Annotated in this window: 51 protein-coding genes, 1 tRNA gene and 1 other annotated feature (2 of these 53 cut by a window edge); of the genes, 22 read left to right on the forward strand and 30 right to left on the reverse strand. The window is 51.9% G+C overall.

Annotation, left to right across the window (positions count from 1 at the left end):
• The 4 genes from thrB to JK211_RS02120 form a co-directional block, all read right to left on the reverse strand.
• On the reverse strand, positions 1-322 hold the 5' end (the start) of the coding sequence (thrB, locus tag JK211_RS02105; protein WP_212707023.1) for a homoserine kinase. The gene continues 608 nt to the left of window position 1, outside the view; 322 of the gene's 930 nt are visible here — the first part of the coding sequence; it begins with the start codon at positions 320-322; the stop codon falls past the left edge of the window.
• A gap of 2 nt (positions 323-324) precedes the next feature.
• Positions 325-2,787: a bifunctional aspartate kinase/homoserine dehydrogenase I gene (gene thrA / locus JK211_RS02110; RefSeq protein ID WP_212707024.1), complete on the reverse strand. Its 2,463-nt coding sequence runs from the start codon at positions 2,785-2,787 to the stop codon at positions 325-327.
• Between the two features lie 26 nt (positions 2,788-2,813).
• Positions 2,814-2,936: a sequence feature (Thr leader region), on the reverse strand.
• The gene (gene thrL / locus JK211_RS17040) at positions 2,872-2,943 is read right to left on the reverse strand and encodes a thr operon leader peptide (RefSeq protein ID WP_212707129.1); all 72 of its coding nucleotides are present in this window, start codon (positions 2,941-2,943) and stop codon (positions 2,872-2,874) included. Its footprint overlaps the feature before it by 65 nt.
• Positions 2,944-3,145: 202 nt before the next feature.
• Positions 3,146-3,832 (reverse strand): tRNA/rRNA methyltransferase, encoded by a 687-nt coding sequence (locus tag JK211_RS02120; RefSeq protein WP_212707025.1) that lies wholly within the window; start codon positions 3,830-3,832, stop codon positions 3,146-3,148.
• A gap of 561 nt (positions 3,833-4,393) precedes the next feature.
• Between JK211_RS02120 and arcA the strand changes: the two genes are divergently transcribed.
• Positions 4,394-5,113 carry a two-component system response regulator ArcA gene (gene arcA / locus JK211_RS02125; RefSeq protein ID WP_212707026.1) on the forward strand — a complete coding sequence of 240 codons (720 nt, stop codon included), beginning with the start codon at positions 4,394-4,396 and terminating at the stop codon, positions 5,111-5,113.
• Positions 5,114-5,191: 78 nt separating this feature from the next.
• Here the strand turns inward: arcA and creA are convergent, their stop codons facing one another.
• Positions 5,192-5,680, reverse strand: coding sequence for a protein CreA (gene creA / locus JK211_RS02130; RefSeq protein ID WP_212707027.1), 489 nt, complete (start codon positions 5,678-5,680; stop codon positions 5,192-5,194).
• Between the two features lie 206 nt (positions 5,681-5,886).
• On the opposite strand from creA, the gene robA reads away from it, so the two are divergent.
• Positions 5,887-6,774 carry an MDR efflux pump AcrAB transcriptional activator RobA gene (robA, locus tag JK211_RS02135; RefSeq protein WP_212707028.1) on the forward strand — a complete coding sequence of 296 codons (888 nt, stop codon included), beginning with the start codon at positions 5,887-5,889 and terminating at the stop codon, positions 6,772-6,774.
• Between the two features lie 43 nt (positions 6,775-6,817).
• Here robA and gpmB read toward each other — a convergent pair whose 3' ends face one another.
• Complete coding sequence (gpmB, locus tag JK211_RS02140) at positions 6,818-7,471, reverse strand: 2,3-diphosphoglycerate-dependent phosphoglycerate mutase GpmB (protein ID WP_212707029.1); 654 nt, start codon at positions 7,469-7,471, stop codon at positions 6,818-6,820.
• A gap of 58 nt (positions 7,472-7,529) precedes the next feature.
• On the opposite strand from gpmB, the gene yjjX reads away from it, so the two are divergent.
• Positions 7,530-8,045, forward strand: coding sequence for an inosine/xanthosine triphosphatase (gene yjjX / locus JK211_RS02145; RefSeq protein WP_212707030.1), 516 nt, complete (start codon positions 7,530-7,532; stop codon positions 8,043-8,045).
• Here yjjX and trpR read toward each other — a convergent pair.
• Both trpR and sltY read right to left on the reverse strand, forming a co-directional pair.
• On the reverse strand, positions 8,036-8,359 hold the full coding sequence (gene trpR, locus JK211_RS02150; RefSeq protein ID WP_212707031.1) for a trp operon repressor: 324 nt from the start codon (positions 8,357-8,359) through the stop codon (positions 8,036-8,038). The two genes, yjjX and trpR, sit on opposite strands and share 10 nt — an antisense overlap.
• Positions 8,360-8,403: 44 nt before the next feature.
• Positions 8,404-10,323 (reverse strand): murein transglycosylase, encoded by a 1,920-nt coding sequence (sltY, locus tag JK211_RS02155; RefSeq protein ID WP_212707032.1) that lies wholly within the window; start codon positions 10,321-10,323, stop codon positions 8,404-8,406.
• 224 nt (positions 10,324-10,547) lie between these two features.
• On the opposite strand from sltY, the gene JK211_RS02160 reads away from it, so the two are divergent.
• From JK211_RS02160 to ettA, 3 genes are all read left to right on the forward strand, one after another.
• A complete protein-coding gene (locus JK211_RS02160; RefSeq protein WP_212707033.1) occupies positions 10,548-11,126 on the forward strand; it encodes a TetR/AcrR family transcriptional regulator in 579 nt (192 codons plus the stop codon).
• Positions 11,123-12,067, forward strand: coding sequence for an EamA family transporter (locus JK211_RS02165; protein ID WP_349290184.1), 945 nt, complete (start codon positions 11,123-11,125; stop codon positions 12,065-12,067). The genes JK211_RS02160 and JK211_RS02165 overlap by 4 nt, the downstream gene beginning before the upstream one ends.
• 152 nt (positions 12,068-12,219) lie before the next feature.
• A complete protein-coding gene (gene ettA, locus JK211_RS02170; RefSeq protein WP_212707034.1) occupies positions 12,220-13,887 on the forward strand; it encodes an energy-dependent translational throttle protein EttA in 1,668 nt (555 codons plus the stop codon).
• Positions 13,888-13,954: 67 nt separating this feature from the next.
• Here the strand turns inward: ettA and nadR are convergent, their stop codons facing one another.
• From nadR to serB, 3 genes are all read right to left on the reverse strand, one after another.
• Complete coding sequence (gene nadR, locus JK211_RS02175; RefSeq protein WP_212707035.1) at positions 13,955-15,208, reverse strand: multifunctional transcriptional regulator/nicotinamide-nucleotide adenylyltransferase/ribosylnicotinamide kinase NadR; 1,254 nt, start codon at positions 15,206-15,208, stop codon at positions 13,955-13,957.
• Positions 15,209-15,321: 113 nt separating this feature from the next.
• The gene (gene radA, locus JK211_RS02180) at positions 15,322-16,707 is read right to left on the reverse strand and encodes a DNA repair protein RadA (protein WP_212707036.1); all 1,386 of its coding nucleotides are present in this window, start codon (positions 16,705-16,707) and stop codon (positions 15,322-15,324) included.
• A gap of 17 nt (positions 16,708-16,724) precedes the next feature.
• On the reverse strand, positions 16,725-17,699 hold the full coding sequence (serB, locus tag JK211_RS02185; RefSeq protein WP_212707037.1) for a phosphoserine phosphatase: 975 nt from the start codon (positions 17,697-17,699) through the stop codon (positions 16,725-16,727).
• Between the two features lie 118 nt (positions 17,700-17,817).
• Between serB and JK211_RS02190 the strand changes: the two genes are divergently transcribed.
• Positions 17,818-18,531, forward strand: coding sequence for a YtjB family periplasmic protein (locus JK211_RS02190; protein WP_212707038.1), 714 nt, complete (start codon positions 17,818-17,820; stop codon positions 18,529-18,531).
• A gap of 118 nt (positions 18,532-18,649) precedes the next feature.
• On the opposite strand, the gene yjjG is transcribed toward JK211_RS02190, so the two are convergent.
• The 3 genes from yjjG to JK211_RS02205 are packed head-to-tail and all read right to left on the reverse strand — an operon-like array spanning position 18,650 to position 20,183.
• Positions 18,650-19,333, reverse strand: a complete 684-nt coding sequence (yjjG, locus tag JK211_RS02195; protein WP_212707039.1) for a pyrimidine 5'-nucleotidase — start codon at positions 19,331-19,333, stop codon at positions 18,650-18,652.
• Positions 19,334-19,360: 27 nt separating this feature from the next.
• Positions 19,361-19,801 (reverse strand): ribosomal protein S18-alanine N-acetyltransferase, encoded by a 441-nt coding sequence (rimI, locus tag JK211_RS02200; protein ID WP_212707040.1) that lies wholly within the window; start codon positions 19,799-19,801, stop codon positions 19,361-19,363.
• Complete coding sequence (locus JK211_RS02205; protein WP_212707041.1) at positions 19,773-20,183, reverse strand: DNA polymerase III subunit psi; 411 nt, start codon at positions 20,181-20,183, stop codon at positions 19,773-19,775. Before JK211_RS02205 ends, rimI begins: the two co-directional genes overlap by 29 nt.
• Before the next feature lie 105 nt (positions 20,184-20,288).
• Between JK211_RS02205 and rsmC the strand changes: the two genes are divergently transcribed.
• Positions 20,289-21,320: a 16S rRNA (guanine(1207)-N(2))-methyltransferase RsmC gene (rsmC, locus tag JK211_RS02210; RefSeq protein WP_212707042.1), complete on the forward strand. Its 1,032-nt coding sequence runs from the start codon at positions 20,289-20,291 to the stop codon at positions 21,318-21,320.
• A 167-nt stretch (positions 21,321-21,487) separates the two neighbouring features.
• Positions 21,488-21,574, forward strand: a tRNA-Leu gene (locus JK211_RS02215).
• Positions 21,575-21,694: 120 nt separating this feature from the next.
• Here the strand turns inward: JK211_RS02215 and JK211_RS02220 are convergent.
• A complete protein-coding gene (locus JK211_RS02220) occupies positions 21,695-21,979 on the reverse strand; it encodes a DUF1435 domain-containing protein (RefSeq protein WP_212707043.1) in 285 nt (94 codons plus the stop codon).
• 188 nt (positions 21,980-22,167) lie between these two features.
• Here JK211_RS02220 and JK211_RS02225 point away from each other — a divergent pair, with 188 nt between their 5' ends.
• Complete coding sequence (locus JK211_RS02225) at positions 22,168-22,626, forward strand: YbaK/EbsC family protein (RefSeq protein WP_212707044.1); 459 nt, start codon at positions 22,168-22,170, stop codon at positions 22,624-22,626.
• 32 nt (positions 22,627-22,658) lie between these two features.
• On the opposite strand, the gene JK211_RS02230 is transcribed toward JK211_RS02225, so the two are convergent.
• The 3 genes from JK211_RS02230 to JK211_RS02240 all read right to left on the reverse strand — a co-directional run bounded on the left by JK211_RS02230 (position 22,659) and on the right by JK211_RS02240 (position 26,136).
• Positions 22,659-23,645, reverse strand: coding sequence for a nucleoside hydrolase (locus JK211_RS02230; protein ID WP_212707045.1), 987 nt, complete (start codon positions 23,643-23,645; stop codon positions 22,659-22,661).
• A gap of 45 nt (positions 23,646-23,690) precedes the next feature.
• Positions 23,691-24,701 (reverse strand): LacI family DNA-binding transcriptional regulator, encoded by a 1,011-nt coding sequence (locus JK211_RS02235; RefSeq protein ID WP_212707046.1) that lies wholly within the window; start codon positions 24,699-24,701, stop codon positions 23,691-23,693.
• Positions 24,702-24,771: 70 nt separating this feature from the next.
• Entirely contained in the window at positions 24,772-26,136 is a 1,365-nt protein-coding gene (locus JK211_RS02240) for an MFS transporter (protein ID WP_212707047.1), read from the reverse strand.
• Positions 26,137-26,714: 578 nt separating this feature from the next.
• On the opposite strand from JK211_RS02240, the gene opgB reads away from it, so the two are divergent.
• Positions 26,715-29,030 (forward strand): phosphatidylglycerol--membrane-oligosaccharide glycerophosphotransferase, encoded by a 2,316-nt coding sequence (opgB, locus tag JK211_RS02245; protein ID WP_212707048.1) that lies wholly within the window; start codon positions 26,715-26,717, stop codon positions 29,028-29,030.
• Between the two features lie 62 nt (positions 29,031-29,092).
• Here opgB and JK211_RS02250 read toward each other — a convergent pair whose 3' ends face one another.
• Entirely contained in the window at positions 29,093-29,509 is a 417-nt protein-coding gene (locus JK211_RS02250; protein WP_249213013.1) for an RcnB family protein, read from the reverse strand.
• Between the two features lie 665 nt (positions 29,510-30,174).
• On the opposite strand from JK211_RS02250, the gene JK211_RS02255 reads away from it, so the two are divergent.
• Positions 30,175-30,471: a hypothetical protein gene (locus JK211_RS02255; RefSeq protein WP_212707049.1), complete on the forward strand. Its 297-nt coding sequence runs from the start codon at positions 30,175-30,177 to the stop codon at positions 30,469-30,471.
• A gap of 340 nt (positions 30,472-30,811) precedes the next feature.
• On the opposite strand, the gene JK211_RS02260 is transcribed toward JK211_RS02255, so the two are convergent.
• Positions 30,812-32,113, reverse strand: coding sequence for an LLM class flavin-dependent oxidoreductase (locus JK211_RS02260; protein WP_212707050.1), 1,302 nt, complete (start codon positions 32,111-32,113; stop codon positions 30,812-30,814).
• Positions 32,114-32,153: 40 nt separating this feature from the next.
• Positions 32,154-33,224, reverse strand: coding sequence for an iron-containing alcohol dehydrogenase family protein (locus tag JK211_RS02265; RefSeq protein WP_212707051.1), 1,071 nt, complete (start codon positions 33,222-33,224; stop codon positions 32,154-32,156).
• Positions 33,225-33,475: 251 nt separating this feature from the next.
• Here JK211_RS02265 and JK211_RS02270 point away from each other — a divergent pair, with 251 nt between their 5' ends.
• Genes JK211_RS02270 through JK211_RS02280 form a run of 3 tightly spaced genes read left to right on the forward strand, consistent with a single transcriptional unit; the run spans position 33,476 to position 36,507 of the window.
• Complete coding sequence (locus JK211_RS02270) at positions 33,476-34,018, forward strand: GNAT family N-acetyltransferase (RefSeq protein ID WP_212707052.1); 543 nt, start codon at positions 33,476-33,478, stop codon at positions 34,016-34,018.
• A 12-nt stretch (positions 34,019-34,030) separates the two neighbouring features.
• On the forward strand, positions 34,031-35,182 hold the full coding sequence (locus JK211_RS02275; protein WP_212707053.1) for an amidohydrolase: 1,152 nt from the start codon (positions 34,031-34,033) through the stop codon (positions 35,180-35,182).
• Complete coding sequence (locus JK211_RS02280) at positions 35,182-36,507, forward strand: MmgE/PrpD family protein (protein ID WP_212707054.1); 1,326 nt, start codon at positions 35,182-35,184, stop codon at positions 36,505-36,507. Before JK211_RS02275 ends, JK211_RS02280 begins: the two co-directional genes overlap by 1 nt.
• A 34-nt stretch (positions 36,508-36,541) precedes the next feature.
• Here the strand turns inward: JK211_RS02280 and JK211_RS02285 are convergent, their stop codons facing one another.
• From JK211_RS02285 to gabT, 6 genes are all read right to left on the reverse strand, one after another.
• Positions 36,542-38,836, reverse strand: a complete 2,295-nt coding sequence (locus JK211_RS02285) for a molybdopterin-dependent oxidoreductase (RefSeq protein ID WP_212707055.1) — start codon at positions 38,834-38,836, stop codon at positions 36,542-36,544.
• A 26-nt stretch (positions 38,837-38,862) separates the two neighbouring features.
• The gene (locus JK211_RS02290) at positions 38,863-39,624 is read right to left on the reverse strand and encodes an amino acid ABC transporter ATP-binding protein (protein ID WP_212707056.1); all 762 of its coding nucleotides are present in this window, start codon (positions 39,622-39,624) and stop codon (positions 38,863-38,865) included.
• Positions 39,617-40,537 (reverse strand): amino acid ABC transporter permease, encoded by a 921-nt coding sequence (locus tag JK211_RS02295; RefSeq protein ID WP_212707057.1) that lies wholly within the window; start codon positions 40,535-40,537, stop codon positions 39,617-39,619. The genes JK211_RS02290 and JK211_RS02295 overlap by 8 nt, the downstream gene beginning before the upstream one ends.
• Positions 40,534-41,391: an ABC transporter substrate-binding protein gene (locus JK211_RS02300; RefSeq protein ID WP_371734571.1), complete on the reverse strand. Its 858-nt coding sequence runs from the start codon at positions 41,389-41,391 to the stop codon at positions 40,534-40,536. The genes JK211_RS02295 and JK211_RS02300 overlap by 4 nt, the downstream gene beginning before the upstream one ends.
• A 370-nt stretch (positions 41,392-41,761) precedes the next feature.
• Positions 41,762-43,165: a GABA permease gene (gene gabP, locus JK211_RS02305; protein WP_212707059.1), complete on the reverse strand. Its 1,404-nt coding sequence runs from the start codon at positions 43,163-43,165 to the stop codon at positions 41,762-41,764.
• 136 nt (positions 43,166-43,301) lie between these two features.
• Positions 43,302-44,558 (reverse strand): 4-aminobutyrate--2-oxoglutarate transaminase, encoded by a 1,257-nt coding sequence (gabT, locus tag JK211_RS02310; protein ID WP_212707060.1) that lies wholly within the window; start codon positions 44,556-44,558, stop codon positions 43,302-43,304.
• A gap of 110 nt (positions 44,559-44,668) precedes the next feature.
• On the opposite strand from gabT, the gene JK211_RS02315 reads away from it, so the two are divergent.
• Entirely contained in the window at positions 44,669-46,183 is a 1,515-nt protein-coding gene (locus JK211_RS02315; protein ID WP_212707061.1) for a PLP-dependent aminotransferase family protein, read from the forward strand.
• Positions 46,184-46,216: 33 nt separating this feature from the next.
• Here the strand turns inward: JK211_RS02315 and JK211_RS02320 are convergent, their stop codons facing one another.
• Positions 46,217-47,593 carry an aldehyde dehydrogenase family protein gene (locus tag JK211_RS02320; protein WP_212707062.1) on the reverse strand — a complete coding sequence of 459 codons (1,377 nt, stop codon included), beginning with the start codon at positions 47,591-47,593 and terminating at the stop codon, positions 46,217-46,219.
• A gap of 243 nt (positions 47,594-47,836) precedes the next feature.
• Here JK211_RS02320 and JK211_RS02325 point away from each other — a divergent pair, with 243 nt between their 5' ends.
• Positions 47,837-48,595 (forward strand): glycosyltransferase family 2 protein, encoded by a 759-nt coding sequence (locus JK211_RS02325; protein WP_212707063.1) that lies wholly within the window; start codon positions 47,837-47,839, stop codon positions 48,593-48,595.
• 53 nt (positions 48,596-48,648) lie between these two features.
• On the opposite strand, the gene JK211_RS02330 is transcribed toward JK211_RS02325, so the two are convergent.
• Together JK211_RS02330 and JK211_RS02335 are read right to left on the reverse strand one after the other, a co-directional pair.
• A complete protein-coding gene (locus JK211_RS02330; protein ID WP_212707064.1) occupies positions 48,649-49,986 on the reverse strand; it encodes an MFS transporter in 1,338 nt (445 codons plus the stop codon).
• 126 nt (positions 49,987-50,112) lie between these two features.
• Complete coding sequence (locus JK211_RS02335; protein ID WP_212707065.1) at positions 50,113-52,143, reverse strand: choline transporter; 2,031 nt, start codon at positions 52,141-52,143, stop codon at positions 50,113-50,115.
• Between the two features lie 280 nt (positions 52,144-52,423).
• Here JK211_RS02335 and betI point away from each other — a divergent pair, with 280 nt between their 5' ends.
• The 5 genes from betI to ddlA form a co-directional block, all read left to right on the forward strand.
• Positions 52,424-53,029, forward strand: a complete 606-nt coding sequence (betI, locus tag JK211_RS02340) for a transcriptional regulator BetI (RefSeq protein ID WP_212707066.1) — start codon at positions 52,424-52,426, stop codon at positions 53,027-53,029.
• Positions 53,030-53,032: 3 nt separating this feature from the next.
• Complete coding sequence (betB, locus tag JK211_RS02345; RefSeq protein ID WP_212707067.1) at positions 53,033-54,505, forward strand: betaine-aldehyde dehydrogenase; 1,473 nt, start codon at positions 53,033-53,035, stop codon at positions 54,503-54,505.
• A gap of 22 nt (positions 54,506-54,527) precedes the next feature.
• A complete protein-coding gene (betA, locus tag JK211_RS02350) occupies positions 54,528-56,207 on the forward strand; it encodes a choline dehydrogenase (RefSeq protein ID WP_212707132.1) in 1,680 nt (559 codons plus the stop codon).
• A gap of 309 nt (positions 56,208-56,516) precedes the next feature.
• A complete protein-coding gene (locus tag JK211_RS02355; RefSeq protein ID WP_212707068.1) occupies positions 56,517-57,191 on the forward strand; it encodes a Fe2+-dependent dioxygenase in 675 nt (224 codons plus the stop codon).
• A 118-nt stretch (positions 57,192-57,309) separates the two neighbouring features.
• Positions 57,310-57,671, forward strand: the 5' end (the start) of a protein-coding gene (gene ddlA / locus JK211_RS02360; protein ID WP_212707069.1) for a D-alanine--D-alanine ligase. It continues 739 nt past the right edge of the window; only the first 362 of its 1,101 coding nucleotides appear in the window; it begins with the start codon at positions 57,310-57,312; its stop codon lies beyond the right edge, outside the window.

Genomic DNA, 57,671 nt, shown 5'->3' on the forward strand with positions numbered 1-57,671 from the left:
TCAGCCCGGCGACAACTGAACAGGCACTGGATCCCAGCCCTGAGCCGATGGGCATGTTTTTTTCCAGTACCATTCTGACCGGAATATCGCGGCCAACTTCCTGACAAAAACGCTGCCAGCACTGATAGACTATATTCTCTTTTGGATCTGCCGGCAGTTTTGAGACAAAACGACCACGATTCTCCAGACTGAAGGTTTCTGCCGCTTCTACGGTGACACAATCCCCCAGCAGAGTTCCGTCGGCCGGTGACACTGCGGCCCCCAGCACATCAAACCCGACACTCACATTGCCGATAGAGGCAGGTGCATAAACTTTTACCATAATCAGACTCCCAGCTTCCATGTCAGAGTTCTCAATAAATCTGCAAACACCCCGGCTGCCGTTACATCGTTACCGGCACCATAGCCTCTGAGTACCAGCGGAATTGGCTGATAATAGCGGCTGTAAAAGGCCAGTGCGTTCTCACCATTTTTCACTTTAAATAACGGGTCATTACTGTCGACGGCGGCAATGTTTACACTGCACTGGCCCTGTTCATCAATCGCGCCAACAAAACGTAATACCTTACCTTCTTCACGCGCTTTAGCAGCCCGTACAGAAAATGCCTCATCCAGTTCCGGCAGGCGGCGCATAAACTCATCAGTATCTGCCAGTTCTGTCAGTTCTTTCGGTAAAACCGCTTCGATACTGATATCGCTTAATTCCAGGCTCATACCGGCTTCCCGCGCCAGAATAAGCAGCTTACGCGCTACATCCATCCCCGACAGGTCATCGCGGGGATCAGGTTCGGTAAAGCCCAGCTGGCGTGCCCTGGCCGTCGCTTCAGATAACGAAACACCGTCATCCAGCATGCCAAAAATACAGGACAATGAGCCGGACAGAATGCCATTAAACTTAATTAGCTCATCACCGGCATTTAACAGATTTTGCAGGTTCTCAATGACCGGCAACCCGGCACCTACATTGGTGTCATACAGGAACTTACGCCGTGCTTTCTCCGCCTCAGAACGGATCTGCCGGTAATATGCCATAGAAGACGTATTCGCTTTCTTATTTGGCGTAACGACATGAAAACCTTCGCGCAGAAAATCCGCATACTGATCGGCCAGAGCCTGGCTGGAAGTACAGTCAACAATAACCGGATTGAGTAAGTGGTACTCTTTCACTAGCCGGGTCAGATGGTCCAGGGAAAAAACATCCGTCGCTTCGGACAGCTGATCCTGCCAGTGATCAAGCCCGATTCCGTGAACATTGGTCAGTAATGCCCGTGAATTGGCAATACCACACACCCGCAGGTCAATATGCTTCTTCTTCAGCCATGCCTGCTGGCGGTGCAGCTGGTCGAGTAATGCGCTGCCGACTCCCCCGGTACCAACCACAAATACTTCGATCACCTGATCGGTCGCAAACAGCATCTGATGAACCACCCGCACACCGGTTGTCGCTTCCTGGTTACTGACCACCACCGAAATGGAGCGTTCTGACGAGCCCTGGGCAATGGCGATAATATTAATATTCGCCCGTGCCAGAGCTGAGAAGAATTTGGCCGAAATACCGCGCTGTGTACGCATACCGTCACCCACTACCGAGATAATCGCCAGCTTTTCGATCACTTCCAGCGGGTCCAGCAGGCCATCTTTCAGTTCCAGATAAAACTCCTCTTCCAGCGCACGGCGGGTAGAGAGAGCCTCACTCTGAGGAACGCAGAAGCTGATACTGTATTCAGAAGAAGACTGGGTAATTAACACCACCGAGATGCCTTTGCGTGACATTACGGCAAAGACCCGGGCAGCCATACCGACCATACCTTTCATGCCGGGGCCGGAGACATTAAACATCGCCATATTATTCAGGTTAGTGATGCCTTTCACCGGTGCTGAGTCATCTCCCTGCCCTGCAGAAATCAGAGTGCCGGGTGCTGACGGATTGGCGGTGTTCTTAATCAGGCAGGGGATTTGGAACCGTGCAATCGGGGTAATCGTCCGTGGATGGAGGACTTTGGCGCCAAAATAAGAAAGCTCCATCGCTTCCTGATAAGACATAGATTTCAGTAACCGTGCATCAGGGACCTGACGCGGATCGCAGGTATAAACACCGTCCACATCGGTCCAGATTTCACAACAGTCCGCACGTAAACAGGCGGCCAGCACCGCCGCAGAATAGTCAGAACCATTACGTCCCAGTGCCACTAATTCACCCTGTTCATTACCTGCGGTAAAACCCGCCATCAGGATGTAGTTTTGGGGCGGAATCTGGCTGGCACTGATCCGCCGGGTCGATTCGGTAATATCGACTGTCGATTCCAGATATCCGCCGATCGCCAGCAGCTTCTCTACCGGGTCGATGACCGTCACCCGGTGCCCTCTGGCTTGTAACAGCGCCTGCATAATCGCAATCGAGAGTTTTTCACCGGTACAGATAACGGATGCATTTACACTGTCCGGGCACTGACCGAGTAAATTAATACCGAGAATAACTTGCTGTAAACGTTTGAATTCACTGTCAACACAGGCTGTCATTGCCGCAGTATCAAACCCTGGCTGTGCTGCTGCAAGGCCACTCAGCAACTGGTCGAAAATCTGACGGGCATCGTCCAGGTTAGCGGATGCATCCTGACCTGAAATGTTTTTTTCGATTAAGGCAACTAAATGATTGGTAATTTTTGCCGGGGCTGAGAGGACAGTCGCAACCTGTTCCTGTCGTGCATTATTTTCCAGTATGTCGACAACACGCAGAAAACGCTCTGCATTTGCGACCGATGTTCCGCCAAATTTCAACACGCGCATGGTTCAATAACTCCTGAATTTATGCCGAAAAAAAAGCCCGCACCTGATAAGGGAGCGGGCTTTTTCGTTTTTTCCTGTTATGCGTCAGCCCGCACCGTTACCTGTGGTAATGGTGATGGTGGTAATAATTGTAATGTTCAGGCTGTGGATTCGCATTTATTAACTGTCTGTCTTGTATTTAATCTGTCTGCTTTCAGAAGTAAAACAAAGCGCCTGATAAGTCAATATATTTATCATTACACTCCTGAAAAAACAGATACGCATTGATACTGAAATAACCGCCAGCATCCCCATATCCCGGCAATAAGCGCCGCTTAAACCAAAATCAGACACTGAAATGTGCGGGTTTAACAGCAGATCACTCTGCCAGTTTTTTTTCAATATCATGTAACAGACGGTGCAACATTGCGCTGTCCCGTTGTTCAAGGAGTCCCAGCCGTTGATCCAGCCAGTCAGCCATTTTTACATCATCACTGACCGACAGCTTTTCCAGTAACTGGTGCGTTCTCTGGCGCAGTGCACTGAGTTGCTGTGGATCTGCACTTTTTACGACGTTTGCCTGCACCTGCATTAGTGAAGAAAACTGATAACAAAACACCATTACCGCCTGACCAAGATTCAGTGACGGATATTCAACTGCCATAGGGATCCCTGTCAGCACATCCACCAGCGCCAGTTCTTCGTTAGTCAGACCGCTTTCTTCACAGCCAAACACCAGCGCGAGTCTGTTCAGCCATTGCTGTTTTTCTTTTAGCAGGGATTCAGCCTGTTGCGGCGTCGCATAATAATGGTAACGAGCCCGGCTGCGGGCCGTGGTGGCAACGGAGAAGTCAACATCTGCCAGTGCCGACGCTAAATCAGCAAATTGCTGCACATTATCCAGAATGTCGGTCGCACCATGAGCAACCCGATAAGCCGCAGGATCCTGCCAGACAGTACTATTGACGATTCTCAGCTCACTGAATCCCATCGTTTTCATAGCACGGGCCGCCGCGCCAACATTTTCGGCGCGCGCCGGAGAAACTAAAATAATCGGGAATGACATCTCATCACCTTAAAAATGCGTAAAATCAGGTAAACCCATGGCAAAACTCCCCGATTTCTTTCGGGATTTTAACCGGTTACGCTCCACGGGAGCAGGTCAGGAATAGCTATTAATTACCTGAACAATTAACTTTCTTCTTATACTACATGCAGTTATCTATAAAACACAGTCTGCGGTGTACGGCCATATAACAACTAATAGGGAATAATTTAGCGATTTGTCCTCTGACAGGAATAAAAAAGAGATATTTTTCACACAAGTGTTAACGTGCTACACTCAGTTTTGATATAAGTCAACGAAGCGTTTTTATTTGCTTCCTGAATGTTGTTGGTGCTGTTAGCCCGCTGTTAAAGGGGTTAGGATAAAACGCATAAATTCCAGTTTAGGCGCATACAGACCGGCTGTAGTTACGCTGAATCCGTCAGTGACATAATCTGTGATGCATCAAGAACAAAACGTCGTAAATTGGCAATGCAGACTCATTATACGTCAACCGATATCTCAGACATCAGCACTGTATGCCTTGTATCAATTTTGATGGCAAATTTTAGGTAGCAAACCATGCAGACCCCGCAAATTCTTATCGTCGAAGACGAGCTAGTAACCCGAAATACCCTTAAAAGTATTTTCGAAGCTGAAGGATACGTTGTATTCGAAGCCTCCGATGGTGCTGAAATGCATCAGTTATTGACTGACAATGATGTCAACCTGGTGATTATGGATATCAATCTGCCAGGTAAAAATGGCCTGTTACTGGCACGTGAATTACGTGAGCAAGCCAGTGTTGCCCTGATGTTCCTGACTGGCCGCGATAATGAAGTCGATAAAATCCTCGGCCTGGAAATTGGTGCCGATGACTATATCACCAAGCCTTTTAACCCACGGGAACTGACTATCCGTGCCCGTAACCTGCTGTCACGGACCATGAATCTGGCCGCCAGCAGCGAAGAGCGTAAGCACGTCGAAAACTATCAGTTTAATGGCTGGACTCTGGATATTAACAGCCGTTCGCTGGTCAGCCCGCAGGGTGAACAGTATAAACTGCCACGCAGTGAATTTCGTGCCATGCTGCATTTCTGTGAAAACCCGGGCAAAATCCAGACCCGGGCAGACTTACTGAAAAAGATGACTGGCAGAGACCTGAAACCTCATGACCGTACTGTGGATGTCACTATCCGCCGTATTCGTAAGCATTTTGAGTCCAACAGCGATACACCGGAAATTATTGCCACCATTCATGGTGAAGGCTACCGTTTTTGTGGTGAGTTAGAAAACCACTAACTTTCCCTGCGGACTGTTATAATACAGCCCGTCGGTCTCCATGACCGGCGGGCTTTTTTTGCATTTTGTGCCAGATAATTAATGCCACGGCATTATGGGTACCGCACTTATCGCATTTTTTGGTGAGCCGTCCACCAGCTTGTCTGAATAGCTCAGATATACCAGAGTATTACGGGTTTTATCGTAAAAACGAACGACCTGAAGCTTCTTAAATATCAGAGAAGTACGCTTTTTAAATACCACACTGGCTTCACCCGGTTTCAGGTTATCCGGCACAGTTACCGGCCCGACCTGCTGGCAGGAAATCGCCGCATCAGCCGTATCTTCCGCCAGCCCTAATCCGCCTTTTATACCGCCCGTTTTTGCTCTGCTGATATAACATGTAACATTTTTAACATCCGGATCATCAAAGGCTTCGATTACAATCTTATGATCGGGGCCTAAAAATTTAAAAACCGTATCTACAGAGCCTATCTCTTCGGCATGTACTCCCCCCGAAAGCGTAAAGAATACGCAGCCTGCGGCTGCAAGTTTATTAATAAAATACTGTAGTTTTTTGATTTTCATTAAGTTACCGCTTATTAGGTGATTACTGAATAATCAATATAAGGTTATTATTGATAGCTTCAAGTATTCCTTAGTCGCATGGAATTATTGTAACAACCGGAAACGATACAGTTGTAACTTTCCGGTTATTTTTGCATTAAATGCTATTCTTATATTTATAAATAATGACTGTTCAATTGTGCCAACCAGGACTGTGAGGATGTAATATGGACCAAGCTGGTATCATTCGCGATTTGCTTGTCTGGCTGGAGAGCCACCTGGACCAACCTTTATCTCTGGATAATGTTGCGTTCAAAGCCGGTTACTCCAAATGGCATTTGCAGCGGATGTTTAAAAACGTTACAGGTCATGCTATCGGGGCTTATATCCGCGCCAGGCGTTTATCCAAAGCAGCTGTCGCTCTGAGACTTACCAGTCGTCCAATCCTGGACATTGCTCTGCAATACCGGTTTGATTCTCAGCAGACATTTACCCGCGCGTTTAAGAAACAATTTAATCAGACGCCTGCCGGTTACCGCCGCGCATCTGACTGGAACTCTTACGGCCTGCGGCCGCCTATTCGTATGGGCGAGTTTTCTATGCCGCAACCGGTCTTTATCAGCTTGCCGGAAACAACGCTGATGGGACAGACGCAAAACTACAGCTGTACGCTGGAGCAGATTTCGGTTTACCGGGCAGAGATGCGCAGCCATTTCTGGCGTCAGTTTCTGCATGATACGGACTCAGCACCACAGATTCTGTATGGTCTGCATCAGGTACGTACCAGCGCCGATAAAGAAGATGAGCAGGACATCCTGTACACCACTGCGGTTGCTGAGAACGATGCCGGAGATAGCCTTCAGTCAGCGCAGAAGATTATTCTCGAAGGCGGAGATTATGTGCAGTTCAGCTATAAAGGGCCGAAGGAACAGCTGCAGGACTTTATTCTGGTCCTGTACAGCACCTGTATGCCGACTCTCGGTCTGACACGGCGTGCCGGTCAGGATATCGAACGTTTTTATACGCCAGGCGGTAAACTCACCAAAGAAAATACCGCCGAGCTGACCTGCGAATATCTGATCCCTATCCGTAACGAAAGCCGACGGGCTGCCTGACCCGTTTATAATTTCCCTGAGCCCCTCTGCGGGAACAGGGAAATTATACCTGGCGTTGCAGTTCATCCAGAGCATCTGCGGTCAGATGCGCAACATCACCGGCAGTTTCCACCACCCAGCCATTCGCCAGCCACTCACTGTTCTGATAATCGACCCGTGACAAAGAACAGTTTCGCAGACGTAAACGCCGTTCCGCCCACGCGGGTAAGCCCAGCAGCGTACTGATTAATACCCCCAGAGCCATTCCATGACTGACCAGTAAAGGCCTGCTGCCCGCAGGTAATTCCCGGCAGGCATCCAGAGCCTGTTGCATACGATCGGCCAGCGCAAACATGGTTTCGCCCCCCGGAATCTGCCCTTCTTCACTACCATCCACCAGCGACTTACGCCAGCCCTCTTCTTCTGCACTCAACTCTCTCAGTTGCCGGGTTTCCAGGACACCCATATCCAGCTCCCGTAAACGGCTGTCGGTCGACACCGGACAACAACAGTACTGTGCAATAATGTTGGCGGTCTGAAGAGTCCTGCCTAAATCACTGCTGATAATATGCGTGATCCCATAAGACTTGAGGCGTTCTCCCACCTGCTTTGCCTGCAACTCTCCCTGTGCAGTTAACGGACTATCACTTTGCCCCTGAAGGCGACGTTCCGTATTCCACAGGGTTTCACCATGACGAACCAGAAAGACTTGTAGCATATTATCTATCCATTATACTGGGCCGGCGTATCCCACCGACCTGAGTGAATTGACTATTATGTACCACGTTGTCGTCGCTACCAGCAACCCCGCAAAAATCAGTGCTATCTTACAGGCTTTTGAAGATGTCTTTGGTGTCAATCAGTGTCAGATTTCTGCGGCTGACACCGACAGCGGTGTACGTGCTCAGCCCATCAGCGATACAGAAACCCTGACCGGAGCCCGCCAACGGGTTGCCAATGCCCGTAACCGTCAGCCGGATGCCGACTTCTGGGTTGCAATAGAAGCCGGCATCGACGGAGCACATGCTTTTGCATGGATAGTTATAGAGAATACCAGCCAGCGGGGAGAATCCCGTTCTGCCAGCTTTTTGCTGCCGCCCGCCGTATCAGAACAACTTCAGCACGGCAGAGAACTGGGGGAAATAATGGCGGAGCTGACCGGTATTGAAAATATTAAACATAAAGGGGGGGCTCTCGGCGTATTAACCGAAGGTCGTCTGACCCGCACTTCGGTTTATCATCAGGCACTGTTACTGGCGTTATGTCCGCTACAGCACCCTTACTACCGCTGATCAGTATTCAGAGACAACTGAGATTCCAGCCATTGTCTGAATGCCGCCGGAGACTCTTTCAGACTGTTAGAGCCACGAGTGATGGTCGCGATGCCCACCCCCAGCTGGTCTTTTAACTGTCGCTGACTGATCTCCCCGCGCATCAGTTCTTCAATAATCCTCAGGCGGGTCGCCAGGGCCTCACGTTCATCCGGCGTCATCATTAATTGTAATAATGTTTCCGTCTGCTGATCCTCCACTGCCTGTTTCATTAAATTCACGAAACGTGACCAGTTAAATTCAAAATTTTCTTCTGCATTGACAGAGGGCAACATAGATGGCTTCCGTACTCATTGATGAGTACGGAAGCATAGCATACTCAATAGCGGCTCTTCCACTCTGCATCCTGTAACACCTGATCCGGCTGTCCCATGAAATAACGATAATAAGCATCATATGCCAGCACGTTCTTCACATAGTTACGGGTTTCTGCAAAGGGGATAGTTTCGATAAATCCGACAACATCCAGTTTACCGCCACTGATCGCCTGCCACTTACGTACCCTGGCCGGGCCGGCATTATAAGCCGCAGAGGAGTAAATACGGTTCTGATCAAACTGACGATAGACATAATCAAGGTACTGCATGCCGATCTGGATATTCATCAGCGGATCCAATAACTGGCTGCTGTTGTTATAACCGCTGACAGGAAACATTTTTACTGTATGGGCTGCGGTTGCAGGCATTACCTGCATCAGACCACTGGCACCGACCGGGGAGCGTATTTTCGGGTTCCAGGCACTTTCCTGCCGGGAAATGGCCATCGCATAACTTACCGGGATAGCTTTCCCAGCCGAATACTGCTGGTAATATTGCTGCCACGCCAGAGGAAAGCGTTCTTTCAGGCTGTCCCACATTTTAGCAGTGATTGTCGCCTGTACACTTAAGTCCCACCACTGCTGTTCGCTGGCATAGCGGGCCAGCATCCTCTGCTGAAGCTGCGGTTTGCTGTGAATCAGATTTGCCCATTCGCTGCGGGCCAGATTGTCCATCCCCCAGTACATAAGCTCCCTGACCCTGGCAATTTCCGCCCCCTGAGACAAACCGGCCACTGGTGCCGGTGCCGGGTCAATGGTCAGCTTATAAGGTACGCCCAGCTTCTGGGCTGCCACCATCGGATAAAAACCACGTTGTGTCATCAGAGTACGGAGGATCTGATCAGCCTGCTGTTTGTGGCCCTGCTCCAGCAGCAGGCAGGCCTGCCAGTATTGCCACTCATCTTTCTGTTTGGCTTCCACCGGTAACCGGGCAATCCAGGTATTCAGTCCGCGGTGATCATTGTCAGAAATTGCCTGACGGACCCGTCGTTCGATCAGTGCCGTCGAGTCACTGTCCATAACCACCGCATCACGCCAGCGCATCTGTTCAGAGGTAATATCTGCCCCCATAAACTGCCAGGCTACGGCTTCTTTCATCATCTGAGCCTGCGCGCCGGACATTTTTTGCGCAGAAACCAGCGACGGAATAAGTCCGCGGGCATTTTCTGCATCCTGCCTCGCCAGACGGTTGAAAGCGATCAGGGTGATCTGTCGGCTGAAATCGTCCGGTGATACGGCACTGGCGAAACTGCTGACCGCCTGCGGGGTTTTCTGTAACGCATCCAGCGCACTGCTCAGCGTAGTATAATCCGGCGGTAGCATGGTAAGCAGATGCCGTAGCAGGCCATTATTATCAGCGTTAAATGCCAGAACGACCCGCTGTAATACCGCCGTGGGGCTGAACTGTGCTGAGGACTGCCAGGCCGAAAATAATGCGTCACAACTTGCTGGCAGGTTAGTCCCTGTCAGCCATAATTTTTTGGCGCCTTCCCAGGCCAGTTGCTGTTTACCTGTCGCCCAGTTTGCATAGTACCAGTTACATTGCGCCTGTACCGGTGCTGGCCGGGCAGGACTAAAACTGAGTAATCCCTGCCAGTCCTGACGTCTCGCCAGTTCATTAATAAAACGGTTTTTCAGGCTGTAGGATGACGGTAGTGTCGGGTATTTTTTCACAAAATCAGAGATGGCCAGCGAGGTTTCCTGATTAAGATCCTGAGACAACAGACGATACTCAAGGTAAGGATACAAAGGATAGTCTTTCAGAGATGGCATCATTTGCGCCACCACATCCATTTGGTTGTTATCCCAGGCCTGTTTAATTTGCTGATAGCGCTGACGTTGCTGGTCTAATGAGTCAGCCTGACTCAACCCGGCAACCCCTGTCAGACAGATACCCAATACCCAATGCTTCCACCTAATCACTCGTTTCTCCTCTTATCGCCTGCTGCCGGTAAATATATCGCCCGCCACTGTCCATGCTAGCGGGTTAAATGCTCACTGACTATGATCTGTAAAAAATTTACTCAGCTTGACTTAAAGGCCGTCTCTCCCCGTCCGGCGGAAAACACTTTCCCGTCAGCATCGATCTGCACATCACGGATAGGTATACTGGTCTACCTACTTCACTATAGCGAATCAATAATCACATGACTCCGGACAATATATCCTCCGCCAGCGATAAATTACTTAAGGCTGCACAGGTACTGTTCTATAACTACGGCATTACCGCCACCGGCATTGATGCGCTGGTAAAACGGGCCGGGGTAGCGAAAAAAAGCCTGTATAACAATTTTAGTTCGAAAGACGCACTGATAGAGGCTTATATCACTGCCCGTCACCAGCAATGGCTGGATCTTTACCAGCGCAGAGCCGCAGAGATCATCTCGCCTCAGGAAGGAGTCATGGCGGTTTTCAGCGCCTATGCAGATCATGCCGGGTTTGACTATGAACACGCCTTTCGTGGCTGTGGCTTACTGAATGCCGCAGCCGAATTGCCGACCGGATCCGCGGGACGTCAGGCAATCAGCAGACATAAGCAGCAAGTGGAAGATATTCTTAAGCAACATCTCAGCCAGTTAACGCCCGACCATCAGCGCAGTGATTTACTGGCTCGCCACCTGTCATTTTTGCTGGAGGGAAGTATCTCACGGGCCGGACTGGAAGGTAACAGCCACTATGTTCAGCAGGCTGCTGAAATGGCCAGAATACTGACGGAGGCCCTGTGAGCCACAGCAAACCACACCCTGTGTCAGGCATTATCGCTGTCCTTATTGCCGCTATCTTATGGGGCACCACTGGTACCGCAGCCACCTTTGCCACCGGTGTCAGTCCGCTGGCGATTGGTTCAGTCGCTATGGGCAGTGGCGGCCTGTTGCAGGCACTGCTGGCCCTGCCGACGATCCTCGCCGGACGCAAAGAAATGGCTGCAAACCGCAATTTTCTGTTGGCCGGTGCCCTGGCTGTGGCTGTCTATCCGCTGGCATTCTATGCTGCCATGCATTATGCCGGTGTCGCCGCGGGCACGGTGATTTCCATCGGCTCTGCCCCGCTACTCTCGGCACTGATTGAATACTGGTTTGACGGTCATTCCCTCAGCCGGCAGTGGCTCACCGGTGCAGTGACCGGTGTCGCAGGGATAGTGCTGTTATGTATTGCCGAAGGCAATGCCGCTGCTGCGGGTGACAGTCTGCAAACAGCGGCCGGTATCCTGCTCGGCCTGCTTGCCGGGCTGACTTATGCACTGTATTCCTGGTCTGCACGACGGATGATGAATAACGGTGTCAGTGCCAGTGCGGCAATGGGATCGACCTTTGGTGCCGGTGGTTTACTGTTGATCCCTGTGCTGTTGCTTAGCGGGGCTCCGTTGCTGGCTTCAGTCACCAATACCTGTGTTGCCCTTTACATGGCACTGGTCCCCATGTTTATTGGCTACCTTTGCTATGGTTACGGACTGGCGCGTATCAAAGCCAGTACCGCCACCACCCTGACGCTGACAGAACCGGTGGTGGCAGCATTGCTGGCGGTCACACTGGTCGGCGAACGGTTGCCGGTAACTGGCTGGGCCGGTATCGGATTCATTATTCTCTGTCTGGTCATCATCAGTTTGCCCGGCAGAAAACCGTCCCGACGTACGGCGTCAGGCAATATCCCTCCCGCAACAGGCTAACCGCTGCCAATGCCGGTTCACGGCCCTGCCCGGAAAGCCGGGCAGTTTTCCGGGCCAACATCCGGCGGGGTGTCTGTGATTATAGGCAGAAACAGGCTACACTCCTCCCCTGAATTATTATGATCAATACGCATTAAAAGAGGCTCATTCTCGTGGCTCAATTCGTTTACAGCATGCATCGCGTGGGCAAGGTTGTCCCGCCAAAACGGCATATTCTGAAGAACATCTCCCTGAGTTTTTTCCCGGGCGCAAAAATCGGTGTTCTGGGACTTAACGGTGCCGGTAAATCCACCCTGCTGCGCATCATGGCCGGTATCGATACTGATATTGAAGGTGAAGCCCGTCCTCAGCCGGGCCTGAAAATTGGCTATCTTCCCCAGGAGCCTCAGCTGAACCCGGAACACAGTGTCCGTGAATCCGTCGAAGAAGCCATGTCTGAAGTCGTCGGTGCTCTGAAGCGTCTGGATGAAGTCTATGCATTGTACGCAGAGCCTGAAGCTGATTTTGATAAACTGGCGGCAGAACAGGGACGGCTGGAAGAAATTATCCAGGCGCATGACGGCCATAATCTGAACACCCATTTAGAACGTGCTGCGGATGCACTGCGTCTGCCAGACTGGGATGCCAGAATTGGCACACTGTCCGGAGGCGAACGCCGCCGTGTGGCCTTATGTCGTCTGCTGTTAGAGAAACCTGACATGCTGCTGCTCGACGAACCGACGAACCACCTGGATGCCGAGTCCGTTGCATGGCTGGAGCGCTTCCTGCACGATTTCGAAGGGACTGTTGTGGCTATCACCCACGACCGTTACTTCCTTGATAATGTTGCCGGGTGGATCCTCGAGCTTGACCGCGGTGAAGGTATTCCATGGGAAGGTAACTACTCATCCTGGCTGGAACAAAAAGATCAACGCCTGGCACAGGAAGCGTCTTCTGAAGCTGCCCGCCGTAAATCGATCGAAAAAGAGCTGGAATGGGTACGCCAGGGCGCCAAAGGACGCCAGTCTAAAGGTAAAGCCCGACTGGCGCGTTTTGATGAACTGAACAGTGTTGAGTACCAGAAACGTAACGAAACCAGTGAACTGTTTATCCCGCCGGGAGCACGTCTGGGCGATAAAGTCGTGGAAGTTTCCCATCTGACGAAAAGTTACGGCGATCGCTTACTGATCGATGATTTAAGCTTCTCCGTCCCTAAAGGGGCTATCGTCGGAATTATCGGTGCCAACGGCGCGGGTAAATCAACCCTGTTCCGCATGTTATCAGGTCAGGAACAGCCAGACTCAGGCAGCATTGAACTGGGTGAAACCGTTAAACTGGCGTCCGTTGACCAGTTCCGTGATGCCATGGACAACAGCAAAACCGTGTGGGAAGAAGTTTCAGGCGGCCAGGACATCATGAAAATTGGTAACTTTGAAATGCCAAGCCGTGCCTACGTCGGCCGTTTCAATTTCAAAGGCACTGACCAGGGGAAACGAGTCGGTGAATTATCCGGCGGTGAACGCGGGCGTTTACACCTGGCGAAGCTGCTGCAGGTCGGCGGTAACCTGTTATTACTGGATGAACCGACCAATGACCTGGACGTGGAAACACTGCGCGCCCTGGAAAATGCCCTGCTGGAGTTCCCCGGCTGCGCAATGGTCATTTCCCATGACCGCTGGTTTCTTGACCGAATTGCCACCCATATCCTCGACTACCAGGATGAGGGTAACGTCGCATTCTTCGAAGGTAACTTTACCGAATATGAAGAGTACAAAAAACGCACCCTCGGCGCTGAAGCCCTGGAACCAAAGCGTATCAAATACAAGCGTATGACTAAGTAATCTGACGCCTGAATCACAAGGCCTCCCTGCCGGGGAGGCCTTGTGATAGTCAGCCATAACGCGAGTATCAGGCCCTGTCTGCCGGCTGCTCTGCCGGATGTTCCAGCATATGTGTTACCAGTTCGATACAACGCAGAAAACGCGAATCATAGTCGTCTTCTTTTACCCGGATATAACGGATATCGTTCTCTTCCAGCATCTCCAGCAACATCGTCTGGAATTCACGCCGGTCGACAGAACTCCCCAGGCTACGCAGCCCGTCGGCTACCCAGGGCACATTATTCTCCAGCACAATCACCAGATCGAACCGGTATTCATCGATCATCGCCTGCACAAACGGATGTTCACGGCCTTCATATTTCACACAGAAAGCCTGAGTAGTCACAAAATCCGTATCAATAAAGGCGACTTTATTGGCATACTTTACTGCAAAATCAATATACTGCGCCTGGCCGAGGGCAATTTTATCGTAATCAGAATATTGCAGTGCTATTTCATCGCCCCCGAGATGAGAAAACACATAATCACGGCCATATTCCCAGGCACTGGTGGTATTAAAAATATTCGCCAGCTTGTTTACCAGGGTGGATTTCCCGCTTGACTCACCGCCCAGTAAGGCCACCTTGCGCACAAAAAAGGGTTTAACTTCAGTCGGTATATATTCCCAGTAACGGAACGGATCCTGACGGATTTGTTTACCGCTGATATTCATAAATGAGCGATCCGGATCGACCAGTACCGCGCGGATGGCGAGGTGCTTCTCAAACATCGGAGCATCGGCCGCTTCGCTGGTATACACCTTGTCAGGTGTAATATTATGTTCTGCCAGGAAATGCTTCATCCCCTGGCTCCAGACATCCCAGCCATGAGGATAAGGCTCCATGCCCTCTTCGTTAAATGAGTGAATACGAATATTTTTCTGATATTTGAAGGTCTGTAACAGCCAGCGCAGGCGGTCACTGGTCGTCGGCTGTTCAGACATAGCGCTGTTTTCAAACAGCAGACGATCGCGCGGATCATCATGACCCATAATAATATGCAGTTCATCGACCTGGCTGCAGGCACGCTGGATCAGGTAAATATGTCCGGTATGCAAAGGGTAAAACTTACCAAACACTACCCCGACGGTTTTTTCCCTGCGCGGGAACTCCAGCCCGAGAAACCGGTGCAGGGCTTCCAGTTTGCGGGCACTGGGGCTGTTAATTTTGGCATTAATCAACTGACTCAGGTAACCCTTGGTCATATCACAAGCATCAGCAACCTGCTGCAGGGTATGTCCTTGCTGACGAATTGCCTTTTTCAGATAGTCATAAGTCGACATCAGTAGCCTCTGGTCATCTGCCGGATAACAGCCCGGGCGCTGACTCTGCGGGGCTGCCGGTCATAAAGGACAGTGACCGGAAACACGCCCCGGACACTGTGCTGAATCAGCTACTACGCCAGATCTTCTAATATATCCAGCGCATCAGCCAGTTTTTTCACGGTATATACCGTCATACCTGCCGGTTTTTTTTTCGGGGCATTGGCTGACGGAACAATAGCACGACGAAACCCATGTTTTGCCGCCTCAGAAATACGCTCCTGACCACTGGGCACAGGGCGGATTTCTCCGGCCAGACCGACCTCACCAAAGATCACCAGGTCCTGAGGCAGTGGCCGGTCACGCAGACTGGATACCATTGCCAGCAAGAGTGCCAGGTCTGCACTGGTTTCGGTGACTTTTACGCCCCCAACCACGTTAACAAATACATCCTGGTCTGCCATCTGCAAACCACCGTGGCGATGCAGCACTGCCAACAGAATAGCTAACCGGTTTTGTTCCAGCCCGACAGCTACCCTGCGCGGATTACCCATCATCGAATGATCCACCAGCGCCTGAATCTCCACCAGCAATGGCCGGGTACCTTCCCAGACCACCACCACCGAACTGCCCGACGTCACTTCATCACCGCGTGACAGGAAAATCGCTGACGGATTGCTGACTTCACGCATTCCCTGTTCGGTCATGGCGAAGACCCCCAGCTCATTAACCGCACCGAAACGGTTTTTATGGCTGCGCAGCGTACGGAAACGGGAGTCCGCATCACCATCCAGTAAGACGGAACAATCGATACAGTGCTCCAGGACTTTTGGCCCGGCCAGTGACCCGTCTTTAGTGACATGCCCGACCATAATAATCGCCACATCATGCATCTTGGCGAAACGTGTCAGAAATGCCGCCGTTTCACGCACCTGAGATACACTGCCGGGTGATGACTGGATATCAGCCATATGCATAACCTGGATGGAGTCAATCACCATCAGGCGGGGTTTTTCCTCTGCGGCGATCTGACAAATTTGTTCAATGCTGGTTTCCGACAGCATATTCAGATTATCGGTCGGTAAACCTAACCGATGTGCCCGCATAGCGACCTGCTGTAACGACTCTTCACCGGTCACATACAGGGTTTTCATCTGTTGTCCCAGCTTACAGAGCGTCTGCAGTAACAGGGTTGATTTACCCGCGCCCGGATTACCGCCTATCAGAATTGCACTGCCTGGTACCACTCCGCCGCCCAGTACGCGGTCGAACTCTTTAAATCCGGTCGAAAAACGGGGCAACGCTTCCAGACTGATTTCTGAAAGTTTCTGAACCTTCGATACCCCGGCACTGCCTGCATAACCGGATAACCGCTCATTACGGGCAGCCGCAGGCGTGGAAGCGATGCGGACTTCGGTAATACTGTTCCAGGCCTGACAGGCACTGCATTGCCCCTGCCAGCGCGGGTAATCAGCACCGCATTCATTACAAACGTATGCACGTTTCGCCGCTTTGGCCAAAACAACTCCTCAGCTTATTAATGTTCACGGATCAGGCCACCGCTCAGAATACAGAGTACTCCGGTCAGAGAGGCATTATGGATAGTGACACTGGCTTTCTCATTAACCTTCGGTTTGGCATGGTAAGCAATCCCCAGCCCGGCAGCCTTCATCATCAGTAAATCGTTAGCACCGTCACCGATAGCCACAGTCTGCTGCTTAGGTATATCAAAGCGCGTGGCCAGTTTTTCCAGAGTTACCGCTTTATATTTAGCATCGACAACCGGGCCGGTTACATTGCCGGTCAGGCGACCATCAAAAATTTCCAGTTCATTGGCGGCCACTGCCACCAGGTCCAGCTGGTCACGCAGATAATCGGCAAAAAAAGTGAATCCCCCGGAAGCAATGGCGACTTTCCAGCCATAAGACTGTAATTCAGCCACCATCGAACGCAAACCCGCCATAAAGGGCAATTCATCACGGACCTGTTTCAGGATGGTTGCATCAGCGCCTTTCAGAGCGGCAACCCTCTGCCGCAGACTGGCTTCGAAGTCCAGCTCGCCGCGCATTGCCCGCTCTGTGACTTCAGCCACCTGTTCACCACAGCCTGCCAGTTTGGCAATTTCATCAATACATTCGATCTCGATCGCAGTCGAATCCATATCCATGACCAGCAAACCGGGGGTTTTCAGGTGCGGAAGTGATCCCAGCGGCACCACATCCAGACCAGACTCATGGGCCAGTTTACTGGCTCTTGGCGTCAGGGAGCCGGCAAGGCGTATCACCTGAAAATCATCAATGGTCCAGCCACTGACAATAACCATTGCAGCACCCAGCCGGTGCTGATAATCCGTCAGACGCTGTTTATCCAGCCCCTGTCCGTAAAGTAACCAGCCAGTGCTTCCGGCACGGTAATCCAGCGGCATAACTTCATCGCCACTGAGAGATAAAGGCAGACCCGGCCATTGCGCAACATCGGCAGGCAGATCACACCAGGTAAGACGGTTTGGCATCAGAGCTCCTGTAGGGGACAACAAAACCACGCAAGAGGCTACCCCGAGTGCGGCTATTCTGGCAACATAAACCATAAGTCATTACGATTATTCGCGTCAGGAATGAGACACGCCGCCCATGGCAAAACAGAAAATAAAGTTTACGCTGCACCGCACGCTGATCACTCTTGCCTGTCTGGCCTTGCTGGTATTACTGATGCAGGGGGCCTCATGGTTTAGCCTGAATCGCCAGAAAGTTCAGTCAACACAAGTTGAAGAACTGGCTAATACTCTGGCGCGGCAGGTGGCTTTTAGTCTGCAGCCTCTGCTGGGTGACAGTAATAATCGTCAAAACCAGATTGATGCTGTTTTACAGCAACTGACTACCGGCAGCAGGATACTCGATGCTTCGGTCTACGATCCCAGCGGAGCACTTATCGCCCATCGTGGGGAAACAATTCCGGTAAGAGACCGTCTGGCACTTGATGGCCAGCGGGCTGGCAGTTATTTCAATCACCAGATAGTACAACCGGTAGAGGGAAAAAATGGTCCGCAGGGATTTCTGAGAATGACGCTGGATACTCATGTACTGGCCACCGAGTCACGGCAGGTTGATAACACCACCAATATTCTGCGCCTGATGATGCTGCTTTCGCTGGCTATCGGGCTGGTGCTCAGCCGGACATTACTCAGAAACCGGCGCAGCCACTGGCAGCAGTCGCCATTCCTGCTCACAGCCAGCCAGCCGGTCGCGGCTGAGCCGGAAGACGATGACAACCCGCCGGCAAAAAAAACCGCCGGCAAACCACGGCGTGCGGCGAAAAACAAAAAAAGACGACGGGCTTCACGTTAATCCTGCCGTCATTATCTGTACTGTGATATCCGGCGGGTCAGGTTATCGGACAGCCGGCGCTGACTGAAACCAGTAATCTGCACCTGACCAGCCACTGCCGCAAAACAGTGGCTGTATGTTAGCCGGCGGCCAGAAGCGCCTGCAGCGCCGCCAGATCCCTGACCTGCCAGTCAGGCCGCAGGGTCGCAGGCAGGCTGCGGGTGCCATGATCCAGCCAGCAGGTTTTCAGACCGGCATTAATCCCTCCGAGAATATCAGACTCGGGGGTATCTCCCACCATCAGCACTCTGTCGGCGGGCGGATTTCCCAGTTGTTGCAGGGTGTAATCAAAAATAGCCCGATCAGGTTTGGCAATCCCCAGTTGTTCGGAAATGACCAGTGCATCAAAGTAATCACTGAAGCCGGTTCGCTCCAGCCTGAGTTGCTGTAACCGGGTAAAACCGTTGGTAATAATCGCCAGCCGGACTTTGCCTTTCAGGCTATCCAGCAACTGTTCTGCGCCGGGTAACGGCCTGCAGATATCGGCCATCGCCAGCAGAAAACTATCATTCAGCTGTTCCGGTCTGACATTCAGTCGTGCAGCCAGAGGGATAAAGCGCTGCACCTGTAATTGTGCCGCAGTAATTTTACCTTCCTGGTAATCAACCCATAGTGGCTTATTCAGGGCCTGATATTCAGCATAATCCTCAGCTGAAAATTCCGCACCACAGGCAGTGAACACTTGCTGTAAACCGTGAAAAGCGTCAAAAGAAAAGAGGGTTTCATCAGCATCAAAAATAATGCAATCCAGTGTATCCAGCATCGGGGCTCCGCCAGCAATAGAATCAGGTTACAGTACCAGTGCCATCAGGAGTGCATCCTCACGGCCGGTCGCTGTCGGGTAGTAACGTGGTCTGCGTGAGACCTGATTGAAGCCCAGCTGTTCATAGAGTGCTATCGCCGGCAGGTTCGATTCTCTGACTTCAAGCCAGAGGGTCAGAACACCGCGGGCCGCTAACTCATTGATCAGATGTTCCAGCAATTGCCGCGCATAACCACGCCGCTGGAAGTCAGGATCAACCGCAATATTAAACAATGAAGCTTCATCCAGTACGATCTGGGTAATGGCAAAACCGGCCATTTTACCGTCAGCATCGATACGATAGTTCAGGTAGCGTTCACCCTGATTACCGGCAAAGGTTGCCGCCGACCAGGGAAAAGCATGACAGCGCTGCTCAATTGCCAGCGCCAGCACCTGGTCTTCAGGCGCGAGGGAAGAAATGACTGTCATAAGTTGTTATCTGTTGCCACAGGGTGCGTTTAGCCGCACTGTTATTAATAAGTTCACTCAGCGGGGGGGTGGCTAATTGTACCGCTGCATACTGTCGGTCCGCCGGAATCCCCAGCAGCCATACCGGGCAGTTCAATGGCTCCGGCAGCATCGATAACTGTCGTTCGCTGACCGTCACTGACTGATGTTGCCGTAGCCCCAGGCTGCGAAGCACATCCTGCAGAAAACCCGTCGCCGATGGCTGCGGGTCGGCGGTAACGATCACCAGCCGGGTATCAGGGGATAAGCGCACAGCGACTTCTCCCTGTAATGCCCTCGGGTGATGGAGCCGGTACTGGGTAATACCCATCTGCTGTAACAGCCAGTCACGCCTGTTTGCCATAAATGATGTCCGCCGGTAAGAAGATTACGCGCCTATGCTAGCAAACCCATCGTACATGCGCCAACAAACCACTATAATCACCGGGCTTAAGAATAAGGAGTTAATATGTCCGCGTATACACCGGCGAGTGAAGTCATACTGCGCCACAGTGAAGAGTTCGAAACCCGCCATGTTTTATTTGCCGGGGACCTGCAGGACGACCTGCCGTCACAGTTACTGACCGCATCCCGCAAAGTACATACCCAGCAATATCATCACTGGCAAAATCTGCACCCGCGGATGGGTGACGATGCCAGTTTCAGCCTGGTAGCTGATACCCGTATGGTCAGCGGCTGTGACACTCTGGTGTATTACTGGCCAAAAAACAAACCGGAAGCCCAGTTTCAGCTGCAAAACCTGTTATCCCTGCTACCCGTGGGCAGCGATATTTTTATCATCGGTGAAAACCGCAGCGGAGTGCGCAGCGCCGAAGCCATGCTGGCTCCCTGGGCTGCGGTCACGAAAATAGACAGCGCCCGCCGTTGCGGCTTATATCACGGTCGCCTCGAAAAACAGCCGGAATTCGATGCCGACCGTTTTATTAACCACTACCAGAGCAATGGGCTGACCATTACCACATTGCCCGGAGTATTCAGTCGTGATGGTCTGGATGCAGGCAGTGCGTTATTACTGTCCACACTCAGCGCCCATACCAAAGGCAAAGTACTGGATGTCGGCTGCGGTGCAGGCGTACTATCCGTGACCCTGGCCAAACATTCACCGAAAGCCCGTCTCTGGCTGACCGATGTTAATGCCGCAGCATTAGCGGCCAGCAAATTAACCCTGGCCGCCAATGACGTGGAAGGGGAAGTCTTTGCCAGCAACGTCTTTTCTGATGTTACCGGTCGCTTCGATATGATTATTTCGAACCCGCCGTTTCATGAAGGACTGCAAACCAGCCTTGATGCCGCAAACGCATTAATCCGGGGTGCGGCCAGGCATCTGAATACCGGTGGCGAATTACGGATCGTGGCAAATGCCTTTTTACCTTACCCTCAGGTACTGGATGAAACGTTCGGCAACCATGAAGTACTGGCCCAGACCGGCCGTTTCCGCGTTTACCGCAGTGTTTACGGGCGTGGCAGCCGGGCAAAGTAACCGCTGATTACGGTTAATGGTGCTGACGCCGGCTCACTGCCCGGCAACTTCCTGCCGGTTTTTACAGCAAATGCACCCCCGCCAACGAAATATCAGTTGACGCGGGGTGGAAAATCTCTAAAATGCGCCTCCGTGGTGACAATACAGTTTAGCTGTGTTGACGGTATGCGAAGGTGGCGGAATTGGTAGACGCGCTAGCTTCAGGTGTTAGTGTCTTAACGGACGTGAGGGTTCAAGTCCCTCTCTTCGCACCACGTTGTCTTCATATTTCTCTCCGGTGATTAATCTTCCTTAGTGCTTTGTCTCTGAATACAGTCCCCTTTAGCGGTTGTTCTGCAAGTGATGCTCCCTGAATTATTTTTTCATCATTCAGCCTATGTCAGTTGAAAATTTACCATCATGGCCGCCAGACCGCCGGATAAAACCAGGCAGGAAGGTAACAGTAAATAATGGCGTAAACGATGATGGAACAGCATCACCAGTGTAAGTAACAATGCAGCCAGCATAATCGTTTGCCATTGATCAAACCCCGGCTGCCATAGAGCAAACACCGGTAAGGCAATACAAGGCAGTAAAATTCCCCACCCGCTGTCCAGCCGTTTTCCCATCATCCAGCTGAACATCCATAACGACCCTGAAGCCAGCATTGCAACTTCCATTGAACCGTCCTCAAATGATAATGATTTTCACTATCATATGTTAACTATTGTCATTTTCCAGTTTTTTTACGCCTTCCGGATAAAAAATCCTTTTTTTTATTGTCCTCGGTCTGAATTTTTCCTGTCACCGTTTACAGTGTTAGCGGCTTATGGCAATTTTTAATACTGTAAAATTCCCGGAGAAAAACATGAGTCTGCAGTCGGTACAGGCGTTCTTTGCTGAACACGCCCCTGATATTGAGGTGATTGAAGCCACGGAAAGCACCGCAACCGTCGATATGGCAGCACAGGTTCACGGAGTCAGTGCCGGCCAGATAGCCAAAACCCTGTCGCTGAAAGTAAAACAGAATATCGTCTTAATTGTGATGCGCGGAGATGCTCGGCTGGATAATAAAAAACTGAAAGATGCGCTCGGTGCTAAAGCGCGCATGCTGAGTGTTGACGAAGTGATTAATGCCACCGGCCATCCGGTGGGGGGCGTGTGTCCTTTCGGACTGGAAAACCCATTAACTGTCTACTGTGATGTCTCGTTGCAGGCATTTGATGAAGTCATGCCTGCCGCCGGGGCCACCCACAGCGCCGTCAGAATTTCACCGCAGCGTATGGCAGAACTGACTAATGCGCGCTGGATTGATGTCTGTCAGTAACCCGTCAGCTGGCAGATAGTCCGGCAATATGATCAGCCGGTACCACGGTTTAGTGCCTGAGTCAGAAGATCCAGTAAACGCTGATTATTCACCGATGTCAGTATCGATACCGCTGCACCGGCATTCTCTGCAATCCCGACCGGGACCCTGAGCGGCGGCTGGTAACGCCAGCTCATTCCGCGGGTAATACCGGGCCGTAATTCGATACCGGCCCGAAAATCAGCAACAGTTGCCACCTGAGGGTCCAGCAGCCATGCCACCACCAGTGCATCATGGATCCAGCACCCCGGCAGCTGGCGGGTAATCATCGAATACTCAATCCACGGTGCCATCGTATCGCGAATAAATACAGCCAGAGGTGTTCCGCTCGCCGTCATCTGTATAAGATCTTCCGGTGTCAGCAGGGTATTTACAGTGACATCCATAGGGACCAGCGTCACTTTGGCCCCGCAGTTAATCACCACGGATGCCGCTTCAGGATCAAGGCCAAAATTAGTGTCCTTGATATAGTCATCCAGACAAAATACGCCGCCCATCACCACAATTTCGGCAACATCCTCAGCCAGTTGCGGATAACGGAGTAACGCTTCAGCAATATTGGTCAGGGGACCAAGTGCCAGCAGGGTAATACTGCCGGGATTTGCACAAATCAGCTCTGCCATCTGCTGTACAGCATGTCCTTCACTGTCAGACATGACGGCCGGCTGGCGGGTATTTTCCCATAAGTGCCCAAGAGACAGGCTGTTCACCCGTTCATCCAGTTGCTGTCGCCACGCTGCGGCCGGTTCATACAAGGCACAACCGGCTCCGTGATAAACAGGCACAGACAATCCGCAACGATCCAGCAAGTCCCTGACGACCCGCGCCCCTGTTTTGCAAGGCGTGTTGCCACTGACCGTAGTAATCATCTCAACCTGCAATGCCGGAGATCCCAGAGCCAGCGCCAGCGCCAGCCCGTCATCAGTATTCGCTCCGGCAATCCCATTACCGGGGTCACAATCGATAATAATACGTTTCATTTATGCTTTTTTTTATACCGGTTAACTAACAGACCAGGGTGAATTTTACAGGACACAGCCGCAGGAGCGGCCTGTTTGCAGAAAGTACTGACTCTCCGTCAGCCCTCCTCCTCCCTGCCATTCTCTGAGTATTTTTAACGCCGAACTCGCGATACTGGCTATCGGTTGCCGGACACAAGTCAGTGAAGGCTGATGATAAGCCGCCTGATCTGTACCATTAAAACAGACCAGTGCCAGATCATCCGGCACATTAATCCCCTGCTCAGCCAGAGCCCGCAGGCAGCCTATCGCCATGGGTTCATTACAGACAAACAACGCATCCGGATACTGCTTTTCTGCCAGTAACTGACGTGCGGCCAGGTAACCACCTTCACGGGTATAATCGGCAGGCACTATCCAGGAATCGTTAACCGGTAACCGGTAACTGTCCATCGCGTCCCGCCAGCCAGCCAGCCGGTCGCGGGTATTCAGCATCGACAGGGGGCCGCTGATAACACCGACCCGCTGATAGCCATGGCTCAGCAGGTGCAGGGTAACATCCTTTGCGGCGCGGCGTTCATCTACCCGTAATACAGCTATCCCCGCGGCCGGACTGACCCCATCCAGCATCACTACCGGTGTGCCATGCTGGCGAATCAGATCACTGTACGGGTGGCGGTCGACGCTGATATAAATCAGTCCGTCTGTCTGCCGGTTCAGTAAACTCAGTACCACTTCTCGCTCCTGCTGGCTGCTGTCACCTGAGTCACCGAGCAGCATCACATGACCATATTTCATCGACTCTTGTAATAACTCATGGGCCAGCGCGGCAACGAACGGATTCGCGATATTCGGTACTATCGCCCCAAAGGTCCGGGTGGTCCCTGAAGCCAGTGCCCGGGCAATCCCGTTCGGTTGATAACCGGTGTCCTTAATCGCCTGCAGTACCCGCTGTCGGGTTGCTTCAGCGACCGGACGCGGACCATCATTAACAACATAGCTGACCACCGCCACTGAGGTGCCTGCCAGGCGTGCCACCTCTTCGCGGGTAACTCTTCGGTTTGCGCGCGGTTGCATCGGTTTATTTCCTGTGGTGATTCCGGCAGCAGCTCGCCGCCGGAGATCGTTATTCCCTGAGAGAAGCGGGTTAAATGGCGTCTTCAGGTAAGTTCAAATCCCTGCCACGGGTTTCCGGTGAGATAAAAGTGGTAAAGAAACCGATGGCAGCCATCAGCGAGAAGTAGACGGCAATCGCCCACCAGTTTCCGTAATAAGATAATAATGCTGCTGCGACCAGCGGGGCGGTTCCTCCGGAGATAATCGACCCCAGCTCTTTAGCTACCGCCATTTTGCTATAGCGATGCGCCACCCCGAATAACTCTACCCCCCAGGCCGCCTGCACACCAAAAATCCCCAGTGAGGCCAGCCCCATACCGGTCACTATGGTAGCAATCACTATCCACGGCTGATGAGTGTCCAGCAGAGTAAACGCCGGCCAGGCATAAACCATCAGTAACAGACAAAATACACGATAAACGTTACGACGCCCATAACGGTCAGATAGCCAGCCCGCCAGTGGGATCACCAGAAAACCGAGCAATGAGGCAATAAAAACTGCCGTCGTCGGTACCGATTTATCCATCATCAGAACTTTAGCCACATAGCCGACCATAAACCCCTGGGCCAGATAAGAAGGGCCATTCTCGCCAATCCTCAGCCCGACCATCACCCAGAACGCCTTGCCCGGACGACAGAGAGAGCTGCTGCCGGCTTCTGCATCCTGACGCCCCTGCTGACGTTCTGCCTGCAGTTGTTTCATCCGTTTTTCAAATACCGGGGTTTCACGTACCGAACGCCGCATCCAGAGGGCCCCCAGGGCTATCACAACGCTGGACAGAAAAGGAATACGCCATCCCCAGCTTAGCAGGCTTTGGTGATCAAGCTGCACCACCAGTAACCAGACCAGAGAAGCCAGTAACGTTCCGCTGTTAGAACCCAGCGCGATTACCGATGATACCAGCCCGCGTCGTTTTACCGGGGCATATTCTCCCAGCATAACCGTGCCTCCGGATAACTCTGCTCCGGCGCCAAAACCCTGAGTAAAACGCAGTATGACCAGAAAGGCCGGAGCCCATAGACCGATGGTATGGTAGTCAGGGATCAGCCCAATCAGCGTCGTGGATAATCCCATCAGCACAATAGTTATCACCATCACATACTTACGGCCGCGCCTGTCACCGAGCCAGCCGAAAAACAGGGCACCAATCGGTCTGGCAATAAAGCCGACCGACCAGGTAGCAAAACTGGATAACAGTGCCAGCGCCGGGGTCACTTCCGGAAAGAAAACATCACCGAAAATAATCCCTGCGGCCAGCCCATATAAGGCAAAATCGGCGTATTCCATCGCGGTGCCAAGCCAGCAGGAAAAGGTGGCACGCCAGAAGTCCTGACGTTGTCCGGGGGTTTCAAACTCAGACTGAGGGTGGGTATTACCCGATTGAGGTTTTATCATGGAAAAATCACTTCCTGTAAGGGGTTTCAGGTACCGCCATTCCGTGGCGCTGAAAAGCAGGAGACACCTGCAGCAAAACAGCTGCATCTGGTGGCTGATGCATCAGAAGACATTCCCTGGTATTGGAATATTCACTTGTTAAATTTCGTCTTAACTGACTGATTTTTAATATTACAAGTGCAACTGAACTACCGGTAACAGCCGCTTCATGCAGGTATTCCCCCGCCGCAAAGTGTATCTACGCGCGTAGATAAAGCAATAAAAAAACCACATTACACAAATTGTGTTTTATAATGTCTGCCGGTAACCATAATTTACAATATACAAATTAATCAGTTAGTTACAGTCATCACTTCGCGGAAAAAGTTACCGGGCAATCATATTGTCACCGGTGATCGCATCAGAAACATATCGTAAAGATATGTCATGAATATGACAGTATTGCAGGTGATTGCACAGGGATTAACTGTCAGCTTCGCGAGCTGCTTCGCAAAATTAGCCGGTTAATACCACGGATACGGAAAACAGAGCCGTGCTGTTACGCCAGCAACTGATTTATTTTTCTGGAGAATACCCTGGTGTCAGTCATTGTCTCATGCGGGCTGTTTATCAGCTCGGTACTGTTATATGCACGTAAAGCCGGACGACATCGCCTGTGGCTTGTCATTATGCTGGCACTGCTGATCAGCTTTCTGTTGCTAAACGCAGTATTATTCGCCAGCGATTATTTCACCGGCAATGGCATTACTGACGCGGTGGTCTATACGCTGACCAGTAATCTGACCGGTGCCGGAACCGCAAAATATATGCTGCCCGCAGCCGGACTACTTACCCTGATGGTTGCATTTTTTGTCGCCCTCGGCTGGTTCCTGCGAAAAAAAGATCATCAGCACCATCTGGGCTGGACCCTTGCGGCCTGCCTGCTGGCGACCTTTTCGATTAAGACCAGCCCTGCCTACCATCAGGTAAAAGCACTGATATCTTCACATTCGGCACAGGACACCTCAGACTTTGATGATTATTTTAAAGTCCCTGCAGCGAAGATAGACAACCCCTCACTTAACCTGGTGTATATCTACGCCGAGAGTCTGGAGCGAACTTATTTCGATACACAGGCATTTCCCGGCCTGGCCCCCGACCTTGAACAACAAATGCATTCCGCGATTGATTTTACCCGTACCGAACAATTACCCGGCACCGATTACACTATTGCCGGGATGGTCGCTTCACAGTGCGGCATTCCGTTATTCGCGCCCTTTGAAGGGAATGCCGCCGCATCATTATCCAGTTTTTACCCTCAGAACCTTTGCCTCGGGGATATCCTGAAAAACTCAGGGTATCAGAACTGGTTTATCCAGGGGGCTGATCTGCGCTTTGGCGGAAAAGATGTTTTCCTGAAGTCTCATGGTTTCGATGCTCAGCACCTTCAGGGATCTGAAGAATTAGCCCCGCAGGTTGCCGACCCTCAGTACCGTAATAACTGGGGATTTTATGACGATACGGTGCTGGATAAAGTATTTGATAAATACCAGCAATTATCACAGCAAAAACAACCCTTTGCTTTATTCGCACTGACCGTAGATACCCATCATCCCGACGGTTTCATTTCTGCAACCTGCCGGAATAAAAGCTACTCTTACGAGGGGAAAAATAACCTTTCGTTCAGCGCCGTTGCCTGTTCTCAGGAACATATTGCCCGGCTTATTGACCGGATAAAAAGCTCTCCGTGGTTTAAAAATACGCTGATTGTGGTCGGTTCAGATCACCTGGCAATGAATAACACCGCGTACCGCTATCTGATCAAACATCCGCGTCACGATACCTTTTTTATCATCCGCGGCGATCAGCCACAGCCTGTGACCATTAACCGTAAACGTAATACGATGGATAATGGCGCAACCGTTCTGGATATTCTGGGTAGCGATAATTTTATCGGTCTGGGCCGCAGCAGCCTGTCAGGGACCTCGTTATCAGAAATTTTCAGCCATCTGACGGATAAAATTACCCAGTGGAAACCGGATATTATCCGCTTGTGGAATTTTCCACGGCGTATTGAGCAGTTCAGTGTCGATCAGCAAAAAAACACCCTGAGCTTTTCCGGCTCAGTCTTCCGCCTGCCGGTATTAGTGAAAGTCGATAACGATAAAGTGGAACCTATTCCGGAAGGAGTTTATGCGGAAACCTTAACCGCCCGGCTGAGAAAGTTTGCGGCCGATGACAAATTCGTCTGGATAGATAAATGTTATAAAGCCGGCCGGCTGTGGGCGCCTGAACTGGCACTGTCAGACTCACTCTGTTACACCCTCGGACAGCCCGGGGGCCAGCCAAAAATTACCCGCATAGACACTCTGAAGTATCAGGGGAATGTCGTCTTTCCTCCGGAGGTTATCTCACAGGAGAATTACCGCCAGATACAACAACGTCTGAAGATTGCGGATAATGATATTCGTTACCCGTCAGACAGTTTCCTGTTTTACCTGCCCGGAGCGCCCCGCACAGTGGAAGGCTTTAGCGGATTATCCCGTAACGAAAACTGGGGACGCTGGTCGAATGCTAATCTGGCCCCGGTAGTGACGATAACCTACAACTCGCCCCTGCCTGATAAATTTACGCTGAATATTGTCGCGAAGGCCTATGGCCCGAACATCGGTAAACCGGTTTCTGTACAGGCCGGTGATGAACAGCACTCTTTTATACCGACGGCCACACTGGCTGATTATCAGCTGCGCTTTGAACGGCAGAAAGGAAGCCGGACACTGATCATCACCCCGCCCCGGCCGACGGAAAGTATGCTGGATAATATTATTGGTCAGGACCCAAGAAAACTGGGAACGGGATTGCAGTCACTGCAAATTATCCCTGATGAAGATCAGGTTGCCGCAGCACCACACTGAGCTGGCACAGAGGACACTGACTGCAGGCCTGTACGGCCTGTCAGTATCCTCCGCAGCCGGCGTTAGCGGTAAATAATATCGCCAGAGAAAATCCGCAAAATTTTTCCATCGGCATCCGCAATCAGCACATAATCGCCACCAAAATAGGTCCAGTGGCTGTCAGCTGCAGGTGCCGGTATCTTTCTTAGCTGCCATTTGCTGATATTGTAGTTCTGTGTGCGGTACAGCGGAGGAATAATATCCCCGATCTTGTAATGGCGGAAATCACCAAATACTGAACTTCTCTCCAGCGGATCAGCAAATTTCTTCACCGGAGCTTCCGTCTGCACCGGCGCTTCGACGGGAGCCGCTGCCGGTTCATTGGCTGCAACCGTCGTCACAGGTGCCTGAGATGTTTCCTTCGGCGCCGTCTGACACCCGCTTAATAAACTCACTGACATCAGGATGGCTGATGAGGCCAAAACTAACGGCTTACGCATAATTACTCCCTAACAAAGATTCCCCGTCACCGACAGGACAGGAAAAAATAATTGTGCTGCGATTGAGCACTGTTTTATCAGCCAGTCAGCAGAACAGCATCAATATACCTTTTCTGCTACTGGTCTGTGAAAGCATTTCCCGAAGGACGATTAATCCTGCCTTCGCGATGGAAAATACACCATACTGCCCCTGAATTACAGAGCAGTAACCGGAAACAGAGTTCTCTGTGGCTGGCAGAGCAGGCGCTGTGGGCCGGTCACTGAGCTATTTACGCCTTTCAGCCAGCTTGCGATAGTGACTGCCTGTATAAAATAGCATAACTGATCATGCATCACTTGCTTAATAATTACGGACAGTTTTACTTTAGCGTAAAAAATTATTACCCTGTCAGAGTCAGTTATAATTCTTCCGTTAATATTTACACTGATAAAAAACTTAAATGAATTATTCTCACCACTCTGCACCCTTACCATTTTTTAATGTGACTCAAATCACAAACACCTTACAGGCTCATTAATGGTTCCATTACTAATGTGTATATTCTTGCCCGTGCCCCGGCAGAATTATTTATTTTTACTTTAAGTCAGAAATAAAATCGTCAGATTAATGGCCGGAACACTGAAGGGAAATCATGTCACTTACGATATAAACAGGGAGTCAGAAAATGAAAGAACTGAGCGTGATTGAAACTGCGAACGTCTCCGGTGCCGGAGGAATTGTCGATGGTGATATGACCGGCGCATTCTGGGGTTCTATCCTTGGTGCGATTGACGGTTTTGGTACCGGTGCAGCAGTGGGTGGTAAATACGGTGGTGCCGGCGGCTGGATCGTTGGCGGTATCGCACAGCTGGTTGGACTGACAGCCTCTGCCGTGGGTGCCGGTATCGGTGGTTATATGTATGGTGGGTTATTGGGCTACGAAAAAGCACAGGCTTATATTGAAACCTATAGAAGAATGTAATCACTGACCATCGTGTTTAAAAGAGAGTAATTATTTTTACTCTCTTTTAAATTATGCATACTAAAAAAACCGTCAATAACACCTCAGAGTAAACATCAAATAAAATATCAAAACCAGTGCCGGGCACGCATAAAAATATTATTTACCTTACACGCAATCCCCGGGGTATCATTTATTTATGACTTAAATGAAATGTATTAAGGATATTGTTATAGAATATATAATATTCTTAAAAACACCCGCTATTAACATCATTCTGGTCGGTCAGCAGCAGTGGCAAGGTAATGGCTGCTGACAGGGCGTGGCTCTCAGACCACCACGCCCCTGTGAACACTCGCTCTTAAACTACCGGTAATCCGAGGTTTTCACGCAGGGTGGCAAACTCATAATCTTCATGGAATAAACCACGGCGACGCAGTTCCGGGATCACCAGCTCGATAAACAGGTCCAGCTGCTCAGGCATAATGGCCGGCATAACATTAAAGCCATCTGCCCCGCCCTGCTCCAGCCACCGCTGGAAGTCATCGGCAATATCTTCTGCCGTTCCGACAATCACCCGATGCCCGCGCGATCCGGCAGCAATGGCCGCCAGCTCACGCAGAGTCAGATTTTCGCGTTTCGCCATATCGGTCATCAGTCTGACGCGGCTCTGATTACCTTCTCCCAGCGGAACCTCTGGTACCGGCCCGTCCAGCGGGTAATCCGACAGGTCGATCCCAAAACGTAGTGAAAGCTGACGTAACCCGTTATCAATATCCACCAGGGTATTCAGTTCTTTCCACAGGGCTTTCGCCTGTTCACGGGTACGGCCAACAATTGGCATCACCCCTGGCATAATCACCACATGATCGGGATTACGTCCGGCGGCAATGACCTGATCTTTCTGAGAGCGATAAAAAGTCTGCGCTTCTTCCAGGCTGGCTGCCGCAGTAAATACAACCTCGGCTGTTTCCGCGGCCAGTTTCTGACCATCTGCCGATGATCCGGCTTCGATAATCACCGGACGCCCCTGAGGAGAACGGGTAATATTTAAAGGACCCTGTACCTGGAAATGTTCGCCCTGATGGTTAATCGGCTGGATCTTATCATCCACAAAATAACGGCCGCTGACCGGATCCGGTTGTACAGCACCCTCTTCCCAGCCCGCCCATAATTTATCAGCAACTTCCAGGAATTCACGGGCACGGCCATAACGTTCCGCATGGTTTGGCATATCTTCCCGGCTGAAGTTACGCGCGACATCCGCAGAGAAAGATGTCACCACATTCCATGCGGCGCGGCCACGACTGATATGGTCCAGAGAAGAAAAACTACGGGCCAGAGTAAAGGGATCACTGAATGTTGTGGATGCTGTCGCCGCCAGGCCAATACGCCGGGTATTTACCGCCAGCGCAGATAACATCGTCAGGGGTTCAAGACGCGCCATGGTTGATGGTAAACGGTACATACTGGTTGCCAGCGCATCACCGACAAAAAACAGATCAAAAGTGCCGGCTTCCGCTTTTTTAGCCAGGCTGATTAACCAGTCAATGTCCGTCGGTGAGCCGAGGTTTTCGGTCAATCGCCAGCCACTGACATGATGTCCCACCGGCTGGACAAAAAGGCCAAGACGGAGGCGACGCTGATTCTTTGAACTGTCCATTTATTATTCCTGTTTGTTGCAAAATCACCGTACAACGGTGTTAAAAAAGAGTATCGGCAAGGGTAAATGCTTTTTCCAGTGCGGCAGGCGAAATATCGAACGGCAGCATTGCCGCACTCTGTGGCGGGAAGCGAACCGCACCGGCAATCGCCCGTATGACCTCAGCCCGTTCACCAGCCAGATTAGGTAATCTGAGAGGTGAATCATAACGTTGTAATAATGCCAGCAGCCCGCTATCGGCTTTGCCGTTATTTTCCATCAGAGATTGTATCAGCAGGCAGAATCCGACTTTTTCCCCGTGCAGCCAGTGGTGCAGTTCAGGCTGATGGGTAAGCCGGTTGTGAATCGCATGGGCAAAGCCCGGAGTCGCCAGGGTATCGCGGACACTGTTAGACAATCCGGCAAACACAATATTTGCTTCAATCACTTTAATCAGTGCCGGGGTGACTTTACCGGCCTGATTATCTGCAATTGCCTGGTCAGCATATTCCGTGAAAATATCCAGTGCCTGTCGGGCCGGCAGCATTTTTAATTGCAAAGATAAATTATCAGGGTTATTACGCTGATAGGGACGAAATTCAAACAGCTTCGCCAGTGCATCCACCATCCCTGCTTTCAGATAACGCACATCAGAGCGGGCAATAACCTCGCTGTCTACCAGTACCATTTCCGGCATGGCCGGTAACAGCTGGCTGCGCAGGTGTCCGCCCTGTGCATCATAAATAATACTGACCGGCGACCATGCGGCACAGGTCGCTGCCAGGGTTGGCATATTTACCACCTTCACCGCCGGTAGTTGCGCTCCGGCAGCTTTAGCCGCATCCATCACCCGTCCGCCGCCAATCGCCAGTAACAGCCCGGCCCCCTGAGCAACGATATTTTGTTGCAGGGTCTCTATTGCCTGCTGTGTACACTCACCCGCCAGGTATTCCAGCTGCCAGCGAATACCATGCTGCTCAAGACTCTGGCTAAGCTGTGGATTCACCGCCTGCCAGGCGGTCGGAGAGGTAAAGATACGAATATCCGCAGCAAAAGGCTGCAAATAACTTCCGGTCCGGGCACACAGGCCGGGCTGTTGAAAATAGCCATTCGGAGACTTGATCGCTAGCACAAAATCACCCTGATCAATAAAATGCAGACCATAATAATATGATGGTTAATACGCTGAAATATCCCTGACAGGGACCGAGCGGAGATGCAATATATACTACGACAACTGACTTTTTACGCAATGAAAAGCCGTTACCTGAAGCTGCCAAATTGGAATTAGCATATATTTTTTTTATATATAGACGGTTATTACTTTACTGATAATCTTTATCCGGCACACTTTATTATTATTTCACAACGCCGGAAAATATCATGAGCCTTACTTTCCGTCAGGTCAGAGACGATGAGGTGGATAACTATCTGACACTGGTACTGGCGGCATATGCCCCGACAAAATCCATGGGTATTCATTTTGATGCCGCCACTACCACCCGCGAAAAAGCCCTGCTGCATCTGAAAAATCATGGCGTTTACGGCCTGTATAATCAGGATACGATGGTCGCTTCCGTCACCATCCGTTATCCATGGGGTCCTTTGCCGGGCCCTTTTGGCTTGCCTCATATTGGCTGGTTCGCCGCACATCCTGATTACCCCGGACAACAATATGGCCGCAAAATACAGCAGTTACTGGAGCAGGAGATACTGATCGGCCAATTGCGGGCTCCGGCCGTTTCATTAGGAACAGCAATCAATCATCCGTGGCTGAAAGAGATGTATCAGAAACGCGGTTTTGTGCCAATACACACTGCCGATTTAGGCAAAGGCCATATCACGCTCTATATGAAAAAAATCCTTGATGAGACGGCCCATCAACGCTGGCTGGCACGTCAGTCACCTGCTGAAGGCAACCAATAACAGGAAAAAAATATGACAGAGATCACTGATACTCCTTTTGCTGAACGTCTTATTGCTTTTCGCCATGAATTGCATCGTTTTCCTGAACTTTCTCACCAGGAATTTGAAACCACCGCACGCATCAGAGCCCAGCTGGAGCAATACCAGATCCGTATTCTGGATTTACCACTGAATACCGGGCTGGTTGCCGAAGTCGGCCAGCCGGACGGTCCGTTGGTGGTATTGCGATCTGATATTGATGCACTGCCTATCGAAGAACAGTCGGGGGTAGAGTATCGCTCACAGAACCCGGGGGTGATGCATGCCTGTGGCCACGATTTTCACAGTACTGCAGCGCTGGGAGCGGCAATACTGTTAAAAAATAATGAATCACATCTTAAAGGACGGGTCAGAATCCTGTTTCAGGCCGCCGAAGAAACCGGCCTCGGCGCGCCGGATGTGATTAACACAGGGGCACTGAAACAGGCATTTGCAATTTTTGGCCTGCATAATGATCCGACCCTGCCAGCAGGCGTGATTGGCAGTAAAGCAGGAGCGCTGACCGCCTCAGTGGATCGTTTCAGTATCACCATTAAAGGTACCGGCAGCCATGCAGCCCGCCCCCACGAAGGTAATGACCCGATAATCATCGCCGGTCAGCTGGTCGGGGCCCTGCAGACACTGATCAGCCGGAACGCACCTTCAGCAGATAACGCTGTCGTTTCAATTACCCAGATACACAGCGGCAGCACCTGGAATGTGATCCCTGATAATGCCTGGCTGGAAGGAACCGTCCGTACCTTCTCACCGGCAACACGCCAGCTCATCGAAAACCGTTTCCGCACTCTGCTCGCCGGGTTTGGTCATGCTTTTGACGCCGACATTACCCTCGACTGGCAGGCCGGTCCGCCTTCGGTCATAAATGATGCCCGCTGGGCTGATTTTGCGCTGCAACAGGCTTCAGACAGTGGTTTTGAGGCAAGGGTCGTCGAAGCCAGCCCGATAGGTGAAGACTTTGCTTTTTACCAGCAACAGCTGCCCGGAGCATTTGTCATGGTCGGTACCGGACAGCAATATGCTCTGCATCATCCGGCATTTCGGATTAACGATGATGTACTGCTGCCAACCTCCCGTTATCTGGCCAGCCTGGCAGAAAATGCCCTGAAACAGCAGGAAACGGCCTGATGGACGTCACCCGACAACTGGCCGATTTGATAGTAAACAGCCAGCCCGATGAGCAGGCGCGGCAGAATGCCCGCCGCGGAGTGGCTGATTTTATCGCTGTCAGCTGGCCATTATTACGCCATCAGGTGCCAGACTCCGGCCTGCCGGTCCTGAAACAGTTGTTCCCGGAACAGACCATCGCCCACCGCGCCTTATTGCTCGGATATGCCGGTCATGCGCTGGATTTTGATGATTTCCATGCGGATTTTCGCGGGCATCCGACCACAGTGATCCTGCCAGCATTACTGGCATGGTGCAGTTTTCATCCCTGTGATGATATCGGACATTTTCTGGATGCTTATATCATCGGTACAGAAACCGCAGGGCGGATCGGCCTGGCAGCAACACAACAACATTACACCCGCGGTTACCATAATACGGCGACGCTGGGTACTCTCGCTGCCGCTGCGGCACTGGCGCGGCTGACCCGTGCCAGTGTGTCTGAAACGGCTGTTTTGCTGGGTATGGCCGCCACCCAGGCCAGTGGTTTAAGAGCTCAGTTTGGTTCAGCGGTTAAACCCCTGCATGCCGGGTTGGCCGCAGAGCGGGCAGTACAGGCCGTCCGGCTGGCTCTGGCTGGATTTTCCGGACAACCACAAGGCGTTATCGAGGCTTTTCTGGCCGCCAGCAACGATGGCGCGTCAGCCACCGAAAAACTGACCGCACACTGGGGGACACCGTGGCGAATCACAGAGCCAGGACTGGAGTTTAAACCCTTCGCCACCTGTAGCGGTACACACAGCACCGCCGAAGCCACCCGCCTGCTGCGCCGTCGATGGCAGGCAGAACATGGTGCTGTCGACGGGCTGCTGAACGCGATTGACCATATACAGGTTTCTTTCCCTCCGGGGGGCGACATTGCTGCATCGGTACGCCATCCGCAAACAGGGATCGAAGCCCGTTTCAGCCTCGAATATGTTATCGCCGCGATGTTGCTGTATGACGATTTGCGGATGGCCGACTTTGCTGAAGGTCCGGTAAACCCGGAGATTATGCCATTAGCCAGTAAAGTCAGCCGTGTTGCCGATGAACATGCGCCTGCAGATGCCCTGAATCCGGCACTGCGTTTCCATGAAGTCAGCCTGTTGCTGCGTGATGGCCGCCGGCTCAGTCAGCGCAGAACCCGGCAACAGTCACTGGCCGCCCCGGTGGACGTGCGGGAAAAGCTTCTGCGTGCCCTGCAGCCGGAACAGAAACAACTCCGCGAAAGGCTGGCCGGCGATTGCCAGCTGACAGACAGCGGGCAACTGCAACGACTGACTGAAGCCCTGTTTTCAGCGACCTAAACCGCGATCGCCTGAGTTAATACTCAGGCGCCTGTCAGGCATCCGCTTCCGGCGGAATAAACGCCTGTACTGGCGGTAAATCACCCCTGAATTTCTTTATTTTCACCACGGTGATTTGCCCGGTGCAGCCCTGTGCCAGCGAAGATGTTCCGGCATCCCGGGTCAGTACATTCGGGTTACCATGCCGGCACAGCGGCCTTTCTGCCAGAGGATCTTCAGGATCATACCAGGCACCGGTCGGCAGTTGTATCACCCCCTGACGGATCTGACGGCTGAGACTGACGCTGGCCAGCGCCCTGCCCCGATCATTGTACAGCTCAATAATATCGCCCTCACCAATACCGGCAGCCTGTGCATCCTCCGGATGCAGGCAACACACCTCACGATCCTGCCGTTTACTGCGCTGGCTGTAATTGCCAAAATCCAGCTGGCTATGTAACCGGGTGGCTGGCTGATTAGCAATCAGCCAGTATGACTCTCCCGCCACAGCCTGTTCTGTCGGAGGTAGCCATACCGGATGGCCCGGGCAATCTGCATAGCCGAAACCGGCAATCGTTTCCGAGAAGATCTCGATTCTGCCACTCGGGGTCGGTAACGGTGATCGCCGGGGATCCTGACGAAATGCTTTCATCATCAGGCCACTTTCCGTGTGCTGAGGCAGCTGCAGCACTCCCTGACGGCGGAATGTGTCGTAATCCGGCAGACTAGCCTGTAACTCAGCCAGCTTCCCCTGTAACTGCCGGTACATGGATTGCAACCATTGTCTGGCTGTGCGTCCTTCAGTAAATTCCTGTTCTCTGCCGAGGGCCCTGGCCAGTTCGGTGAAAATTGTAAAATCATCCCGTGCCAGACCCGCGGGCTCAGCCACCGGCTCCATCGCAAACAGATGCCGGTCGGTCGGTGCCCCGCCGATATCCTCCCGTTCCAGCGTCATGGTGGCAGGCAGTACGATATCGGCATGTCTGGCGGTCGCCGTCCAGGCCGTTTCATGGACAATCAGTGTATCCGGCTGACAAAATGCACGCCGTAACCGTGCCAAATCCTGATGATGGTGGAAAGGATTGCCGCCCGCCCAGTACACCAGCCGGATATGCGGATACCTCAGGCGGCGGCCATTGTAATCAAAATGCTCTCCCGGCTGCAGCAGCATATCGGCAATTTTTGCCACCGGGATAAAACGGTCAATACCGTTACGTCCCTGGGGCAACGAAGGAAAACTGACGCGGTTAAACAATTTACCATAGTGCCCGAGCGCCCCCAGTGCATAAGTAAATCCGCCGCCCGGTAATCCGGGTTGCCCCAGCGCCGCCGCCAGCACCAATGCGAGCCAGACAGGTTGTTCCCCGTGTTCAGAACGCTGCAAGGCATGAGCCACAGTCACCAGCACCCGCCGGTGAGGTAACGCCTCCGCCAGGGTCCTGATTTGTGCGGCACTGACACCACAGATCTCTGCCGCCCAGCAGGCATCACGTACCACGCCATCTTCATCGCCACGGAGATAGGCAACCATCTGTGGCCAGCCAGTACAGTAGCTGGCCAGAAAATCTTCATCCGTCAGTTGTCGTTCAATCAATACCGACAGTAAACCAAGGATAAAAGCCGCATCAGTACCGGGAATAATCGACAGCCACTCACCGGCCGCTTCAGCCGGTAAATCACTGGCCAGCGGGCTGACGGAAATAAAACGCGTCCCCCGGGCAGCCGCCTGCTGCATAAAACTACGTTCCGTGTGTTCACTGATACCGCCGCTGGCAACCTGTGAATTTTTCAGAGCCAGGCCGCCGAAAGCCAGCACAATATCGCTGTTTGCCGAAATTTCCTGCCAGCTGACACCCCGGCGGGCAATTTCATCCATCGGCCCGACAATATGGGGCAACAAAACGGCAGCAGATCCGGAACTGTAACTGTTTACCGAACGGACATAACCGCCGAGCGTCGTATTCAGAAAACGATGCACCTGGCTCTGGGCATGGTGAAAACGACCGGCACTCGACCAGCCGTAAGAGCCGCCGAATACTGCCTCCGGCCCGTATGCTGAATTTACCCGCCGCAGTTCACCACTGACCAGTGCAATCGCCTCTGGCCAGCTGACGGGCAGATATTCATCATTCCCCCGTCGGGTATCTGCCCCCGGCCCTTGCTCCAGCCAGCCGCGGCGTATCATCGGCCGGGTGACACGCACCGGATGAGTTAACGCATTGGTAAAATTGCCCAGTAACGGGCTGGGATCGGGATCACCGGCAAACGGGGTTATACTGACGTTGTCTTGCTGAAGTTCTGCCTGAAAAGCACCCCAGTGGGCACTGTGCATTTTTTGGGATGAGGACATTATTCCGCCACTAAAAAAAACGGTGCTTAAAGCACCGTTGCAACAAACTCACGTACCCGTCCGTTTTGCGGATCATCCAGTACCTGCTGAACAGGCCCGGCTGCCACAATATTGCCTGATTCCATAAACACAATGTTATCAGCAACCTCACGGGCAAATCCGATTTCATGGGTCACGATAACCATAGTGATCCCTGAATGGGCCAGTTGTTTAATCACCTGTAAAACTTCACCTACCAGCTCAGGATCCAGCGCCGAAGTGGGTTCGTCAAACAGCATAACCCCGGGATTCATCGCCAGTGCTCTGGCAATCGCTACCCGCTGTTGCTGCCCGCCGGACAGGTTTTGCGGCCACTCGTTTTCACGACCAGCCAGCCCTACCTGTTTCAGCAGTTCCCGTGCACGGGTAATACTTTCCTGACGGCCCTGTTTTCTGACCCGCATCGGTGCATCAATGATGTTTTGCAATACCGTCCGGTGAGGGAACAGATTAAACTGCTGGAACACCATCCCGATATCACGTCGTTGTCTGGCGACCTCACGGCTCCCCAATTCATACAATGCATGACCTTTCTGATGGTATCCCACCAGCTCATCGCCCACACGGATAGTACCGCCATCCAGTTTTTCCAGATGATTAATGCACCGCAGCAGTGTCGACTTACCTGACCCGGAAGGACCAAGGATCACTGTCACTGACCCGGCCGGAATATCCAGGTCCACCTGATCCAGAATAGTATTTCCGGAGAAACGTTTGGTGACTTTACGTAAATAAATCGCTTCAGCCATGGGACTCTCCTGCAGATCCTTTACCCGTCAGACGTGATAATACCCTGAACAGCGCTGGCGGCTCACGCCGTCCCACCCCGCGGGAAAAATAACGTTCAACATAGTACTGACCAACAGATAACACAGAAGTCATCAGTAAGTACCACAGCGTTGCGACCAGCAATAGCGGGATGACTTCATAGGTCCGCTGATAAATAATCTGAGCAGAAAATAGTACATCCTGCAGAGAAATCACCGATACCACAGCCGTAGTTTTCAGCTGACCAATTACTTCATTACCGGCCGGAGGCAGAATAGCGCGCATCGCCTGTGGCAGCACCGTATAACGAAAGATTTGTGCCGGACGATAGCCCAGTGCACGTGCGGCTTCAATTTGCCCGTTACTGACACTCTGGATCCCCGCACGTACAATCTCAGCTGCATAGGCGGACTGATGCATCACCAGCGCAATCACTGCAGCGGTGAACGGACTGATCAGGGTGTTGGACTGTACGCTCCACAGTTCGCCCACTCCCGGCAGGGAAAACGACAGTGTCGGATACAGGGCTGCAATGTTATACCAGAGGAATAACTGAACCAGCATCGGCACCCCGCGGAAAAACCAGGTATAAGCCCAGCTCACCGTCGACAACACGGGATTAGACGATAAACGCATCAGTGCCAGCAGAGTACCGAAGAAGAAGCCCAGCACCACTGAAATCACCGTCAGATGCAGGGTCATTAACACCCCCTGCAAAATCGATGCTTCAGTGAAGTTATCGGCGATTACCTGCCATTCAAAGCGCGGGTTATTAACCATTGACTGGACAATACCCGCCACACATAGCAACACCACCAGTGCACTCAGCCAGCGGCCATAATAACGTTTACCGACAATTCTCAATTCATCTGTCGGTGCAGTGACGGGTTTCATTTAAAGATCTCGTCATTACGAAGTGACTGTTTCACTGCACCAAAGCCAATCCCCCAGTGGTCGAGGATTTTCTGGTAAGAACCATCTTTGATCAGGGAGTTAAGCGCTGCCTGTACCGCAGGCTCTAAAGGTGAGTCTTTCGGGAATGCGACCGATACCGGCGCATCATTTACCGTCAGTACGCCACTGATGGTCGCCGGTTTAATTTGTTTCACCTGCCAGATCAGACCTTCATACGGGCCAAGGAACATTGGCACCCGCCCGCTGACTACCGCCTGTACACCTGCCGGGCGATCAGGGAATACGGCGACCTGAATCGGTTTTTTACCCGCGGCCTGACAGGCTTTACTGGCGTCTTCCAGTCGCGTTACCTGGGTCGTTCCGGCGCCGGCTCCGACCTGACTGCCACACAGGGCATCAAATGAGGTAAACGGGGTAATACCGGAAGACTTGAGAGAAATAACGCCTAATTTACTGGCATCATAATAGCTGACAAAATCGACCAGTTTCAGTCGTATTTTTGTCGCATTGATATTTGATAAGGCGACATCATAACGACCGGTTTTCAGCCCCGGGATAATGTTGTCGAATCCGCCACTGTCACGCCACTGTACTTTAATACCAAGGCGCTCACCGACGGCATTCATCACGTCGATTTCACGGCCAGCCAGTGTTTTATTATCCGTTTCAAAAAAAGTGGTTGGCGGCGTATTAGGGTTGGTTGCCGCCACAATATAACCACGCTTCGCAATATCTGCCGGTAACAGTTTACTGAGCGCCGGATCAGCCTGTACCTGTAATGAACTATGAGTAGGGACAGACAGATCGGCGGCACTGACACTGGTGACACTCAGTGCTGAAACAACCAAAGCTATGCCTTTTAAAAATACGTTCACCGGAATTGTTCTCCTGGTTAGCTGCAAAAATTTCCCGAACGGGAATAAAAGAAAAACGCCAGGCACCAGGCTTCGCGTTAGATAACATGGGTTATATACCCTGTGTAGCTTTAAAAACTCACAAGGTTGTGATCAGGATCATTGTCATTTAATACCCATTGAATCGCAAATTCCAAAAATGGCTATTCTAATTCCATTAGATAATAAGCAGCAACCATCACCTGCCGAGGCGGCTCCGCAGGAGAACGGCCACGCAACCGACAGAAAAAACTACCGCGGGCATCGGGCCCGCGGTAGTTCATCTCGCTGTGGTGCCGGCCGGGTAAAATTACGCGCCGCTGCGCCGTGTTTCCGTAAACCGGCGGCTGCTGCGCTGCCGGTGATGTAACGCCAGCCCGGTCAGTACCACCAGCAATGCCAGAATACCGGTAGCAATGATTTCGATACGGTGATCAGGCATAAACAACATAGAACCCAGAATCCCTGCAATCACCACTATCACAAACCAGGTCAGTCCCGGGAATAACCACATTTTAAAATCCGGGACTTCATCGCGGGCCTCCATTCGTTTACGCATTACCAGTTGTGAGCAGGCGATCACCAGATACACCAGCAAAGCAATGGCGCCTGAGCTGGCAAGCAGGAAGTTAAACACTTCTGCCGGAGCAACATAGTTGGCGAATACCGCCAGAAAAGCCATGGCCGTTGATAACAATACCGCTACCCGCGGTGTACCACTGCGGCTGGTTTTTGCCGCTGCCGCGGGTGCATCTTTACGGGTCGCCAGTGAATACAGCATGCGTGATGAGGTATAAAGTGCAGAATTCAGGCAACTGCATACCGCAGTCAGTACCACAATATCGACAATCAGACGGGCATGGGGAATATTCATCATTTCCAGTACCGTCTGGTAAGAACCTTTCGTTGCCAGATCCGGGGTATTCCAGGGAACCAGAGAAACAATAAACAGAATCGACAGCAGGTAAAACAGCGCAATTCGCCAGATGACTGAGTTAGTGGCTTTTGAAATCTCTTTGCCGGGGTTTTTCGACTCTGCCGCAGCAATGGTTACAATCTCAGTGCCCATAAAGGAGAACATCGTAGTCAGAATAGCCGCCAGTACCGCCCCGAAACCATGAGGCATAAAGCCGCCGCTGTCGTAGAGGTGAGACATACCACTGACTTCGCTGTCCGGCATCAGGCCAAAAATAGCCACACACCCCAGTACCAGAAACGCCACTATCGCTGCCACCTTCACCAGTGCCAGCCAGAATTCAAATTCACCGTAGTTTTTGACACTGAACAGGTTCGAGATAGTCAGCACCAGGGTAATTGCCAGAGTGAATTGCCAGATAGCCACCTGCGGGAACCAGCTATTGAGGATCGTCGCCGCCGCATTCGCCTCCAGCGGGATCACCAGTACCCAGAACCACCAGTACAGCCAGCCAATCGTGAAACCGGCCCAGCGCCCCAGTGCGCTATGGGCATAGGTAGAAAAAGACCCGGAATCCGGTGAGCTGACAGCCATTTCTGCCAGCATACGCATAATCAGCACCACCAGTGCACCGGCAATCAGATAAGCAATTAGCACTGCCGGGCCGGCTTCGGCAATCGCATGACCGGAGCCGACAAACAGTCCGGCACCGATAACGCCGCCAATAGACAGCATACGAATATGCCGCGATTTAAGTCCCGGTGAAAGTGTGTCTGTGTTTGAAGAAATTGTACTCATGATTTCCCTCATCATAATTTTATTTGCCGGGTACAGACAGGATGCTGCAACACGGTCGCTGGTCGGGAAGAGAGGTAACGGTGATCCCGGAGGGAACGGTCTCCGGGATAACACCTGTACTGCGACTGTTTACCTGTCAGACGGCATACTGCTGTAAGGCACGGGTCAGAATAGTCAGTCCCTGACGGAACTGTTCGGTCGGAATCGTCAGCGGATACAGGAAACGAATAACATTGCCTTTTTGTCCGCAGGTCAGCAGTAACAGGCCTTCGTCCATCGCCGCCGTCTGTACTTTTTTCGCAATCGCAGCATCCTTCAGCTCTGCCGCAACCATTGATCCCAGACCACGGACTTGTTTGATCGCCGGACAACGGCTTTTCAGTTCCTGCAGGCTGCTGACCAGTTCACTGCCAAGTTGCTGAGAGCGCTGACAGAGTTGTTCTTCGTCAATCACATCCAGTACCGCATGGGCCGCCGCGATCGATAACGGGTTACCGGCGTAGGTGCCGCCCAGCCCGCCCGGGTTAGGTGCATCCATCACTTCTGCGCGACCGGAAACCGCAGACAGAGGGAAACCGCCCGCCAGGCTTTTCGCCATGGTGATGATATCCGGTTTAACCTCGAAATTTTCCATCGCGAACAGAGTACCGGTACGGGCAAAACCACTCTGTACTTCATCAGCAATCAGCAGGATGCCATGCTGATCTGCCAGTTTACGCAGTGCCGTCATAAACTCAGAGGGTGCCACACGGAAACCGCCTTCACCCTGTACCGGCTCCAGGACGATAGCTGCCACATTGTGCGGGGCAATATCGTAATGGAAGATATCTTCGAGGCTGTCCAGAGCCTGCTCCACGGTCACTTCGTTCTCCACCGGGAAACGGGCATGGAATACGGAAGGTACCATCGGACCAAAATCTTGTTTGTAAGGTGCCACTTTACCGGTCATTGCCATGGTCATCATGGTACGGCCATGGAAAGAGCCGCCAAAGGTGATGACGCCATGACGGCCGGTATAAGCGCGGGCAATTTTCACTGCATTCTCAACCGCTTCTGCGCCGGTAGAGAAAAAAGCGGTTTTTGCCGGGCCTTCGACCGGCACCCGCTGATTAATACGCTCAGCCAGAGAGATATAGCTCTCATAGGGCACAATCTGGAAAGCAGTATGAGTGAACTTTTGCAGTTGCTCAGCCACGGCTGCCACAACTTTCGGGTGACGGTGCCCGGTATTCAGTACCGCAATTCCTCCGGCAAAATCGATAACTTCGCGACCTTCGGTATCGCGCAGGGTGGCATTTTCGGCACTGCTGACAAACCAGTCACACATTACCGCGTTGCCACGTGGCAGAGCATCTTGTTTGCGCTGGTTTAATGTTTCTTTAGAATCACTCATCTCTTTCTGCCTCGTTCACTTAACTTTTTTTTGTAATAAAACTGTATTTATTTATCCTTTCCGGTAGGGTATTTTTCCAGAGCCATTTACCAGCAAAATGAAGGTACCAATTGCGAACTCTTTACGCCGATCACCTGCTGGAACGTTTGCAGTTTGACCAGCAAGGCAGGCTCCACCAGCGGTTACTGCGGGTCTTACAGCAGGCTATTATCGACGGTGTATTTCCCCCTGAAACACGTTTACCGGCTACCCGTGATCTGGCTAAAGAGCTGGGAATATCCCGTAATACAGTACTGAATGCTTACGATAGTTTGCTGGCTGAAGGATATGTTACTTCGCGCACCGGTAGCGGTACCCGGGTGGCGAAAACCTTACCGGAATTCTGTCTGAACAGCGCCCGCCAGCAGATTCCTGAGGCCGCCGGGCAAGCCTTACCTGCAGGCCTGTCGTCCCGCGGCGCCGCATTACTCGGCCATGCCACCGCATCGCCTTTTCAGTGGGGAGCTTTTGTACCGGGTGCCCCGGATGTCACTGCATTTCCGCATAAAACCCTGGGTAAAATTCAGGCCAGACTGAACCAGCAACCGGAAATTAATCAGTTGATCTACAGCAATGACGGTGGCTGCGCCAGCCTGCGTCAGGCCCTGGCTGACTATCTGCGGGTAGCCCGTTCTATCCGTGCCGATGCCGACCAGATTATTATTACCGAGGGTATTCATCAGGCAGTGGACCTGGTGTCGCGGGTACTCTGCGACCAGGGCGAGACAGTGTGGATTGAAGAACCAGGCTACTGGGGAACCCGTAATTTATTACGTATTAATGGTCTGAATGTCCATGCGGTCCCGGTTGACGAAGAGGGGATGCTGCCGGAAATCACCGCGCGGCGACCGGCACCAAAAATGGTCTTTGTCACCCCCTCCCATCAGTACCCGCTGGGGGTACATCTCAGCCTGAGCCGACGTAAAACTCTGCTGGCAATGGCACGGCGTCATAAATTCTGGATCATTGAAGACGACTACGACAGTGAATTCCGTTTTTCCGGCAGCCCGTATCCGTCATTACAAGGGCTGGAAGAGGACGCACCGGTGATCTATATGGGAACCTTCAGTAAAACACTGTATCCGGCATTACGTATCGGTTACCTGGTGGTGCCTAAAAACCTGAAAACCGAATTACGTACCGCGGCCGCAGAACTGTACCGGGGGGGGCATTTAATTATTCAGCGGGCTATCTCTGAATTTATCAGCCAGGGGCATTATGCGGCCCATATCCGCCGTATGCGCCTGCTGTACAACCAGCGACGTAAATTTTTACTCAGTCTGATACAACGTTATCTCGGAGAAATGTTTATGCCCCGTTATACCCATGATGCAGGGCTGCATCTGGTTATGACTCTGCCGGATAAAAGTGATGATGTGGCGATTGCCCGCGATGCGTTATATAAAGGCGTCAGTGTCCGGCCATTATCGCAATATTATATGCAACGGCAGAAAAGACGAGGGTTACTGCTGGGCTATGCCTGCGTTAATGAACAGCAAATTTTTACCGCGTTTAACCTGTTACGTCAGTGTCTGATTAACGCCGGTCTTTGCCGTCTGCGGCCAGCCGCACAGAATGAGGAATAAACGTGCCCTGCCGGCAGGCAGGGCACGCAGAAATTAGCGACGGTTACGCCATACGGTCTGAATATTACAGAACTCATGCAAACCAAAATGGTTTAATTCACGACCGTAGCCGCTTTTCTTCACCCCGCCGATGGTCACACGCGGATCGGAAGCTCCGTAGCCATTAATAAACACTGCACCGGTTTCGAGGCTATCAGCAAAGTGATCGGCCAGTGCTTCATCGGCTGTCCATACCGTCGCACTTAGACCAAACTCGCTGTTATTTGCCAGCGCCAGCGCATGCTCTGCGTCCCGGGCCACGGTCAGGGCAGCCACCGGGCCAAAAATTTCTTCCCGGAACGCGGTCATCTGTTCACTGACATCAGCCAGAATAGTTGGCGCATAGTAATTGCCTGTTCCGGCAATTTTTTCACCGCCACACACCAGCCGGGCCCCCTGTTTCAAAGTATCCTGCACCTGCTGGTGTAACTCATCACGCAGGTCAAAGCGTGCCATCGGCCCCAGATAGGTTGTTTCATCCAGAGGGTCTCCGATTTTCAGTGCCTGTACTGCCGCGGTAAACCGGGTTTCGAACTCTTCAGCTACCGGCGCTTCAATAATGAAGCGTTTGGCAGCCATACATACTTGTCCGGTATTCTGATAACGGCCGGCGACCGCCGCTTTTACTGCTTCATCCAGGTCCGCATCGGCCAGTACGATAAAGGGATCGGAACCCCCCAGCTCCAGGACACTCTTCTTCAGTGCAGCCCCCGCCTGAGTGGCAATCGCCGCCCCCGCTCTGACACTGCCGGTCACGGCAACCGCAGCGACACGAGGGTCTTTAATCAACTGAGAAACACCGTCGTTATCCACATTCAGCAGCTCAAACGTACCTTGCGGAAAGCCGACCGAATTCATGACTTCCTGCAGTAAGGTGGCACATCCCATCACATTCGGTGCATGCTTAAGCACATAAGTATTACCGGCCAGCAGCATACCGGCGGCCCCCCGCAATACCTGCCAGTAAGGGAAGTTCCACGGCATTACCGCCAGAATAGTTCCCAGGGGACGAAACTCCTGCCAGGCTTGCTGGTTTTCGACCTGAGTTGGCTGTGCTGCCAGTACCGCCGGGCCATTATCCGCATACCATTCGCAAACCTGAGCACATTTATTCACTTCCGCCCGCGCCTGAACAACAGGCTTACCCATTTCCAGAGTCATCATCTGCGCCAGGGCTTCACAGCGTTCACGCAGCCGTGTCGCCAGAGTGCGTAATACTGTCACCCTGGTTTCCATCGGCGTGACTCGCCACACTTTTAAAGCATCTGCACTGCGTTGCAGGCTGCTTTCGATATCAGCGCTGCCCTGAAACGGGTAACGGGCCAGCTCTTCGCCGGTAGCAGGGTTAACAGAGATCGCATAATCGGTCATAAAACATCCTTACAACGGGTTAAAGAAGTATACTGACTACCATACGCCCTGTGATTAATGAATTAAAATGAATATTCATAACGAAGTTGATTATAAAAAATGAATAACCTGGCTACAGTTTCTATCACTCTGTCAGCCGTAAAACAGCTCCCGGTGAGTGACTGCCACACCAAAAGACCATAAAAGTATTGTGCTTTAATTATAATTACGCTCGGAAATCATAAACTGAACGAACCCGAAACAATGATAAAAATAACTGTTTGTCTGTTAACCTTTAACTCTGCACGTACCCTGAAGCAGGTTATACCTCCGGCGTTAACCATCGCCGATCAAATCGTGGTACTTGATTCCGGCAGCAGTGATGAAACCACCGACATCTGCAGTCACTATGGTATTGAAGCGCACTATAGTCCGTATGAAATGCATGGCCAGCAGATGAATAAGGCCATTGCCCTGGCAGAACATGACTGGGTATTTTGCCTCGACAGTGATGAGGTCCTCGACCGGCAGACTCTGGATTTTATTATGCGACTGAAAGCGGCCCCGGCAGAGCCGGCAGCCGATCAGGCATGGCGAATTTCCCGTTACTGGTACGTATTAGGCAAACAGGTAAAAACTATCTATCCGGTCGCGTCTCCCGACTATCCGGTACGCCTGTTTAACCGGCGTGTGGCAAAGTTTAATCACCGGCCGGTAGACGATGAAGTTACCGGGGAAAGCCACAGTGAGATTATCCCCGGACATGTCCGCCATGATACGTTCTATTCGCTTCATGAAATGTTCGCCAAGATGAACTGCTATACCACCCGGCTGATTAAATATCAGCGGATCCGCCCTTCACTGGCCCGCGGTGTTATCAGTGCCATCGGCGCTTTTTTTAAATGGTATCTGCTGAATGGCAGCTGGCGGCTGGGTAAAGTCGGGTTGGCTACCGGGATCTATGCCACCCTGTACAGCTTTATGAAATATTTTAAAGCCTGGTATCAGCACGGTAATAAATAATTCTGTCACAGCCCGTCCGCAACAATACCGGACGGGCTGTTTACCCGGAAAAATTAATGCGGATCCCGGGGAGGGTTTTCGCCGTTATCCGGCTCCGCAGGATGTTCTCCGTCAGCAGCCTCTTCCTCCGGTAGATTTACCATCGTATTCTGAATATCCTGTTCATCAATCACCGGGTTAAGTGCAGCCGCCAGTGGTGAACTCACCAGACCATCGGTTAATGGCACATGGGGCACCTGATTTTCCTGATCCGCTGCCAAATGCGGTTCCCGGACACGGGTTAACACAATAATGACCGCACAGCAGACCGCAAAAAACAGGTACAACATATTGCCGCCCAGTGGCTGCATCACCGCCCCGGTCAGTAGCGGCCCGATACTGGCGCCGATACCGTACGACATCAGCAGACAGGCCGTCAGCGATACCCGACGTTCGGCAATGATCCGGTCATTTGCCAGCGCAACCGCCAGCGGATATAACGCAAACTGCATCATGCTGGCAATAAAAGCGATGCCCAGCACCATGCTAAAACTGACATGTTTCAGCACTGCCAGCGGTAATGAGGCCAGCAGAAATAAAATGGCAGTAAAGAACAGTAACCGCTGCCGGTCATAACGGTCAGATAACCAGCTTAACGGGAACTGAACCACCAGCCCGGCAAAAATGGTTGCCGCCATAAATACGCCGATCTGTGAAGTCGAAAAGCCCATCTGACTGGCATACACTGGCGCCATACCATAGAAGGCCCCGGTCGCCATACCGGTCAGTAGGGTGATCACCAGGATCTTAGGAATCGCTTTCAGAAAATACCCCAGTTCAAGGGGAGCAGGCGACATGGGATGGACTTTAGTGCGGGTCGTCAGGGAGATAGGTACCAGGCATAATGCGAAACACAGAGCCACAATCAACAGAGGCAGGATACCAAACCCTGATTGCAGGGTAAGTATGATCTGTCCTGCGGACAACCCCAGGTAGGTGGCAACCATATACAGCCCGAAAATAACACCACGTTGTTCTGATTCAGCCTGATCATTCAGCCAGCTTTCCAGCACCATATACTGGCTCATCATGCACAGACCAATAATAAACCGCAGCACGATCCAAACGGGGATGTAATCATTGAGGCAGTGACCGATCACTGATGCAGTAATAATCCCTGCACAAGCCACATAGGCCCGGATGTGCCCTACCCTGGCAATCAGGTTATGGCCGACTTTTCCGCCGACCACCAGACCAATATAGTGGGCAGCGGTAATCAGACCAATCACGGTGCCACTGACATTCTGATGTGCCAGCCGTAATGAGACATAGGTTGTCAGTAAGCCGGAGCCCAGTAGCATCAGAAGTGTGGTGGTATATAGCGGCAGAAAGGTATTCAGAATTCTTTGCATTACATCTCCCTGAGAATAAAACCTCACCGGGTAAATGAATAACGTCCGAAAAACATGCGGTCCGGCCTGACCCGTTGTACTGCGGGGCAGGCCGGTGCAGGGGTGCCCCCTGCGCTTCAATCATCCTTACAGATGTGGAAAATTGATATGATTGCCGGGCGCTTCCCGATGTAAATGAATAAAGTTCAGGTGGCGTTCATATTGATCAAGGATATCAATGATCACCTGTTCTTTACTGTAGTCCATCAAATCGTTCCCCTGGCTACCTTCAAGTAAAAAAGTTTCCAGTCGATAGTAGGTGGACTTACCACTTCTGGCACGGTAAGTGAAGCCGGGGACAGAGTATTTCTGTGGCCAGATTTGATACATAAAGTTCTGCTCTTCGCCCAGATTCACCGTCAGTGCCAGATGCCCCAGGTCTTCACCTTCTTCCGCAGGCAGGTTTTCCAGCGTTACCTGAGCACCACGATACTCCAGCTCCTTCGCCACTTCCTGCATTGCGGGGTAACAGGTTTTATCCAGCATTTCACGGGTATAGGCCGTGCCGGGGTAGTTCATCAGCCGCGACAAGCGTTTTTTCCAGCTGCGGCGATCATTGGCTGTCGCCAGATACGGAGCCGTATCCCGGCTGGCACTGACTCTGCGGTAGTCTTCAACTTTCAGTGATTTATATAAGCCAGCCATCACAAAGAACATCACAAAACTGAACGGCAGCCCCATAATCACCGTCGTGCTTTGTAACGCAGAAATACCATTCGTCATCAGCATTCCCAGCGTCAGTACTCCGATAACTACCGACCAGAAGATACGGATCCAGTTGGGTGCATCGCTGTTAATATCTTTCAGGCGTGAAGTAAAGTTCCCCAGCACCAGTGCCCCGGAATCAGCCGAAGTTACATAGAACAGCAGACCGGTGATGGTTGCCACCGAAGCACTGAGCGTAAAGGCCGGGTACTGAGCCAGCAGGTTATAGAAACCACGTTCCGGATGGGCCATAACATCCATAGCGAACTGAACATTGCCATGAATAATCTGATACAAGGCAGCATTACCAAACACCGATAGCCACAGCAGGGTAAAAGCGAACGGGATAATCAGAGTCCCCAGGACAAACTCCCGGATAGTACGGCCACGTGAAATTCGCGCCAGAAACAGGCCGACAAACGGTGACCAGGCAACCCACCAGGCCCAGAAAAACAGGGTCCAGGTATTCATCCACTGGGTCGGGCGATCAAAGGCAAAGGTGTTCAGCGTCATGCCCATAAAGCGATTAATGTAATCACCGACATTCAGTACCAGTGCATTCAGCAGGAATTCCGTATTTCCAAAAAACAGCACGAAGATAATCAGACCTAATGCCAGCAACACATTCAGTTCCGACAGCATCCTGATGCCTTTATCCACCCCGGAGGTGACTGAAATCGTCGCAATAACTACCGATAATACAATCAGAGCCGCTTTTGCGCCCAGGCTGTCGGGAATATGGAACAGAACATTCAGGCCGTAGTTCAGCTGAACCACGCCGATCCCCAGCGTCGTGGCGATACCGAAAATTGTCCCGATCACCGCAGCAATATCTACCGTATGACCAATAGGCCCGTTAATTCTTTTACCAAAAATCGGGTACAGCGCCGAGCGGATCGTCAACGGCAGATTATAACGATAACTAAAGTAGCCGAGGGCTATCCCCATCAGGGCATACATCGACCAGCCAGTCATCCCGTAGTGGAATAATGTCCAGACCATCGCCTGGCGTGCAGCTTCCAGGGTTTGTCCTGAGCCTTCCGGCGGCTGCATATATTGTGTGACTGGTTCAGCAACCGAGAAAAACATCAGGTCGATACCAATCCCTGCCGCAAACAGCATCGCAGCCCAGCTGGGCAGACTGAATTCAGGTTTTGACTGCTCAGGCCCCAGTTTAATCGTCCCGAAACGGGACACAGCCATAAACAACACAAACACAATATACAGTGTCGCCGCCAGCATGTAATACCAGCCAAAAGTTGCTGATACCCAGTCTACGGCTGACTGGATAATTTTCGCGGAGGTGTCACTGTAGAAAAACGTCATCAGAGAAAACAACAAAATCAGCCCCGCGGAGGTATAGAACACCACAGGGTTGATTTTGTCTTTTTCGCTGGCAGGTGGGTTACCCATTAGTTACCTCTGTTTAACTTCACGATGAGATTAACAACAATATCACGGCACCTCCCTGCCCCGTGTCAATCTTTACAGGCGGTCTGGCCGTATCGCCTCACGCTGTATCTGACCAATTATTTATTTTAAATAACAATAACTTATATAATTTCAGTGCGGTAATCCCTGGCTGAAAAGCCGTACCGCATGACCACAAGCATAACAATTTCTGTTTTTATATTGAACATTCAATCAAAAAAAGTTTTAATGGTTCATATCAAAGTGTCGGGGAGTAAAGGGGATGCCTAAAGTCGGTATGCAGCCCATTCGTCGGCGTCAGCTTATTGACGCCACACTGGAAACCATTAATGAAGTCGGGTTGCATTATGCCACTATCGCGCAGATAGCCAGACGTGCAGGCGTATCTACCGGGATCATCAGCCACTACTTCGGAGACAAAAACGGACTGCTGGAAGCAGCCATGCGGGATATTACCACCCAGTTGCGTACTGCTATCCTCCGCCGCCTGCGGGGATTGCCAGAGACAGACACCCGCGCCCGGCTGTCCGCCATCGTCGATGGCAATTTTGACGATACCCAGGTACACAGTGCGGCAATGAAAGCCTGGCTGGATTTTTGGGCCAGCAGCATGCATCAGCCAATGCTGAACCGGCTGCAGGTTGCCAGCAGCCGCCGTCTCCTGTCGACACTGACCGCTGAATTCCGCCGCGAACTGCCAGCTGAGCAGGCAAGAATTGCCGGTTATGGATTATCAGCACTTATTGACGGGCTCTGGTTACGTGCTGCCCTGAGCGGTCAGCCTTTTGATCTGGCTGTCGCTAAAAAGCTTACGACCGACTTTATTTGTCAGCAACTGGCAAAGACTCAATCAACTGACGGAGAATAAACTATGTCCCGATTCGAAGAACAGTTCCTGTACATTAACGGAGCCCGCGTGCCCGCACAGAGCGGTTCCAAGTTTCAGACAGTGAACCCCGCCAATGGTGAAATTCTGGCTGACGTCCATGAAGCGGGTCAGCAGGATGTTGATCTGGCCGTTGCCTCTGCCCGTAAAGGTCAGAAAATATGGGCCGCAATGACCGCAATGGAACGTTCGCGGATCCTGCGCAAAGCAGTGGATCTGTTACGCGAACGTAACGACGAGCTGGCGGCTCTCGAAACGCTGGATACCGGAAAGCCCCTGAGCGAAACGCTGGCTGTGGATATTGTTACAGGTGCCGATGTACTGGAATATTACGCCGGACTGGCACCGAGCCTGGAAGGCCAGCAAATTCCGCTGCGCGACACCTCTTTTGTCTATACCCGCCGTGAGCCGCTGGGTGTGGTCGCCGGTATCGGTGCCTGGAATTACCCGATTCAGATAGCATTATGGAAATCAGCACCTGCCCTGGCGGCCGGTAATGCAATGATTTTTAAGCCCAGCGAAGTCACTCCCCTGACTGCACTGAAACTGGCAGAAATCTATACGGAAGCCGGTGTTCCTGACGGGGTATTTAACGTACTGCCGGGTACCGGTGCTGTCACCGGTCAGGCCCTGACCGAACATACCGGCATCGACAAAGTGTCATTTACCGGCGGCGTAGTCAGCGGCCGTAAAGTGATGGCTAATGCCGCAGGCTCAACCCTGAAAGAAGTGACCATGGAACTCGGCGGCAAATCGCCGCTGGTGATCTGTGATGATGCCGATCTGGACCTGGCGGCCGATATCGCCATGATGGCTAACTTCTATAGTTCAGGCCAGGTCTGTACTAACGGTACCCGGGTTTTTGTGCCCGCTACGCTGAAAACCGCGTTTGAAGAAAAAATTCTGGTCCGTGTTGCACGTATCCGAGCCGGATCACCTGATGATCCACAGACTAACTTTGGCCCGCTGGTCAGCTTTGCTCACCGCGATAATGTCATGCGTTTTATCCGTTCCGGTATTGAGAGCGGCGCACGTTTACTGGCCGGTGGCCAGCAAATGACGGCTGCGGGCTTTGAAAACGGTGCCTGGGTCGAACCTACTGTCTTTACCGACTGCCACGATGACATGGAGATCGTCCGCGAAGAAATTTTTGGCCCGGTGATGTCAATTCTCAGTTATGAGAGTGAAGAAGAGGTTATCCGCCGCGCCAATGATACAGACTTTGGCCTGGCGGCAGGTGTGGTTACTCCGTCTCTGAACCGTGCCCACCGCATTATCCACCAGCTGGAAGCCGGTATTTGCTGGATAAATAGCTGGGGAGAATCTCCTGCCGAGATGCCTGTCGGGGGTTATAAGCATTCAGGGATCGGCCGCGAAAACGGTCAAATGACACTGCAAAGTTACACCCGGGTGAAATCTGTTCAGGTCGAACTGGAAACCTTCCAGTCCGTATTTTAAACATCTAACCTGAGGAATAATGATGGAATTTGATTATATTATTATCGGAGCCGGCTCTGCCGGCAACGTCCTGGCGACCCGCCTGACCGAAGACAGTAACGTCAGCGTATTACTGCTGGAAGCCGGCGGTCCTGATTACCGTGCCGATTTCCGCACCCAGATGCCTGCGGCCCTGGCTTACCCTCTGCAGGGGAAACGCTATAACTGGGCCTACGAGACCGAACCAGAGCCACATATGAACAACCGCCGTATGGAATGCGGACGCGGTAAAGGACTGGGCGGTTCGTCGCTGATCAACGGTATGTGTTATATCCGTGGTAATGCCATGGATCTGGATAACTGGGCCAAAGCGCCGGGGCTGGAAAACTGGACCTATGCCGATTGCCTGCCTTATTACCGTAAAGCAGAAACCCGTGATATCGGACCTAATGATTACCATGGCGGTGAGGGTCCGGTCAGTGTCAGCACCCCGAAAGCCGATAAAAACCCGCTGTTTGATGCAATGGTGGAGGCCGGTGTACAGGCAGGTTACCCGCGTACTGATGATCTGAACGGCTACCAGCAGGAAGGCTTCGGCCCGATGGACCGGACCGTCACCAAGAACGGCCGCCGTTCCAGTACCGCACGTGGTTATCTGGACCAGGCAAAATCACGCAGTAACCTGACAATTGTTACTCATGCCACCACCGACCGGATTGTGTTCGAAGGCAAACGGGCTGTCGGTGTCGAGTATTTACAGGGCAACAACAGTACGCCGGTCAAAGCCACTGCCCGTAAAGAAGTGCTGCTGTCAGCAGGTGCTATTGCTTCACCGCAGATTTTACAGCGTTCCGGGGTTGGCCCGGCATCCTTATTGCAGAAATTTTCAATCCCGCTGGTACATGATTTACCGGGAGTCGGTGAGAATTTACAGGATCACCTGGAAATGTATCTGCAATACGAATGTAAAGAACCGGTCTCACTTTATCCGGCGCTGAAATGGTGGAACCAGCCGAAAATTGGTGCTGAATGGATGTTTAATGGTACAGGTATCGGTGCCAGTAACCAGTTTGAGGCCGGTGGTTTTATCCGAAGCCGCAAAGAATTTGACTGGCCGAATATTCAGTATCACTTTCTGCCGGTAGCGATTAATTATAATGGTACCAATGCGATTGAAGCACACGGGTTCCAGTGCCATGTCGGGTCAATGCGTTCCCCAAGTCGTGGCCGTGTACAGCTGAAATCACGCGACCCGCATCAGCACCCGTCAATTCTGTTTAACTATATGGCCCATAAACAGGACTGGCAGGAATTCCGTGACTGTATCCGCCTGACGCGGGAGATTATCAATCAGCCGGCGCTGGATAAATATCGCGGGAAAGAACTGAGTCCGGGCATGGACTGCCAGAGTGATGAACAGCTGGATGAATTTGTCCGTAATCATGCAGAAACGGCTTATCACCCTTGCGGTACCTGTAAAATGGGTAACGACGAGATGGCAGTTGTCGACGCTGAAGGGCGGGTTCACGGACTGCAGGGACTTCGGGTCGTGGATGCCTCTATTATGCCGGAAATTATCACCGGTAACCTGAATGCCACCACCATCATGATTGGCGAAAAAATGGCCGACATTATTCGTGGTCGCCAGCCATTAGCCCGCAGCACCGCGCCTTATTATGTTGCCGGTGATGCACCGGTTCGTACCGAGCCGCTTCGCAAATAACTCCATGTTTTAAAATGGATTACTGCCTGTAATACTCAGACCCGCGGGCCGGAAATAATTTATCCGGCCCGCACCTTTCAGATTTTACCGTTATCCTGCGCTCTGTCCCCTGACAGCTCTCCGGAACCTGCCCATGATGTTGTTCAGGCTGGTAGTAACTTTGTAACAAAACAATAATACGAATGAACATGATAACAATTGTCATTACAATAACTGGCTAGCCAGCGGCCTGATGATGGTTCAGACATCAGCCTGCTGCCCTGCTCACACCGCAGCTATTCTGCGGCCTTCTCTCTGGGATATATCACTATGATGAAAAAAATTACCGGTCTGCTGAGCAAGCAGGAAGTCGCACTGATGCAGGAAAAATTATCCGCCTGTCACTGGATAGATGGCCGGGTAACGACCGGGGCTCAGGGTTCGCAGGTGAAAGCCAATCAGCAGGTGGATACGGGCAGTGCCGAGTGGCAGGAGCTGCAACAGTATTTACTGACCAGACTGAACAGCCACCCGCAATTTTTTTCGGCAACGCTGCCGGTCAATATCTCCAGCCCGCTGTTTAACCGTTATACTGACGGCGGCACCTACGGTTTTCATGTGGATGGTGCTGTCAGGCGTGAAGGTAACGACTGGCTGAGAACTGATATTTCCGCCACCCTGTTTTTGTCTGAACCGGACAGCTATCAGGGCGGAGAGCTGATTATCCGTGATACTTATGGGCAGCACAGCGTGAAACTGCCCGCCGGTGATATGATCCTCTACCCTTCCAGTAGCCTGCATTGCGTTACACCGGTCACTGAGGGCGAGCGACTGGCGTCATTCATGTGGATCCAGTCAATGATCCGTGACGATAAAAAGCGCGCAATGCTGATTTCTCTGGACGAAAATATCCAGACCCTGAATCAACAACCACAGTCTGCTGATGTCAGTATGTCACTGCTTAACCTCTACCATAATCTGCTGCGGGAATGGAGTGGCCAGTAAACAGCCACCCGCAACGGATAAAGGCCGTTAACTGCCGGTCCGGCAGTGGCGGAGGCTGTTGTCACTATCCTCTGCATGTTATGTTGTTACTTTGTTCCAGGTGATCAGGCAGACCAGAATGACAAAACAACGGGTAGGAATTATTTTTGGCGGCAAATCCGCCGAGCATCAGGTATCTCTGCAATCCGCGAAGAATATTATTGATGCAATTGATAAAACAAAATTTGAAGTTGTGCTTCTGGGAATAGATAAGCAGGGACACTGGCAGATTAATCAGCAGTCTGATTTTCTGCTTAATGCCCATGATCCGCAGCATATTGCGCTGAATAAGTCGGCTCAGCAGATAGCTCTGATCCCCGGTCAGGCGCAACAGCAACTGATAGAACACCGTCAGGCGACACCGGTGCCGCAGGTCGATGTTATCTTCCCTATTGTCCACGGCACGCTCGGTGAAGACGGTTCATTACAGGGACTGTTGCG

The sequence above is a fragment of the Tatumella sp. JGM130 genome (genome assembly GCF_018257525.1).
Lineage (GTDB): Bacteria > Pseudomonadota > Gammaproteobacteria > Enterobacterales > Enterobacteriaceae > Tatumella > Tatumella punctata.

Bases quoted from the DNA above. Each gene is read 5' to 3' on its own strand.
- JK211_RS02205 (WP_212707041.1), bottom strand. From the start codon at position 20,183: ATGGCAAACAGGCGTGACTGGCTGTTACAGCAGATGGGTATTACCCAG.
- gpmB (WP_212707029.1), bottom strand. From the start codon at position 7,471: ATGCTACAAGTCTTTCTGGTTCGTCATGGTGAAACCCTGTGGAATACG.
- JK211_RS02160 (WP_212707033.1), top strand. From the start codon at position 10,548: ATGACTCCGGACAATATATCCTCCGCCAGCGATAAATTACTTAAGGCT.
- JK211_RS02325 (WP_212707063.1), top strand. From the start codon at position 47,837: ATGATAAAAATAACTGTTTGTCTGTTAACCTTTAACTCTGCACGTACC.
- JK211_RS02230 (WP_212707045.1), bottom strand. From the start codon at position 23,645: ATGAAACGTATTATTATCGATTGTGACCCCGGTAATGGGATTGCCGGA.
- rsmC (WP_212707042.1), top strand. From the start codon at position 20,289: ATGTCCGCGTATACACCGGCGAGTGAAGTCATACTGCGCCACAGTGAA.
- JK211_RS02355 (WP_212707068.1), top strand. From the start codon at position 56,517: ATGATGAAAAAAATTACCGGTCTGCTGAGCAAGCAGGAAGTCGCACTG.
- yjjX (WP_212707030.1), top strand. From the start codon at position 7,530: ATGTACCACGTTGTCGTCGCTACCAGCAACCCCGCAAAAATCAGTGCT.
- betA (WP_212707132.1), top strand. From the start codon at position 54,528: ATGGAATTTGATTATATTATTATCGGAGCCGGCTCTGCCGGCAACGTC.
- betB (WP_212707067.1), top strand. From the start codon at position 53,033: ATGTCCCGATTCGAAGAACAGTTCCTGTACATTAACGGAGCCCGCGTG.
- JK211_RS02320 (WP_212707062.1), bottom strand. From the start codon at position 47,593: ATGACCGATTATGCGATCTCTGTTAACCCTGCTACCGGCGAAGAGCTG.
- JK211_RS02240 (WP_212707047.1), bottom strand. From the start codon at position 26,136: ATGATAAAACCTCAATCGGGTAATACCCACCCTCAGTCTGAGTTTGAA.
- JK211_RS02225 (WP_212707044.1), top strand. From the start codon at position 22,168: ATGAGTCTGCAGTCGGTACAGGCGTTCTTTGCTGAACACGCCCCTGAT.
- betI (WP_212707066.1), top strand. From the start codon at position 52,424: ATGCCTAAAGTCGGTATGCAGCCCATTCGTCGGCGTCAGCTTATTGAC.
- rimI (WP_212707040.1), bottom strand. From the start codon at position 19,801: ATGACAGTCATTTCTTCCCTCGCGCCTGAAGACCAGGTGCTGGCGCTG.
- JK211_RS02190 (WP_212707038.1), top strand. From the start codon at position 17,818: ATGGCAAAACAGAAAATAAAGTTTACGCTGCACCGCACGCTGATCACT.
- arcA (WP_212707026.1), top strand. From the start codon at position 4,394: ATGCAGACCCCGCAAATTCTTATCGTCGAAGACGAGCTAGTAACCCGA.
- yjjG (WP_212707039.1), bottom strand. From the start codon at position 19,333: ATGCTGGATACACTGGATTGCATTATTTTTGATGCTGATGAAACCCTC.
- robA (WP_212707028.1), top strand. From the start codon at position 5,887: ATGGACCAAGCTGGTATCATTCGCGATTTGCTTGTCTGGCTGGAGAGC.
- gabP (WP_212707059.1), bottom strand. From the start codon at position 43,165: ATGAGTACAATTTCTTCAAACACAGACACACTTTCACCGGGACTTAAA.
- JK211_RS02220 (WP_212707043.1), bottom strand. From the start codon at position 21,979: ATGGAAGTTGCAATGCTGGCTTCAGGGTCGTTATGGATGTTCAGCTGG.
- creA (WP_212707027.1), bottom strand. From the start codon at position 5,680: ATGAAAATCAAAAAACTACAGTATTTTATTAATAAACTTGCAGCCGCA.
- JK211_RS02120 (WP_212707025.1), bottom strand. From the start codon at position 3,832: ATGTCATTCCCGATTATTTTAGTTTCTCCGGCGCGCGCCGAAAATGTT.
- JK211_RS02280 (WP_212707054.1), top strand. From the start codon at position 35,182: ATGGACGTCACCCGACAACTGGCCGATTTGATAGTAAACAGCCAGCCC.
- serB (WP_212707037.1), bottom strand. From the start codon at position 17,699: ATGCCAAACCGTCTTACCTGGTGTGATCTGCCTGCCGATGTTGCGCAA.
- JK211_RS02285 (WP_212707055.1), bottom strand. From the start codon at position 38,836: ATGTCCTCATCCCAAAAAATGCACAGTGCCCACTGGGGTGCTTTTCAG.
- JK211_RS02270 (WP_212707052.1), top strand. From the start codon at position 33,476: ATGAGCCTTACTTTCCGTCAGGTCAGAGACGATGAGGTGGATAACTAT.
- trpR (WP_212707031.1), bottom strand. From the start codon at position 8,359: ATGTTGCCCTCTGTCAATGCAGAAGAAAATTTTGAATTTAACTGGTCA.
- JK211_RS02330 (WP_212707064.1), bottom strand. From the start codon at position 49,986: ATGCAAAGAATTCTGAATACCTTTCTGCCGCTATATACCACCACACTT.
- JK211_RS02335 (WP_212707065.1), bottom strand. From the start codon at position 52,143: ATGGGTAACCCACCTGCCAGCGAAAAAGACAAAATCAACCCTGTGGTG.
- JK211_RS02295 (WP_212707057.1), bottom strand. From the start codon at position 40,537: ATGAAACCCGTCACTGCACCGACAGATGAATTGAGAATTGTCGGTAAA.
- JK211_RS02275 (WP_212707053.1), top strand. From the start codon at position 34,031: ATGACAGAGATCACTGATACTCCTTTTGCTGAACGTCTTATTGCTTTT.
- JK211_RS02260 (WP_212707050.1), bottom strand. From the start codon at position 32,113: ATGGACAGTTCAAAGAATCAGCGTCGCCTCCGTCTTGGCCTTTTTGTC.
- nadR (WP_212707035.1), bottom strand. From the start codon at position 15,208: ATGTCGACTTATGACTATCTGAAAAAGGCAATTCGTCAGCAAGGACAT.
- JK211_RS02255 (WP_212707049.1), top strand. From the start codon at position 30,175: ATGAAAGAACTGAGCGTGATTGAAACTGCGAACGTCTCCGGTGCCGGA.
- JK211_RS02290 (WP_212707056.1), bottom strand. From the start codon at position 39,624: ATGGCTGAAGCGATTTATTTACGTAAAGTCACCAAACGTTTCTCCGGA.
- gabT (WP_212707060.1), bottom strand. From the start codon at position 44,558: ATGAGTGATTCTAAAGAAACATTAAACCAGCGCAAACAAGATGCTCTG.
- JK211_RS02250 (WP_249213013.1), bottom strand. From the start codon at position 29,509: ATGCGTAAGCCGTTAGTTTTGGCCTCATCAGCCATCCTGATGTCAGTG.
- JK211_RS02235 (WP_212707046.1), bottom strand. From the start codon at position 24,701: ATGCAACCGCGCGCAAACCGAAGAGTTACCCGCGAAGAGGTGGCACGC.
- thrA (WP_212707024.1), bottom strand. From the start codon at position 2,787: ATGCGCGTGTTGAAATTTGGCGGAACATCGGTCGCAAATGCAGAGCGT.